42 protein-coding genes are annotated in these 57,671 nt (G+C 42.5%); 21 read left to right on the forward strand and 21 right to left on the reverse strand.

The window, feature by feature from the left end:
* Positions 1-160 precede the first annotated feature (160 nt).
* The 12 genes from AC2SLM_RS07955 to prmB all read right to left on the reverse strand — a co-directional run bounded on the left by AC2SLM_RS07955 (position 161) and on the right by prmB (position 12,781).
* Positions 161-721, reverse strand: a complete 561-nt coding sequence (locus tag AC2SLM_RS07955; RefSeq protein ID WP_486553081.1) for a RidA family protein — start codon at positions 719-721, stop codon at positions 161-163.
* 203 nt (positions 722-924) lie between these two features.
* Positions 925-2,469 (reverse strand): amidophosphoribosyltransferase, encoded by a 1,545-nt coding sequence (purF, locus tag AC2SLM_RS07960; protein WP_486540705.1) that lies wholly within the window; start codon positions 2,467-2,469, stop codon positions 925-927.
* 89 nt (positions 2,470-2,558) lie between these two features.
* On the reverse strand, positions 2,559-3,101 hold the full coding sequence (locus tag AC2SLM_RS07965; RefSeq protein ID WP_486553082.1) for a CvpA family protein: 543 nt from the start codon (positions 3,099-3,101) through the stop codon (positions 2,559-2,561).
* Positions 3,102-3,156: 55 nt separating this feature from the next.
* Positions 3,157-4,203: a quinone-dependent dihydroorotate dehydrogenase gene (locus AC2SLM_RS07970; RefSeq protein WP_486553083.1), complete on the reverse strand. Its 1,047-nt coding sequence runs from the start codon at positions 4,201-4,203 to the stop codon at positions 3,157-3,159.
* A gap of 513 nt (positions 4,204-4,716) precedes the next feature.
* Positions 4,717-5,250, reverse strand: a complete 534-nt coding sequence (locus AC2SLM_RS07975; protein ID WP_486540711.1) for a DUF4870 family protein — start codon at positions 5,248-5,250, stop codon at positions 4,717-4,719.
* Positions 5,251-5,267: 17 nt separating this feature from the next.
* Positions 5,268-5,810 carry a type II secretion system protein GspM gene (gene gspM / locus AC2SLM_RS07980; RefSeq protein ID WP_486540713.1) on the reverse strand — a complete coding sequence of 181 codons (543 nt, stop codon included), beginning with the start codon at positions 5,808-5,810 and terminating at the stop codon, positions 5,268-5,270.
* Positions 5,811-5,866: 56 nt separating this feature from the next.
* Entirely contained in the window at positions 5,867-7,180 is a 1,314-nt protein-coding gene (locus AC2SLM_RS07985; RefSeq protein WP_486553085.1) for a type II secretion system protein L, read from the reverse strand.
* A 194-nt stretch (positions 7,181-7,374) separates the two neighbouring features.
* Positions 7,375-7,830, reverse strand: coding sequence for a SixA phosphatase family protein (locus AC2SLM_RS07990; RefSeq protein ID WP_486540717.1), 456 nt, complete (start codon positions 7,828-7,830; stop codon positions 7,375-7,377).
* Between the two features lie 95 nt (positions 7,831-7,925).
* Positions 7,926-9,395 (reverse strand): NAD(P)H-dependent glycerol-3-phosphate dehydrogenase, encoded by a 1,470-nt coding sequence (locus AC2SLM_RS07995; protein WP_486553087.1) that lies wholly within the window; start codon positions 9,393-9,395, stop codon positions 7,926-7,928.
* A gap of 146 nt (positions 9,396-9,541) precedes the next feature.
* Entirely contained in the window at positions 9,542-10,147 is a 606-nt protein-coding gene (locus AC2SLM_RS08000; protein WP_486540941.1) for a nitroreductase family protein, read from the reverse strand.
* A 285-nt stretch (positions 10,148-10,432) separates the two neighbouring features.
* Entirely contained in the window at positions 10,433-11,536 is a 1,104-nt protein-coding gene (aroC, locus tag AC2SLM_RS08005; protein WP_486553088.1) for a chorismate synthase, read from the reverse strand.
* Positions 11,537-11,629: 93 nt separating this feature from the next.
* Positions 11,630-12,781: a 50S ribosomal protein L3 N(5)-glutamine methyltransferase gene (gene prmB / locus AC2SLM_RS08010; RefSeq protein ID WP_486553090.1), complete on the reverse strand. Its 1,152-nt coding sequence runs from the start codon at positions 12,779-12,781 to the stop codon at positions 11,630-11,632.
* A 451-nt stretch (positions 12,782-13,232) separates the two neighbouring features.
* Here prmB and AC2SLM_RS08015 point away from each other — a divergent pair, with 451 nt between their 5' ends.
* The 4 genes from AC2SLM_RS08015 (at position 13,233) to AC2SLM_RS08030 (ending at position 19,184) form a co-directional block, all read left to right on the forward strand.
* Positions 13,233-14,540, forward strand: coding sequence for a L,D-transpeptidase family protein (locus AC2SLM_RS08015; protein ID WP_486553092.1), 1,308 nt, complete (start codon positions 13,233-13,235; stop codon positions 14,538-14,540).
* Between the two features lie 212 nt (positions 14,541-14,752).
* Positions 14,753-15,394 carry a 2-polyprenyl-3-methyl-6-methoxy-1,4-benzoquinone monooxygenase gene (gene coq7 / locus AC2SLM_RS08020; RefSeq protein WP_486553094.1) on the forward strand — a complete coding sequence of 214 codons (642 nt, stop codon included), beginning with the start codon at positions 14,753-14,755 and terminating at the stop codon, positions 15,392-15,394.
* Positions 15,395-15,497: 103 nt separating this feature from the next.
* Complete coding sequence (locus AC2SLM_RS08025) at positions 15,498-16,439, forward strand: tetratricopeptide repeat protein (RefSeq protein WP_486553096.1); 942 nt, start codon at positions 15,498-15,500, stop codon at positions 16,437-16,439.
* 243 nt (positions 16,440-16,682) lie between these two features.
* Entirely contained in the window at positions 16,683-19,184 is a 2,502-nt protein-coding gene (locus tag AC2SLM_RS08030; protein ID WP_486553098.1) for an esterase/lipase family protein, read from the forward strand.
* Positions 19,185-19,287: 103 nt separating this feature from the next.
* Here the strand turns inward: AC2SLM_RS08030 and AC2SLM_RS08035 are convergent, their stop codons facing one another.
* Both AC2SLM_RS08035 and lpxB read right to left on the reverse strand, forming a co-directional pair.
* Positions 19,288-20,178, reverse strand: a complete 891-nt coding sequence (locus AC2SLM_RS08035) for a ribonuclease HII (RefSeq protein ID WP_486553099.1) — start codon at positions 20,176-20,178, stop codon at positions 19,288-19,290.
* Between the two features lie 86 nt (positions 20,179-20,264).
* On the reverse strand, positions 20,265-21,530 hold the full coding sequence (gene lpxB, locus AC2SLM_RS08040; RefSeq protein WP_486553101.1) for a lipid-A-disaccharide synthase: 1,266 nt from the start codon (positions 21,528-21,530) through the stop codon (positions 20,265-20,267).
* Between the two features lie 595 nt (positions 21,531-22,125).
* Here lpxB and AC2SLM_RS08045 point away from each other — a divergent pair.
* On the forward strand, positions 22,126-23,214 hold the full coding sequence (locus AC2SLM_RS08045; protein WP_486553103.1) for a 3-deoxy-7-phosphoheptulonate synthase: 1,089 nt from the start codon (positions 22,126-22,128) through the stop codon (positions 23,212-23,214).
* A gap of 216 nt (positions 23,215-23,430) precedes the next feature.
* On the opposite strand, the gene pepN is transcribed toward AC2SLM_RS08045, so the two are convergent.
* Entirely contained in the window at positions 23,431-26,082 is a 2,652-nt protein-coding gene (pepN, locus tag AC2SLM_RS08050) for an aminopeptidase N (RefSeq protein WP_486553135.1), read from the reverse strand.
* A 228-nt stretch (positions 26,083-26,310) separates the two neighbouring features.
* Between pepN and AC2SLM_RS08055 the strand changes: the two genes are divergently transcribed.
* The 3 genes from AC2SLM_RS08055 (at position 26,311) to AC2SLM_RS08065 (ending at position 28,760) form a co-directional block, all read left to right on the forward strand.
* Complete coding sequence (locus tag AC2SLM_RS08055) at positions 26,311-26,955, forward strand: DUF6231 family protein (protein ID WP_486553104.1); 645 nt, start codon at positions 26,311-26,313, stop codon at positions 26,953-26,955.
* Positions 26,956-27,208: 253 nt separating this feature from the next.
* Complete coding sequence (gene pal, locus AC2SLM_RS08060; protein WP_486553105.1) at positions 27,209-27,727, forward strand: peptidoglycan-associated lipoprotein Pal; 519 nt, start codon at positions 27,209-27,211, stop codon at positions 27,725-27,727.
* Positions 27,728-27,872: 145 nt separating this feature from the next.
* Positions 27,873-28,760 carry a 4'-phosphopantetheinyl transferase family protein gene (locus AC2SLM_RS08065; protein ID WP_486553106.1) on the forward strand — a complete coding sequence of 296 codons (888 nt, stop codon included), beginning with the start codon at positions 27,873-27,875 and terminating at the stop codon, positions 28,758-28,760.
* Positions 28,761-28,858: 98 nt separating this feature from the next.
* On the opposite strand, the gene AC2SLM_RS08070 is transcribed toward AC2SLM_RS08065, so the two are convergent.
* On the reverse strand, positions 28,859-29,698 hold the full coding sequence (locus AC2SLM_RS08070) for a hypothetical protein (protein ID WP_486553107.1): 840 nt from the start codon (positions 29,696-29,698) through the stop codon (positions 28,859-28,861).
* 661 nt (positions 29,699-30,359) lie between these two features.
* On the opposite strand from AC2SLM_RS08070, the gene ahcY reads away from it, so the two are divergent.
* From ahcY to AC2SLM_RS08105, 7 genes are all read left to right on the forward strand, one after another.
* Positions 30,360-31,781, forward strand: a complete 1,422-nt coding sequence (gene ahcY / locus AC2SLM_RS08075) for an adenosylhomocysteinase (RefSeq protein ID WP_486553108.1) — start codon at positions 30,360-30,362, stop codon at positions 31,779-31,781.
* A gap of 171 nt (positions 31,782-31,952) precedes the next feature.
* Positions 31,953-32,816, forward strand: a complete 864-nt coding sequence (gene metF / locus AC2SLM_RS08080) for a methylenetetrahydrofolate reductase [NAD(P)H] (RefSeq protein WP_486540749.1) — start codon at positions 31,953-31,955, stop codon at positions 32,814-32,816.
* Between the two features lie 4 nt (positions 32,817-32,820).
* The gene (locus AC2SLM_RS08085) at positions 32,821-33,720 is read left to right on the forward strand and encodes a 16S rRNA (uracil(1498)-N(3))-methyltransferase (RefSeq protein WP_486553109.1); all 900 of its coding nucleotides are present in this window, start codon (positions 32,821-32,823) and stop codon (positions 33,718-33,720) included.
* 745 nt (positions 33,721-34,465) lie between these two features.
* Positions 34,466-36,259 carry an acyl-CoA dehydrogenase C-terminal domain-containing protein gene (locus AC2SLM_RS08090; protein ID WP_486540753.1) on the forward strand — a complete coding sequence of 598 codons (1,794 nt, stop codon included), beginning with the start codon at positions 34,466-34,468 and terminating at the stop codon, positions 36,257-36,259.
* A gap of 152 nt (positions 36,260-36,411) precedes the next feature.
* Positions 36,412-38,196 (forward strand): acyl-CoA dehydrogenase C-terminal domain-containing protein, encoded by a 1,785-nt coding sequence (locus tag AC2SLM_RS08095; protein ID WP_486553111.1) that lies wholly within the window; start codon positions 36,412-36,414, stop codon positions 38,194-38,196.
* A 230-nt stretch (positions 38,197-38,426) separates the two neighbouring features.
* Entirely contained in the window at positions 38,427-40,844 is a 2,418-nt protein-coding gene (locus AC2SLM_RS08100; protein WP_486553112.1) for a site-specific recombinase, read from the forward strand.
* Positions 40,845-41,156: 312 nt separating this feature from the next.
* Positions 41,157-41,891 (forward strand): glucose 1-dehydrogenase, encoded by a 735-nt coding sequence (locus AC2SLM_RS08105; RefSeq protein WP_486553113.1) that lies wholly within the window; start codon positions 41,157-41,159, stop codon positions 41,889-41,891.
* A gap of 123 nt (positions 41,892-42,014) precedes the next feature.
* Here AC2SLM_RS08105 and AC2SLM_RS08110 read toward each other — a convergent pair whose 3' ends face one another.
* From AC2SLM_RS08110 to pdxA, 3 genes are all read right to left on the reverse strand, one after another.
* Positions 42,015-42,851: a symmetrical bis(5'-nucleosyl)-tetraphosphatase gene (locus AC2SLM_RS08110; RefSeq protein ID WP_486553114.1), complete on the reverse strand. Its 837-nt coding sequence runs from the start codon at positions 42,849-42,851 to the stop codon at positions 42,015-42,017.
* A 144-nt stretch (positions 42,852-42,995) separates the two neighbouring features.
* Positions 42,996-43,871, reverse strand: a complete 876-nt coding sequence (gene rsmA, locus AC2SLM_RS08115; RefSeq protein WP_486540763.1) for a 16S rRNA (adenine(1518)-N(6)/adenine(1519)-N(6))-dimethyltransferase RsmA — start codon at positions 43,869-43,871, stop codon at positions 42,996-42,998.
* Between the two features lie 71 nt (positions 43,872-43,942).
* Positions 43,943-45,136, reverse strand: a complete 1,194-nt coding sequence (pdxA, locus tag AC2SLM_RS08120) for a 4-hydroxythreonine-4-phosphate dehydrogenase PdxA (protein ID WP_486553137.1) — start codon at positions 45,134-45,136, stop codon at positions 43,943-43,945.
* 584 nt (positions 45,137-45,720) lie between these two features.
* On the opposite strand from pdxA, the gene dnaB reads away from it, so the two are divergent.
* The 3 genes from dnaB (at position 45,721) to AC2SLM_RS08135 (ending at position 49,498) form a co-directional block, all read left to right on the forward strand.
* On the forward strand, positions 45,721-47,163 hold the full coding sequence (dnaB, locus tag AC2SLM_RS08125; RefSeq protein ID WP_486553115.1) for a replicative DNA helicase: 1,443 nt from the start codon (positions 45,721-45,723) through the stop codon (positions 47,161-47,163).
* A 277-nt stretch (positions 47,164-47,440) separates the two neighbouring features.
* Positions 47,441-48,475: a threonine aldolase family protein gene (locus tag AC2SLM_RS08130; protein ID WP_486553117.1), complete on the forward strand. Its 1,035-nt coding sequence runs from the start codon at positions 47,441-47,443 to the stop codon at positions 48,473-48,475.
* A gap of 222 nt (positions 48,476-48,697) precedes the next feature.
* Entirely contained in the window at positions 48,698-49,498 is an 801-nt protein-coding gene (locus tag AC2SLM_RS08135; RefSeq protein ID WP_486553119.1) for an enoyl-CoA hydratase/isomerase family protein, read from the forward strand.
* Between the two features lie 160 nt (positions 49,499-49,658).
* Here AC2SLM_RS08135 and AC2SLM_RS08140 read toward each other — a convergent pair whose 3' ends face one another.
* The gene (locus AC2SLM_RS08140; RefSeq protein ID WP_486553121.1) at positions 49,659-50,855 is read right to left on the reverse strand and encodes an aminotransferase-like domain-containing protein; all 1,197 of its coding nucleotides are present in this window, start codon (positions 50,853-50,855) and stop codon (positions 49,659-49,661) included.
* 238 nt (positions 50,856-51,093) lie between these two features.
* On the reverse strand, positions 51,094-53,697 hold the full coding sequence (acnB, locus tag AC2SLM_RS08145) for a bifunctional aconitate hydratase 2/2-methylisocitrate dehydratase (protein ID WP_486553123.1): 2,604 nt from the start codon (positions 53,695-53,697) through the stop codon (positions 51,094-51,096).
* Positions 53,698-54,235: 538 nt separating this feature from the next.
* Here acnB and lipA point away from each other — a divergent pair.
* From lipA to dapD, 3 genes are all read left to right on the forward strand, one after another.
* Positions 54,236-55,288: a lipoyl synthase gene (lipA, locus tag AC2SLM_RS08150; RefSeq protein WP_486540777.1), complete on the forward strand. Its 1,053-nt coding sequence runs from the start codon at positions 54,236-54,238 to the stop codon at positions 55,286-55,288.
* A gap of 277 nt (positions 55,289-55,565) precedes the next feature.
* Positions 55,566-56,489 carry an alpha/beta fold hydrolase gene (locus AC2SLM_RS08155; protein ID WP_486553124.1) on the forward strand — a complete coding sequence of 308 codons (924 nt, stop codon included), beginning with the start codon at positions 55,566-55,568 and terminating at the stop codon, positions 56,487-56,489.
* 181 nt (positions 56,490-56,670) lie between these two features.
* Positions 56,671-57,492, forward strand: coding sequence for a 2,3,4,5-tetrahydropyridine-2,6-dicarboxylate N-succinyltransferase (gene dapD, locus AC2SLM_RS08160; protein WP_486553126.1), 822 nt, complete (start codon positions 56,671-56,673; stop codon positions 57,490-57,492).
* The last annotated feature ends 179 nt before the right edge of the window (positions 57,493-57,671 follow it).

Genomic DNA, 57,671 nt, shown 5'->3' on the forward strand with positions numbered 1-57,671 from the left:
CATTTGAGTTTGAATATGAGAACGCCTTTCGAGTTTCATCAAAGTTATGGGTGTTCTGCATAGAAAAAACCAGATACACGGGGTATCTGGCTTGTTTTAAATCATCAACCTATTTTAGGACGAGACATTCAAATGATTAAATCAGTTTATCAATAACAGTCTATTTAACAGCCATACACTCTATTTCTACATTAGCACCCAATGCTAATTCTTTAACAGCGAATGCAGAACGTACAGGATAAGGCTTACTTAGCTTGGCTTTATATACCTCGTTAAAATCGCCAAAATCCTTCATATCTGTCATCATTACCATGCATTTGACCAAGTCAGAGCTTTGATAGCCATAGCTTAATAAGGTCTGGTTAATATTATCTAACGCCTGTGCTGTTTCCGCTTTCACGCCGCCCTCGACCACTTTACCATCCTTCATACCAAGCTCACCTGACATATACAAGGTATTACCGGCACGCACTGCTTTAGAGAATGGATATTCGCCATCCGTGCCATAAAATATAGGCGTTGTTTTTGAATTAACTCTTGGTGTTGGCACAGGCGTTCTTGTACTTTGATTGACACCTTGATTGTCGTCTTCATTGATTTGGCTAATACCTCTATCACCCTGATTAACAGAAGGTGCAGCATTGGCACTCATTCCAGCCGCATATAAAGTAGCGGCCAATAATGAGCCGGTTAAACATTTATTTACCAGAGATTTTGACATAATTATCCTTAGGGTCTGTTGAACATTCGGTCAATGTACTGTTTATAAATCTGAAAGTAGTAGGCACAAAAAAAGCGCCATATAACTCATGTAGCGCTTTTAATAGTAACAAACTGTTTGGTAACTTTGACAAAAAAATGTAAATGTATAGGAAAGTTAACCTGTCTTGTTTAGCTAACCAACCTACATAATACGGCCGTCAATTACAAGCCGTCATTCTCTTGAACGCCAGTCATATCTACTGGCGTATCAGAGATAACTTGAACACCGCCCGTTTTGGTTTTGGCCATGTCGTTACGCTGCTGTTGCAAGTAGTCTAGATACTCTTCAGTAATGGTGCCTGTGATGTATTTGCCATCAAATACCGCACAATCAAACCCTTCGACTTTACTGTGCTTGGTATCTTGAACCGCTTCAATCAAGTCATCTAAGTCTTGGAAAATAAGACGATCGGCACCAATAATTTCACGAACTTCTTCAACCGTGTGGCCTGAAGCAATCAATTCATGACGTACTGGCATATCAATACCATATACATTTGGATATTTAACCGGTGGCGCAGCGCTCGCGAAGAAGACTTTGTTTGCACCGGCATCGCGTGCCATTTGAATAATCTCATGGCAAGTGGTACCACGCACGATAGAGTCATCCACTAGTAATACATTTTTGTTTTTGAATTCAAGCGGTACCGCATTTAGCTTCTGACGGACTGACTTTTTGCGCTGCTGTTGACCTGGCATAATGAAAGTACGACCGATATAACGGTTCTTCATAAAGCCTTCGCGGTACTTAACATTTAGATTAAGCGCAAGCTCCATCGCTGAGGTACGTGAGGTATCCGGAATCGGGATAACCACATCGATATCATGCTCCTCACCCCACTCATCAAGAATCTTCTGTGCCAGTTTTTCACCCATACGTAAACGGGCTTTATAGACGGAAATATTATCCATAATAGAGTCAGGACGGGCAAAATATACGTACTCAAAGATACAAGGTGTATATTCTTTTGGCTCAATACACTGACGAGTATGTAGCTCGTTGTTTAGATCAATAAAGATGGCCTCGCCTGGTTTCACATCACGCACCATTTTAAAGCCTGAGCCGGTTAACGCCACAGACTCAGAAGCCACCATATACTCCGTGCCGCCGTCTGCCGCTAAACGCTCACCGTAGACCAATGGGCGGATACCGTTCGGGTCTCTAAAGGCAATTAGGCCTTGGCCTGTAATTAGCGCAACAACGGCATAAGCGCCTTCAATACGCTTATACATAGAGCTAATCGCATCAAAAATATCATCAGGGGTTGGCTGAGTTTTACCAAGGGCTTGGATTTCATGAGCCAATACGTTTAATAAAACTTCCGAGTCTGAATTGGTATTTAAGTGACGCAAATCATCACGATACAACTCTTTGGCCAACGATTCGGCATTGGTTAAGTTACCATTATGCGCCAACGTAATACCGTATGGAGAATTCACATAAAATGGCTGTGCCTCGGCACTACTTGAGGTACCAGCAGTTGGGTATCTAACATGGCCCACGCCAAAATCGCCTACCAACCGCATCATATGGCGCGTCATAAATACATCACGCACCATGCCGTTGTCTTTACGTAGGAAAAAGCGGCCATCTTTCATAGTCACGATACCAGCGGCATCCTGACCACGGTGTTGTAGCACAGTTAATGCGTCATACAACATCTGGTTGACTGGTTCATGCGCTGCAACACCTACAACTCCACACATACTCTATCCTTTTAAAATAGTTTCTATCGGTTAAAAGATTCATTTGGTTGTGTTTGAATAACTCACTGACAAACCTCATCAGTGGTCGGTTATTGACCATCAACTTCTTGGCCATTGGCTGCGTCACTGTCTTGATCTGGCATGTCAATTTGTTGCCATGCCTCACCCAAAACATCCGCAGCAAACTTTTTAGCAAAAGGCGCATAAGGTAATAGTTCTGGTGCCAGTGCAGAATTTTGCCACATTTGCGTTTGCACCAATACTGGCGCTGACATACTCATCAAGACCAGTACAATTAATAAGCTTTTGGCCGCACCAAGTACGCCACCGGCAAATTGGTCAATAAAGCCCAAACGCAAGCTTTTGACAATACCTGATACTAATAGTGTAAACACCTGCATCACCAATAAAACAAGCAACACTACAATCAAAAATCCTGCGCCCACTTGCAGTACTGGCGAGCCAATATAGTTTTCTAAATAGGGCGCGACATCATCAGCCAATCGCGTGGCCGCCAACAAGGCAATAAACCACCCGACTAGCGCAATAGAGCTACGGATAAATCCGGCCTTAAATCCGCGCCACAATCCTGCCAAAATAATAATGGCAATGATAATATCTAATATACCCAATTGAGCTCACTTATATTCTGTTAAAAGAAACGAGATACTTGGTGGATGTTTAAAGCTAATCACCCGACTCTAGCATCAACGAATCACGGTCACTAGTAATAGACTCAATACACTGCTGTACCAGCTTAGGTCCTTTGTAAATCATGCCAGAATATAATTGCACCATACTGGCACCGGCATGTAATTTACGTACTGCTTTCTCACCGCTATCAATACCGCCCACACCGATAATTGGCACTTTGCCCTCTAGACGTTCTTGAAATTGCTCAATAATCTGAGTGCTCAAGTGACCCACAGGTCGACCCGATAAACCACCAGCCTCATCACCAAAAGGTAAATCCTCCACCCCTGTTCGGCTAAGCGTGGTATTGGTCGCAATCAAGCCATCAATATCAAATTCAATTAACTGCTTGGCAATATAATCTACTTGGTCTGTCGTCAAATCTGGCGCCACTTTTAATACCATGGGCACATAAAAACCATACTCTGTTGCCAACTGGCTGTGGCGATTTTTAATTGTATCTAGTAGCTCAGTTAGCGCATCACCACTTTGCAAATCTCGCAAGTTTTTGGTATTTGGTGACGAGATATTTACTGTAATATAAGAGGCATGTGGATAAACACGCTCTAGACAATATATGTAGTCATCTGCTGCGTTTTCAACCGGTGTCACCGCATTTTTACCAATGTTAATACCAATATTACCTTTATATTTACAACGCTGTACATTGTTAATCAAGTGATCGACACCCAAATTATTAAAGCCCATACGGTTAATAATCGCCCCTGCTTCCTTAATTCTAAATAAGCGTGGCTTATCATTACCTTGTTGAGGTCTAGGCGTCACTGTGCCTACTTCAATAAAGCCAAATCCAAGCTCGGCTAGCGCATCTATATACTGGCCATTTTTATCTAAACCTGCTGCCAATCCCACTGGGTTTTCAAACTGTATCCCCATACATTCAGTAGGCAAAGACTGCTGTGAGTAAATAAAACCCAAAGCATGTGCTTTGTGCGCTTTTTCAAGCATCTGCAAGGTTAATTCATGAGCATGTTCAGGATCTAGATTGAAGAGAAAAGGACGTAATAAGGCATAGGACATAACGTTGGGTAACCTGTTATGAGATGGGTAAATTAATAGCCCTGAGCGCCGTGGTTAACATAGCGAATGAACACAGATGATGAAAAATACACTCAGGTTTATTGCATTTAAGAGGTGACGATTATAACAGTATAATGCTTGTAAATCATCGATTTGTCATAACTAAAATATCATCACTCTTTGATGTTTCTCTTGTTATTTAGCCAAATTACGCCTAACATTAAATATTAACCCAAACTTCAATATAAAAACTTTAGATTAATATAATATAAATAATGAGAAGCTAAATAAACTGAATTTTGCTAAAGTTTTCTCACCTTTTATATAGTTACCGTCAGATAAATGAGGTGCAAGACAACTAAGTGCAAGCACTACTGTCGTAGGCTTAGCGAGGTTAACGCAATAACGATTTTATATGAGTGTGACTAGGAGGTGTGAATAATAAGGTAGACGCTAATATCATAATCGTTTGTCAGTGCAATCTACTGACTACTTATTAGGACGAATTGCCTATCAAGGAACAGGACGTTTGTCTGATAATGCAATCCAGCCTCTAATGATGCGGTAAATATGCCAAATAATAGATAAGGCAAATATAAGACCACCGATAATTGTCATACCGCTGCCGCCGATAGCGACATGTGAGCTCTCAGCAAATACGCCAATGCCCAAGCTGCCAAGACCAATAAACATCATTATCAGTCCCATCACACCAAAGACGATACTGTACCAGAAGGTCTTTATCTGCCAATCAAAGTGGGTTGCAAGCCAGCTATCTTTAGCATCCCCGCGTCGTGCATAATTCATAATAATCGGCACAATCCACAATATACCTGCGGTAAAAAAGCTGAGCGTATACAGCAGATAAGTCAAATGATTATATCGAATTAAACTCTCTTCTTGTTGCGGGTCCAGACCCTGACGACTGTTAGGATTAGCCGTTCGGGTCAAATCATGAGTGGTATCGGCCATTGGAATATTAAGGCCAGACGATTGTTCTATACTGTCTTTATAAGGCTTTGGCTCATTATTATGATGAGTGGCCATGATGATACTCCCTCAAATTATTGGCTAACAGTGGCTTGAACTCTGATTACTTTATCCTCTGGATTTTGCTGCATGGTCAGCTGCTCAATACTCAAGCCTGCATTGACCATAGCGCCAAGTGCATTGCTTGCAGCGCTCTGATTGTCATGACTAAAGCTAATCTGTAGCGCCTCACCACTATTAAGCACTTGCGGATTACTTACACCAAGTTGAGTCAATATCTGCATTACTTTTTGATCAGGTGCAATGTCTTCGTTACCATTTTGTGCAGGCGCGATATTAGCAGCTTGGTCACGCAGCCAGAAGTACTCACTGACAGCGGTTGTATAGGTTTGTTTTTGCTCGTTTGCTGCCTTATGCATCATATAGCCGCCATAACCACCGAGAACCAGCACCAAAAACAGAGCCAAAATAATCAGCGCCATCTGATCACGACCAGACAGCTCATTCCATTTATTATTTAGCCCTTGCATTGACTGAGCGAAGCCTCCTGCTGATTTTTCAGCAGATATAGGACTAGACTGAGTCACATGATTGTCAGGCGTTTTAGAACGCTTCATTTTTAAGTTAATGGTACTGTCCTCTTTACTGGCTATAAAACAATCGATTAACTGACTTATTGCTGCACAGCATCGGTATTATTGGCATCATTGGTCGTGTTTAACGCTATTGTTATCTCTCCAGTTACCTCGCCTTGCGCGGCAGGATTGACCGCGCCTAAATTGGCATTTAAGCCTTGTTCAGTCATTCCTTGATACAACCGGTCAATCCCCTCACGATTGGCACCTTTGACAGTCATAATAATATTAGAGGGATTCCAGCGCAGTGATTCGGCAGTCAATTGCGACTGGCGAATCAGTGGCGCAACACGGTTCATGATATCTAGTTGTGACTGTTGCTGCGCATCTGCTGCCAATCTTGGCTTAACCTGAGCTATCACATCTACTTTAGGGTTCAACGTCTCACCAGAGAACCAAGCATTAAACTGATTATTCGTCGCCGCCTTCACTTCGGTAGCTGCCTGCTCGTATTGATACCACTGTAGCGCGTCTGCCGCTATCTGGATAACACCTGCCAGCAGCAATAAACTAGCGACCAAGCTCAAATAAGGCGATGCCAATTGGGTGCGTTTGGCTTCAACAAAATTTAGCGCATGTTTATTGGCAGCAGTGACTGGCGTTAAAACCTGAGTAGAAGGCGTTATCACGATACCGTAATCATCAGCTATCTTTTGTAGCGCATCAGGAATATCTGCATGGCCATTTGGATTCGAGGCTTCCAATACCCCATCACGATTGATATTACAGCCACTGACAAAGATAATCTCTTCAATGTTTGACAGCAATCTTGGCAATAACGAAACATGACCAACTGCCGTCCCCTGTGCCTGAGAAAATCTTGTCAATAAGGTAACAATAGTCTCGGATGCCTGTGATTGTAAATCAGATTGCACATTATTTGATACGTTTTGTGATTTTGTTTCTGCATACAGCACCACTTCGCTATCAAGCACCTTATCGGGGCTTGGTAACAGCACAAAATCTGGTAATAAGGCTGTTAATTTATAACTGGCCAAATCCAAGCTTTGTTGCCATTGCTCCACCTCAGCTTGACCCAGAGCATAAAAGTAACGCTTTGCACCTTCTGCCAGATGACGGACTTGTAGCTGCTCAACCGGACTTAATGCCAAGTCTTCAAATAAATACTGCTGTCCGCTTTTGCCCAGCTGCTTTAATTGAGCGGCAGTGACCTCATTAGATAGAGTAAGAACACTTTGGGTAGGCAAATATAGGCACACCTCTTTATCGTTACTTTTGATAAAAGGCGCAGCGTTAAGCTCTGACAAGCCAGCAAGAACTTCCCACTGTGAGTTCGTTTCATCCCAGACTTTAAAGGTGCTTTGCGGCTTATCTAACCAGACATGTATCACTATATTTTCTCAATTAAGCAGGGTTACTGTATTTATGTGCGATTTATATGGGGCGTAGTTTATATGACGCTTGTTAATGTACTTTGTCAGCTCAAATATAAGAATATTGGCCAGTGATATCCGTTTTGATGACTAATAATCAGCAATCAATAATTGGCCAACCAAAACGAATTAAACTAACAACTAGCCATTATCTATGGCTGCTTAGGTACGTAACGCTCAACCTCATCGCCCATATCCGGTGCAATCAGTTCAGCCTCAAACACACGCGCCTCTGCCAGTGCATAAGACTCAGAATCCTGCGCACAAAGCAATCCAGCCATCTTGGCCACAATCGGCATGTGACAAACAACCAATACACATTCGCCCTCAATATCAATTAAAGATTTCAGGCCTGTCATAGCATTGTCTTCTGGCGTGATAGTATCGCGCACAATAACCGGAACATCTGGCTTCTGCTTAGTAAAGGCCGCTAAGGTCTGCTGAGCCCTATCGTACGGGCTGACCACGAACACATCTGGAGAGTACTTTTTTAATAAATACTCAGCCGTTTCAGCGGCCTGCTGCTCACCAAACTCTGTCAATTGACGCTCAGAGTCATGCTCACTTTCGTAAGAGGCTTGACCATGTCTCATTAGTATCACTTTCATCGCACCTTCTCCTTATTGTTTTATTTATTGTTGAATGGTACTGATTATGCCTATTTATTGTTAAACACTTTATTGTTAAACACTGTCTCTATTGGTTAATTTTTAGCAGCGGCGGCGATTTGTGCACTCATGTCTTCATTGCTATATTCATGCGGCATCACAAACTCAACATCACTTCTAAAGCCAGACTCCATTAGGTTTAGAGCAACTCCTAACGCCGCTTGGTCTTCAAAGATAACCGCATATAAAGCATGCGTGATTGGCATATAGATACCCATCTTCGTGGCTTTTTCATGCACTTGCTGAATGGTATTTACCCCTTCTGCGGTTTGACCCAACTTTTTAATCGCTGCCTCAAGGCTCACACCCTTACCAAGCATGTTACCGATACGATAGTTACGGCTTAGCTCTGAGCTACACGTTGCATATAAATCGCCCACACCGGATAATCCTAAGAAGGTTAGCGGATTGGCGCCAGATGCAGCGCCAAAGCGGCTCATCTCAGCCAATGCACGGGTTAATAGCATGGCCTTGGTGTTCTCGCCGACACTGTAAGAGGCGGCCATACCCATGGCAATCGCATAAATATTCTTAAGCGCACCGCCAAGCTCAACACCGCGCACATCATCAGAGGCAAATACTCTAAAGAAGGCACTGTGCAGCGCTGACTGAACTGCATGACGTAGTAGCTCTGACTCACTGGCGATAACCGATGCAGACGGCATATTCTGCATAATCTCTACTGCAAGGTTAGGCCCTGACATTACGCCATAATTCACCTCAGGCAGCTCTTCTCGGATAATATCACTCATCAAACTAAAGGTATCTTTTTCCATACCTTTGGTTAGTGACACTATTGATTGACCGGTTAAATAAGGACGAATTTTCTTTAACGTCTCTCTAAAAGCAGAACTCGGTACGGCCACGAATATAATGTCCTTGTCCGTCACGGCAGCTTTTAAATCATGCTCGTATTTTAAGCGTTCATCTAAGGTAAAATCTGGCAGATATTTTTTGTTCACACGTGTCTTGTGCAGTGCTTTAACCGTACGTTTATTCCGCACCCATAGGGTCGAATCACAGCCGTTACGCGCGGCCAAATTCGACATCGCTGTACCAAAGCTACCACCACCCAAAAACGCCAGACGCAGTTGATGCGGTGCTTTTTTGACAGACGATGCATTCTGGCTACTAGCAGCTGCTTGCTGCGCATTAATAGGTGTGGCAGATTGACCACCTAACCTCTCTTTACTGGCTTTAGTCGCTTTTTCAAATAAGCTTGCCAGCATACTGGCTTTAGAAGCAGATTTGTTATCTGCCACTGTATTGCTAGTATCTGCATTAACAGCTTCTGCTTGTTTATTGTCTACTGTTGCCTCTTCTGCTAAGGCCAGTTCATCGGTATCGGTATTGTTATTTTCTTGTTCTGAGCTGTTTACCTCGTCTGCTTTATTAGCCTCAGCTGCTTCTAACACAGTATCTTGACTACTGCTTGTTGACTTTTGTTCTTGATTACCAAGTCTTTCAGATATTTTTTTGGCAAAATTGTTTTTTGGTAGTTTCATAATTTATCCCTTAAATTCCCTATAATATGTGGCTATTTTATACCACTATCGCATCGTATTCGCTACGGTTTGTCCCTATCTTATTCCTATTTATTACACTATAAATCATTGTTAATAAGTGAGCGACTGTCCTGTTAACAAACGCTTTATGATTCAAATCGGACAAAATCGCTGATATCGATATCATCCCGCATTGGCATATCGCAATGACTGGTACCTACATAAATAAAGCCGGCAATATAATCATCTGCGCCCACATTAAAATACGATTTGACCGCAGGCTCGTTCGCCATTAATCCAGTACGCCAGACCGTGCTAAATCCTTGCGCTTTTAATGCCAGAATTAAATTTTGTGTGGCAGCGCCAGCGCTGAGTAATTGCTCAAATGCAGGTACTTTCTCATGATACTGCATCTTTGTTACCACTGTAATAATCATAGGAGCGCGTAATGGCATTTTCAGTGTTTTGTCTATTGTCTTCTCAGGCAGCTCCGTACCCTCTCGCTCTGCTTTTGCTTGGGTCGCTGCTAATAACGCTCGTCCCAATTCATGCCTAGCCTGCTTCTCGGTCACAATAAAGCGCCAAGGCTGTAGCTTCTTATGATCGGGTGCTGTCATCGCACATTCAATTGCCGCTTTAATTTGCTTATTGGTCGGCGCAGGAATGGTCAGATTACCAATACTGCGACGCGATTTAATCCAGTTAATCACTTGCTCATCGGTGACTTGCGCCGATTGTTGACCAACATTCATATCTTTGGTTGTTTTATTATTGTCTGAGTCTAATGGCTGTAAGTCATCTGTTGTCTGAGTCATATCACCCTCTTTATTGTATTTGGTTATATTTATAGGTAGTGTTTTAAATATTAATCGTATTTATTAAACTATCATTTATATATAGTAAGCGTAACAAATCCATCAATCACAAACCGCACGCCCCTGTTATAGACGTGTTAAATCACTGACAAGAGACTTGTCAATGATTGGTATAATCTTAATTTAAGCAGCTTAACCAACCTAATTTGAGGTAAGCAATCCTTAAGCAATAGGCTCAACCGGTGGTTTAACATCTGCATTTTGACCACGATGACGCAAATAGTGATCAAGCAGCACGATGGCAAGCATGGCCTCTGCAATCGGTGTCGCGCGCACACCAACGCAAGGATCATGACGCCCTTTAGTCAACATGTCGATCTGATTACCATTGGTATCAATACTCTTACCCGGCGTGGTGATACTAGAAGTTGGCTTTAGAGCAATACTGACCTTGATATCTTGACCCGATGAGATACCGCCCAAAATGCCACCCGAATGATTGGCAGTAAAGCCTTCTGGAGTCAGCTCATCACGGGCACTATGACCAAATTGACCGGCCACTGCCATTCCATCGCCAATCTCCACCCCTTTAACCGCATTGATACTCATCATCGCATGGGCAATATCGGCATCTAGACGATCAAACACCGGCTCGCCCAAGCCTACCGGTACTTTGAAGGCAATAATATCTAGCTTTGCACCGCAGCTGGTACCTTCTTTGCGTAACCGATTAATCAAGGTTTCAAAGCGTGGAATGGCGTCAGGGTCTGCACAGAAAAAAGGATTACTGTTCACAAAATCCCAATCAATGCTGTTTGGGTCTTGCGGCGTGATGGTTTCATCACCGATTTGCACCACATGCCCGTGAATCTCAATCCCCAAACGCTCTTTTAGATATTTCTTTGCAATAGCGCCTGCAGCAACCCGCATCGCCGTCTCACGTGCTGAAGAACGTCCGCCACCGCGATAATCACGGAAGCCGTATTTCATGCTATAGGTATAATCGGCATGACCAGGGCGAAAGGTATCTTTAATCTCGCTATAGTCTTTGGACTTTTGATTGGTATTACGGATCAATAGCCCGATAGAGGTACCCGTGGTTTTACCCTCAAACACCCCAGAGATAATCTCTACCTCATCTGGCTCGCGGCGCTGCGTAGCAAATTTAGAGGTGCCCGGTTTACGGCGGTCTAAATCTAGCTGTAAGTCTTCGCTGCTTAAGTCCATGCCCGGCGGCACGCCGTCCACAATTGCAAGCAGTCCTGCGCCATGCGACTCGCCTGCGGTCATTACTTTAAATACTTGCCCGATGCTATTTCCTGCCATAATATTTGCTCAATCTTATTTTCTTTATGTTGATGTTAATCGATGACTTATATGAATAGAGGCTCAGTTCATTAAGGTCAGTCCTGTACCAGACTAGGCTTCTAGCTGCGCTACTTGTTGGGCAAATAGATGACGGTATTCCATTAATTTCTCACGATCGATAGCAAAGATGCCATGGCCACCGCGAGCAAATGTTAGCCAGTCAAACTGAATCTCAGGATACGCCTGACGCAACGCCCAATCGCTATCACCCACTTCACATACCAACAAGCCCTCTGGCGTTAAATAGTCAGGCGCTTCATGTAATATCTTATGCACTAGGTCTAAACCATCTTGACCGGCCGCTAGCGCATGCTCAGGCTCATGGATAAACTCTGGCGGTAATTCTGCCATCGCTGCGGCATCGACATAAGGCGGGTTAGTCACGATTAAATCGTATTGGTTCTCTGGTGGAATTTTATCGAATAAATCAGACTCAATCAGATTTAACTGATGCTCCATACCATGATGCTCAACATTTACCGCAGCCACTTCTAACGCAGAAGTATCAATATCTGCGGCATCCACAAGTGCATCTTTAAACCAATTGGCGGTCGCAATAGCAATACACCCAGAACCGGTACACAAATCCAAAATACGCTCTGGTTGCTGTAGCTGCTTAGACTCTAGACCATGTAAATAAAAGGTGGGTAGCTCTGCACCGGCATCTGATAACAGGGGCTGTGCGTATTCGTTGGTTTCGAAATATGGATAGAACTGCTGACGAATCAGCTCTGCAATTGGCGAGCGAGGAATAAGTACGCGCTCGTCCACATAAAATGGCATACCACAGAAATAAGCCAAATTAATCAAATAGCTAAGCGGCTGACGGTAGATAATTCGAGCCTGCAATAATGACAATACCTCACCCTTCTCTGAAGGCGTTAAACGGCAATCTAAAATCTGCTCATCGGCTGACCATTCAAGAGATAAAGTGTGTAATACAATTGCAGCAGCTTCGGCGAATACATCAGTGGTACCTTGAGCCACGACCACCTCATATGTACGCAGCTGTGTCACACAAAAGCGAATAAAGTCGCGAATGGTATAGAGCGTAGTCGCCGCTTCATCACAATCTGTGATTAATGAATCAAATTGACCATCGAACTGCAAATCGCCATGTCCTGCGCTTTGAATTTGCTCAAGTAAAGCCGCAGCATCTAATGGTTGAGCCTGAGTGTTTATATTGACGTTATCAATTGCCATAGGTATTTTCTTATCCAAATAAGTGAGTGAACAATAAAAAAGGGATTGGCTTATAGTAAGGCCATTTTATCTAAAATGCTTCAAAAATTTAGAGCAGCTTGTAATGAGAGCATCTGATAGATAACTATGATGGCACAATCATCAAATATCAAACCGCTACCCTAGCCTGCCTCAACAAAGAAGATTTTAAGGCGAGGTTATGAAGCATTGGAATTATTAAGCATTATAAAGCCTAAAGAAAATGATAGCTACGCCAACACTCGTACCGACAACAGCCATTAGAGCATGATAAAACCAGTGTGTTAGAAGGCGTCTATCAATAGATATCTAGACACAACCTCTCTGTTAACTCGCTCAATTGTTACTAATACATTAGGTTTTGTGGTAAACATTTGCCAGTAGATGATTTTCGTCGCATAATAGCAGCACTATTTTGCTTATGAATATTTGTATGACTATGACCACAAAAAACTCTCCGTTTTTACCAAAACTTCTTGCGAGCACTATTGCCGCTACCCTATTTGCGTTTAGTAGCTCTGCACTAGCCGCCAAGCCTGTTGATAGATTACAACAGCTTATCGATGAATCAACCGTGACTGAACAAACACGCACGATTGCCACTATAGATGCAGACAATAATCAAAATGATATTGACGAAGATGTGAGCCTAGACGACGCATCTATAGAAGATAACGCACAGCGTTCTGAGACAGCTACCGTTAACGCTAAGGTCAGTGAAGAGATTAAAGAGCAGGACGACAGCGATTTGGCCGCTGGTCAGGCGGTTGCCTCTATAACACCAAACAGTAATGATGAAGACTCTATTAAGAGTATTGAGAATAAAGACGGAAAAATCTATAAGACCACTAACCTGTCTAACTATGCACGTGCGGTAAACAGTGCTACTTGGTCGCCTAATATGCGCAAAAACACGGCAATGACCGTAAAAATGCAAGCGCTGTTAGACTGGAACCATGCGTCACCTGGCCCAATTGATGGTGGTTGGGGCATGAACAGTCAAAAAGCATTAGCCAACTTCCAAACCATGAAAGGATTGCCAAGCACCGGTAAAATGGACTCGGCAACGTGGCGTGCATTAACTAAGAATATTGATTTAAGCCAGCCAGTATTGGTTGAGTACACGCTGACTCAAGCAGATTTAGATACTAATTTTGCTCCGACCCCATCAGGTTCAGAAGCCAAATCTAAGATGAAAGGTCTTTATTATCAAGATATCAAAGAAATGTTAGGTGAGCGTTTTCATATGGATGTACGCTATCTTGAGAAGCTTAATAAAGGTAAAAAGTATACTGTTGGCGAAACCATTACCGTTGTTAATACGGGCGACCCATTAAAGGCGACTATTAATCGTGTTGTTGCTAACAAAGCTGATAAGACACTGTATGCTTATAACAATGATAAATTAGTCGCCACTTATCCAACGACTGTGGGTAGCAGCAGCACCCCATCGCCTAGTGGTACTTTTAAAATTGTAAATAAGGTTAAAATGCCTTGGTATCGTGCCACAGTAAACAAAAATACTGATAATAAACAAGTATTTATGTTACCACCAGGTCCAAATAACCCAGTTGGTGTGGTGTGGATGGGTCTATCAAAACCATCTTATGGTATTCATGGCTCACCAGTTCCTGAAGGTATTAGCCGTCAAGCATCGGCCGGTTGTGTTCGCCTGACTAACTGGGACGTGCTAGAAGTTTATGCAAATATTGAGAAAGGCGCGACGGTAGAGCTTAAATAGTCAGATTATCTATTATAGATTTATCTACTAACGATTAAAACCCCTTACCAAAAGCTTGCCCACTTGATTAGCAAAAACGCTAGGAGACTCCTGGCGTTTTTGTTAGTGCTAACACAGTAGCAACACGCTACATATAAATAAAAATAGACATCCTATAGGCGTACTGCTTATACTTTAGTTAGTTTTGTTTGACATCACTTTTTGGGGATTGTATGGCTAAGAATCTAAGTATAATCGACCGTGCCATTATCGGCTTTGATAGTAGCCTGCGCGCTATTATTCCACATTCTAATCAAACCGCACGCCCATTACCCGTGAGCTCTGACACCATCCCTGAACTGTCTATCAATGAGTCACGTCATGTGGCTGGCTTGATGCGTATCAATCACACTGGAGAGGTTTGCGCACAGGGCTTATACCATGGTCAAGCTTTTGCTGCAAAAGACAGCGCGGTGAAACAAGCCATGCAGCACTCCGCTGATGAAGAGATTGATCACTTAGTTTGGTGCGAGACCCGTCTTGACGAATTAGGCAGTCACCCTAGCGTCTTTACACCGGTTTGGTATGGCTTGTCATTTGGTCTAGGCGCCATTGCCGGCATTATCTCTGATGAATTTAGCTTAGGCTTTGTTGCCGAAACAGAAGCGCAAGTCAGTGAGCATCTAGAAGACCATATCAAACAGTTGCCTGAACAAGATACCCGCAGTAAAGAGATTTTGGCTCAAATGAATATTGAAGAGTTAGAGCATCGACAAGCGGCGCTTAACCACGGCGGTAAAGCATTATCAGCCCCTGTTCGCGTCTCTATGCGCTGGATGGCAAATCGCATGAAAAACTTGGCTTATCATATCTAAATGAATCATAACAGCCACTGATAAGCCACTGGTTTTGACCCGTTAACAGCAGCTGATACTCGCAGCTGACCCTTTTAATTTAACCCATAATAAGGATTTTATAATGACCAAACAGATAACCAAGAATGCGTTAACAAGCGCCCTACTACTTGCCGGCATTGCTTCTGCTGGCCATGCTATCGCAGCAAACACCATGAATAATACTGGTACGGCTAATACCGGTTATAGCAATACCAATTATGCTAACGCCAATATTGAGTCTGCACCGCGTATTAATCCAAAATCAACCAATCAACAGCAAGAAACCACGGGTAATGTCTACAAGGTCAAATATGACTCACAAGAGTTATTAAATGACCCATTACGTAATGCAACGGACTTGACCTCTACTCGCTTAGCAGGTATTCCAACGCCTAACGTTAGCGTGTCAGACGTCAGCTACGTGACAACGGTTATTATCCCCAAAACAACCAATAATGGTACTGATTTATTAGATGTAAGCTTATTGGATGATTTTATTGATGAAATCAGTCCAAATGCACGTCACTACCCCCCTAACTTTAGCTCAAAGAGTGAGCGTTATTACGCTAAAGAGAAGCTTAAAGAGTTAGAGCAATGGTTACGTCCTTTCGCTGAAGCACCAAATGCATCATATGAAGTACTACTACGTGCGGCAAAATTAAACGGCATGGCACGTAACCTAGATTTAGGCTCAGACTATGCTGTACGTGGCAGTACCTTTATCGCTAAAGCTATCGATAGACAGCCAGACAGTGCAGAAGCCAACTTTATCTATGGCATGATGTTATCAGAGGGCGGCGGCTTTAAAGAAGGTAAAAAATACCTAATGAAGGCGGCGTCTCAAAGCTATAAAGAAGCAGAGCAAAGCTTGGCTCAAACAGATTTATTAAATGACAACCGTTCAGGTGCGTTAAGCCGTTTAAGAAGCTTACAACAGAAGCATCCAAATGATACTCAGTTAACCAAACAAATCGAAATGGTTGAGTCTGGTCAATACTATATCTGGGATCTGCCTTCTCGATAAGCGTCTAGATAGAGCGTTTAGTCCTTGTCATGCCTACTTAAGAAAGTATGATACTTACGCTTATTTTACGCTAAAATAATATTACAATTTATTTATGATATCCTAAATAAAGCCACTGATTAGTGGCTTTGTTTTTATAAGCTAGCTGACTTTCGTTAACTAATAAGTTTATTAACTATCTCTATAAAAATTATAAAAATATTCTACTAACATTTTAATAAGTTATTGCTTAGGTTGACTCTCATGCACAAACATATATCTCCTACTCGACTAATGGCTAGCATAAGCTTAGCTTTTGGCATCTTGTTGTCTACTTCTTGTAGTGTGGTCTCTGTCGAAAAAAAGAGTGCCAGTCAAACTATTGAGAGGCAACGTGGCAATATTGTCACTACCAATCGATTAAGTAATAAAACCTCCTCGGTTTTGGTATCCATGGGCGTGCCTGCCGGTGAATGTCTTGATAACTTTGATGTCTGTATCAATAAAATTGAGAAAGGAATATTAAATAAAAACAGCCGCCAATCTTTAGCACTGTATGCAGAAGTGTATTTGGCAAAAGCTAAGTCCATCGCCGAATCTAACAGCTGCGTTGAAAAAATATTACGCCCGCCTATTGATCCTTATTATGCCAATGCGCCTAGAACGCCAGAGCAGAAAGATGAATTAATAGACTATTTAACTCGCTGTAATACCGAATACCGCGACAGTCTATTAAATGCGATTAAGTATAGTTATGGCTATCTGTTTTATGCGCAGTTGCATCCCAATTCTGATGATGCTAGAGAAATGCGACGCCTGCCCAATAACTTACCGACTGACTTAGATATTCAAACCAAGGATGTTTATGAGGCAGCGACTGATGCCTTGATTAAACAACTTTACTCTAATAAAGACCATACTCAGCAATCAGCAAAAGTTAATTCATATATTAGCTCAGAGCTAGTCAAAGATGCCAAACGCTCGATGCAAGATGGCCTTAATGAAGCCAATGGTATGCCTTATGGCGAGCAAATTAAGGTTTTAAACTTCATCTTTCCGCCGTTATCAGAAGACAACTATTTTAATAACATTCAAGGCACCGAAAAGACAGAAAGCCAAGAGGATACCGCAGGCGGTTCTAGCATACGCACCGAAACGATTTCCATTGATTTATATTTACCCAATGAGCCTGAATACTTGCAGAACACTCAGCGCCATAACAAAAGCATCGATAAACTGTACGCCAGTCACGACTTAAGCTTCTCTGGCCTTAACACCATCAGTGAAAGAGAAGGCTTCGGGGTTAGCTATGTCTCTTTGCTTGATGAGCGACTCGAGACCTCCGTCACCGGTATGCTTAAAGCGGATAATGCAACCTTAAACTCTGAAAATCCGATAGATCGTATTTACCTCACTGGCAACTTACTGATGACTGGTGTCGTGCTGCCTAAGGGAGACACGCTTGAGGATATTTTAGACAGCCACGATTTTGATATCCATCTATATAACCCCTATCACACCGAAAGTATTGATATTTTGGGTCAATCGTATTATCTAGGCGCTAACTTCTCTGCAAGTTATGGTATGTGGCTTGCTGAAAATAGACTGGATAATGTCGGTTACTTTAACTTATTGGCCAAGCAGCAGACACTGACATTGCCACAACTGTTCATGTTAGAGCCTTATGATCCGAACAAGCGCATTATTATTATGCTGCACGGTTTGGCCTCTAGCCCAGCTACTTGGGTCAGTGTGACTAACGATATCTCAAATGACCCGAAACTGCGTGATAACTATCAAGTGTGGCAGATATTTTATCCCACCAATATTCCGATTTTAGAAAACCGTTATCGCATCCAAGAGCTGATTGAAACTGCTTATCAGATGAATGATCCAGCTGGGAAACATCCGGCCAGTCAGCACAGTGTGCTTATCGGCCATAGCATGGGTGCGGTCATTGGGCGTATGATGGTGTCTAATCAAAACCTAGAATCTCGCTTTAACACACTGACTGCAGAGGAATCTGATCGCCGTTTAAGCAAATTGCTATCTTCAGAGATTGATAAGCTTAATGTCAGTAACAGATTGCACTTACATAAGCTTGATAGCGTCGATACTGCGGTGTTTATTTCTGCACCGTTTAGAGGAACAGACTTTGCAGATCGTTGGTTTACTCAGTTATTACGCCGCATTGTGCAGCTACCTATTGGCTTTGCACAAACCATCAAGGGCAACCTAACCAGTATCGCCTCTGAGGGTGAGCTCGTTGCTAACCCATTAGGCGCGTTGTATTTTGAGAATGGTGCCAGTCAGCTTAGTGATAAATCATCGTTTATGAAGCTAACTGCTGATCTTAAGATTGCAGATGATGTGACCTATCACTCTATTATCGCTAATAGAGATTCCGATATTTTCCAAGGTTTATTAAGGCTGAATATAGCGACTACACCAAAGACCTCTCTATCAGATGCGTCTCCTGAAACGGCAAATGTTGGTAAGCAAAGTATGCCAGATCTTGGCGTTGAAGGTAAAGAGATTGAACAGCCAATGACCATTGGCGATTTAAAAGATGATTTAACTCAGACTGTTACTCCAAGTATGTCAGATGGTATCGTTCCTTATAGCAGCGCGCATTTGGAGGGTGCAAAAAGTGAAACCATTATTTCTGGAGGTCACGGTATTCATGAGACACCTGAAGCGGTATTAACCTTACGTAAAATACTGCATCAGCATCTTAATGAGTACCCTATTCAAAACAAAAAATAACGTTAACGCTCTAAACAAAATGAGACCTCATAAGGTCTCTTGTTTACGCTACCTATTAAGAGTCTATACTAAAGCCGGTTATCAAGTTTTCTAAACGACTCATTTATGATTGGGGTGATAAAGCATCCTGCACTGGTCTAAAACTGCGGCGATGCTGCGGCAGTACGCCCAGTTTCTGAATCGCTTCTATATGCGCTTTGGTGGGATAACCTTTGTGTTTCTCAAGCCCATAACCTGGATTGGCAAGCCCATCTTCTATCACTTGCTTATCTCGCGTTACCTTAGCCAGCACACTCGCAGCGGCAATAGCCGTATGACGCCCATCACCCTTTATCCAAGCTTCGGATTCTACGTTAAAGCCATCATTACCACCTATTTGCTGACTCTCTAACTGCTGCCAGTCTAAATCAGGTATCTTATTACCATCAATAAGTAGTTTAAATTCAATCGATGAGAGCGGCTCGGAAACAGCCAGCTGTTGCTGACTGGACAAAATACTTTGACTAACCTGAATCATCAATTGCTCACAGGCAAGGCGCATACCTAGCATGGTCGCTTGCAGGATATTAATGTCATCAATGGCAGCAGCCGGTACCTCAACAATAAGGTAGGCCAACGCCTGCTCTTTAATTGGTAAGTATAGACGCTCCCGCTTTGGTTCAGTGAGTTTCTTAGAATCGGTCAATATTGCCAGCGCCGTGTCTGTTAATAATGCACTTTCTATTTCGCCAGACCATGTGCTCGGCAAGATAGCAGCCGCAATTACCACACTACCATATAGTGGACCACGACCAACCTCATCAACCCCTATCTCAATGCAATACGACTGATCGTTGTTATCATTTTCTAAAAAGTACTTCGTAATGTCTTGAATGAACGCAGTCTCATGTACTTCGCCTTGCAACTTGATTGGTTGGCTTAATTCAAAAGACAGGCTCGGCTGTGCAGACGGTAAACGGGGTAGTTCATTGATATCTTGATCAATCACGGTCATAAAAGAGTATTGCCTGTCTCATAGAAGCGATGAGTTATTTAAAATCAATCAATGACAGTAAATAGTGAACTACTGATTAAAATAGGCTACTGTCGGGCCTGATAATCATGCCAAGTATTGATAACAGCGGCCACTGCGCTTTGATTGCTCTGCTCTCTTAACCACTCGGACGTTTGTTGCAGGTTATGCAGCTGCTCATCATAGTCTCGGGTCTGTCTTAATCGCGTCACCGCTCGGCAGATATTATCACCTGTGGCCTCCTCTTGAATCAGCTCAGGTACAATTTGCTCGTCTGCCAGAATATTTGGCAAGGCAACATAAGGTACTTTTACTAAGCGACTGGCAATAGCATATGTCAGCTTATTCATCTGATACACCACCACCATGGGGCGATGTAATAACATGGCCTCTAAGGTCGCTGTTCCGGATGCCAAAACAATCAAATCACACATCGCCATAATCGATTGACTAAAATCTGCTTTGCTTTGACTTTCGTCATACGCGACCGCGACCGCTGAACGCAGCGATTCATTTTGTCTATCAATTAAGTCTTGCACAATATATTGATGGTTTTTATCGATGGTTGGAATCACAAAGCACAGATGCTCATCGACCAATAATAAGCGAGCGACCGCATCGAGCATCAAAGGCAAAATGGCATTAATCTCAGAGCGTCTTGAACCTGGCATTAAACAAATTATCTGACTGATATCTTCTTTACGATTAGCAAAGAATTCATGTAATTCAGGATTATTCCACACCAGTTCACGGCGCTGCTCAAGCGTGGATATCTCCACAAACTCACGTGGCAAATTATGCAGCAGCGGATGCCCAACACAGATAGCAGGATGATTATGACGCTCATACACCTCTAACTCAAATGGAAACAGACACAGCACCAAATGCGTCGCCTTTTTAATCGACTCAATACGCGACTCTCGCCATGCCCAAATGGAGGGGCTAACGTACTGCACACAAAAGATACCTTTTGGCTTCAGTTTTTTGGCAACGCGTAAATTAAAATCAGGGGCATCAATACCTATAAACCAGTCTATATTGGCAGCAGTAAAGGCCTCAACCAACTCTCTACGTGCTTTGAGCAAATCGGGCAATTGCGATAATACTTCGACCAGTCCCATAACCGCTAGACGCTCTAATGGGAATAAGGACTGTAAACCCTGCGCTTTCATTTTGGGGCCGCCAACACCGACCCAAACCACTTGCTCATACAAATTATTCATTTGCGCCATAAAATCAGCACCAAGGCTATCACCTGATGCTTCTCCTGCCACAATACCAATAATGAGCGGCTTAGTTTGAGACTGTAATGATTGTGCAGCGCTTGCCAGCATAGCGAACTCTACTTTAATATTAGAAGATTATAAACATCTCCAGTATAACAAAAATTTGGCCCACCTATTCTTATATAAAGAAATAACCCCGCCTTTACTCTTGTCAATCCACACATTACACCCCATAATAAAGTTAATAGTACGAATAAGATGCGTTCTATCAATTGTCCTAAAAAGACATGACATAGATTGATAATAAAGGCATTGCTGAACCCTCAGTGATAAATAGATAGCATAATTAACGCCCTTTTATTCGGCACATAAAATTCACAGACTAAAATTAGGGCGTGTGGAACATTCGCAAATTAGCATTGCTGATAGCTAAAATTGTTTCAGACTAGGCGTAAACCGTAGTTAATGTCTAGACCTTGACTAGGTTTGCAACAACGTCTGGGGCGATTTTAGCATCAGCCCTGCGGGGCGGGACTCTTTTTTACCAATATATTGCGAAATTGTCTAACTTAGAATGACTAAGCGTCAAAAATTTCACTGCATATTGACTAAAAAATAGTCGCCGCCAGTGCCATGGTCGAATGTTCCACACGCCCTAACTTCCAAACTTTTTTTATAATTATTTAAACCAGGCAGATCGCTTATGACAACAACATCGACTACCCATACCACGGACATTGACGACGTGAATATCGAAGAATTCATCCCACTTATCACACCGGCCAGCCTTAAATCTGAATACCCTTTATCAGAAAAGGCGTGTCAAACGGTACTTAAAGGTCGTACGACCATTCAAGACATTCTTGATGGTAAAGACAAGCGCTTATTGGTTGTGGTTGGCCCTTGCTCTATCCATGACGTTAAAGCGGCACATGAATATGCAGATAAGCTGGTTAAATTGGCCGAAGAATTAAAAGACAGCATCTATATTGTAATGCGTGTCTACTTCGAAAAACCACGTACTACCGTTGGCTGGAAAGGTCTGATTAATGACCCAGATATGAACGATAGCTTCGATATTGAAAAAGGTCTACGTATGGCGCGTAAACTATTACTAGACCTAAATGAGAAAGGACTACCTTGCGCCACAGAAGCACTTGATCCAAATACACCGCAATATATACAAGACTTAATCAGTTGGTCAGCCATTGGTGCACGTACCACAGAGAGTCAGACGCACCGTGAAATGAGCTCTGGCCTATCATGCCCTGTTGGTTTCAAAAATGGTACAGATGGTGGTATGACCGTTGCTGTTAATGCGATGAATGCTGTGAAATCTGGTCATAACTTCCTAGGACTATCAAGCGATGGTCAGGTTTGCATTATCAAGTCAAAAGGCAACCCTTACGCGCATGTGGTATTACGTGGTGGTAATGGCAAGCCAAACTATGACCAGTCATCGGTTGAACAGGCTGAGAATGAGCTTGAAAAAGGCAATGCTATGGTCAAAATCATGATTGACTCAAGCCATGCAAACTCGGGTAAAGACCCTTACTTACAGCCTATGGTCATCCAAAACGTTGCTGAACAAATCAGCAATGGTAACCAGTCTATTATGGGCTTGATGATTGAAAGTCATCTAAAAGGTGGCAATCAGAAGTTAACTGACGACCCAAGTCAGCTTGAATACGGCAAATCAATCACCGATGGCTGCCTAGATTGGGACAGCACGGTTGCCTCACTACGTAACTTACGTAATACGATTAAAGACGTGTTGCCTAACCGCGCATAGCACCAGTTATAATGTAGGTTATAGAACTTAAAATAAAAAAACGCCTAACTTATGTTAGGCGTTTTTTAGATAGAGCATGATTTATAGACCATGATTTATAGGCTATAGTCATAGGCAACTAAATGAGATACAAGGCAACCGAGTGCAAGTACTACTCTAGTAGGCTTAGTGAGGTTAACGCTGTAGCTCTTTAGTTTGGCTAAGACTATAAGTTAACTAGCCGGCCTGCAACATAGTCTGCAAGCTTTCGGTGACGTTTTTCGACTTCACTTTATTTCTTAGTTGCTGCAATTGCTGCTTCGCTTCAGCACGCATTGGCTCTGCAAGTGTGTACCAACGTGACAACGCTTGTAGTAGACGTGACGCTAACACAGGGTTGGTCTCATCGAGTTTTTGTACCACACTAATATAAACCTCTAATCCTTCTTTGGTCCATAGCTTGGTAGGCTGCGAGGCAAAGCTGCTCACCACAGCACGGATACGGTTCGGCGTACCCCAATCGAAGTCATCACGCTCAATTAACGCTTTGATGTCAGCAGCAGTCGCGTTATCATCCCCTGCTTGCACACTGAACCACAAGTCAATAACCAGCGCCTCTTTTTGGAAACGCTGATAGAAGTCGGCTAATACTTTAGACTTATCAGGATGCTGATGATTTACCATGGCACTTAATGCACCCAAGCGTTCGGTCATGCAGCTGGCATTTTCATATTGCGACTTGGCCCAATCATGTGCCTCGTTGATACCGGCCGTTAATGCCATATCAAGCACCACATTACGTAGCGCTCGCTGACCACGAGCTTCTGGCGTATCTTGATAATCCATAATTGGCAACTGTTTATAAATCTCAACCCAATCATCCGCCATTATCTCAGCAAGCTTCTGCTTTAATGCTTGCCACTTTTGTTTCATCTCATCAGGTTTATAATCCGAATTGACGGCAGTGGCCAGTTCTCGTTCAGCAGGAATATCAAGCAGACGAGCAGCTAACATCGTATCGCTCTCGGTCAAATTCAAAAATGCTTTTTTGACCGCTTCTAAATAAGTATTTGCATCCTTGTTCTGCACCAATACTTGATTTACAAGGGCTTGCGCACTTTGCCACTGGTTAAAGCCGCTGGTCTCATGGGCTAATAAGAAGGCCAAATCAGCATCACTGTGATTATATTTTAATTGTACTGGCGCACTAAAGTTACGTAGTAAAGACACCACAGGTTCAACGCCATCGGCGGTCTTAATCTCATCAAATACAAAGTCTCGACTTGATTCATCTAACATTAATAAACGCTCGGTTAACAACTCACCCGTCGTTCTATCAAACACAGCTGTGGCAATGGGAATTGGCAGCGGTTTCGGCGCATCAAACCCGTCAACATGGCGCGTTTTTTGTGATAAATGAACCGTCAGCTTGCCTGTTTCGCTATCAAAATCTTGCGAGCCTGAGACCTCTGGCGTGCCTGGCTGCGTATACCAGTCAATAAAGTGCTCCACAGATTTACCTTGTGCACTTAACGCTGATAGCCAGTCCTCTACCGTAACCGCTTGTCCATCATAACGCTCAAAATAAGTATCTGTACCCTGACGATATTCATCGCCCAAGGTGTTGGCAAGCATACGCACTACTTCTGCCCCTTTTTCATAAACGGTCGCGGTATAGAAGTTGTTAATCTCAACAAAGCTGTTAGGGCGCGGCGGATGCGCTAATGGACCGGCATCTTCACTAAATTGATAAGCTCGTAGCATAGACACATCATCAATACGCTGCACAGCTGGCGACTGATGATCGGCTGAGAATGACTGATCACGGAATACAGTCAGACCTTCTTTCAGACATAGCTGAAACCAGTCACGGCAGGTGACGCGGTTACCTGTCCAGTTATGGAAATATTCATGCGCAATGATTGATTTAACACTAAAGCTGCGTGCATCGGTTGTGGTCTCTGGGCTTGATAACACGCATGAGGTATTAAAAATATTAAGCCCTTTATTCTCCATCGCACCCATATTGAACTGACTCACCGCCACAATCATATAACGGTCTAAATCATAAGCACGGCCATAGTTCACTTCATCCCATTGCATCGCATCTTTAAGCGCCTGCATCGCCACATGACATTTATCGATATCATAGGCCTTGGCATAAATCTCAAGCTTAACGTTTCGACCTTCAATCGTGGTATAGCTGTCTTCTAATACTGATAAATTAGCGAACACACAAGCGAACAGGTAGCTTGGCTTTTTACTTGAATCATGCCAAATGGCGTAGTGACGGCTCTTATCCTCAGCCACATCACCCGACTCAATTAAGTCACCATTGGCCAGTAATGTTGGGAGGTTTTTATTCGCCTCCAAACGCGTAGTAAATACTGACAATATATCTGGGCGATCAGGATAATACGTAATTTTGCGGAAACCTTCAGGCTCACACTGAGTGACGAACATCACCTCATCACCCTCACCTGCAATATATAAGCCTTCAAGCTCAGTGTTCTTTTGCGGCTGATGACTAACACTGATATCTAATACCACCTCATCAGGGGCATCCTTGATAATAAGCTGCTCTTTATTAAGCTGATATTCCGACTCATCAAGCACCTTGTCATTCATACGAATACTAGTCAATGTCATATTTTGACCGAGTAATACCAAATCACCCGGATGCTGACGCGTCATATTTAATACGCTATCGACAGTAGCATGGTCATCAAATAGTTTAATATCTAGATCCACACTCTCGACACTAAAGTTTGGCGGCGTATAGTCTTTTAAATAAATCTTCTCAACTGTAGTGCCTTTCTCCTCTGATAATGACCCAAGCTCATTAGGATTGTGCAGAGGGGCATCAGGGGTGACACCATCAATAATCATGGCATTATCATTGGCATCGGTTTGATTTAAATCTGTCATAATAGCTCTCTTTTATTTAGGATTTTATTTACGATAGAATCACTTATAATTTGATCATTTACGATATGATAAAAGCTTAATACCTATATTGTGGCATTGCTGCTGTTTTAAACCCATGTTTTCAAAGTTGGCTAGCAAGCGCCTCTATTTTCCATTGCCTTAATCGGCCTGACGACACAAGCACTGATTATGCCTATAAAAAGAACCACAAACTCCCCCGCTCTCTCCGCTATTTTGCAACACTTAGCTGAGGTGATTGACTTTCTGCAGCAAACTGATTCAAAGACAAATGAAACAAAATCCCAGCCCTTTAGCTTACTACTGATTGGCGAGTCGACAACGACAGATACCTTATCAGAGCATCTTCAACACGCTTATACTGATATGCAGATTACAACTCTGAAATCTGATGAGTTTATCACCGCTGCTTTTGATACACGCTATACGCTAGGCTGCTACATTGAGCCACAGCTACTTGATAATCAGACCTCTGGTAATCAGACCTCTGGTAATCAGAAAGACACGCTAGAACAGGAAGACACGTTAGACGCAAATGTCTCTCAATCGCTAAAAAGCATTGCCATACGTTTAAGAGATTTGTTCGCTGAGCAAAGCGTGATGTTCTTATCTCCACTGAATTCCAGACAGACGTTAAGTGGTTTAGGTTATATATTGGCTTCTGCGCCTGTTAAAGAGTCTGCCGATGCCAGCTCTGATAATGAGACACAAATCTTATGTTGGCAGTTTAACCTTTATGATTATAAGCAGCGTCCTGATTGGCTAAATGCAAAATACTGGGCAAATCCTGAAAATTTTGATAAATACCGCTGGTAGGTGTCATGCCCTGCTTTGGGCTTGAATATCAAGTCAAAAAAATAGCTAGACTGACGATATAAAGTACTTGTCTTATTGTGGAAACCTTGCCATTATTCTAAAATAAATTTACAGTAAGACTACTTACATAAAGTAACATCTGCATATAAATATGCTATATTTACCACACACCGTATTTATCAAACACACTGTTGATTAAGAGGGTTAAATAATAAAAACCTCTCAATATCTCTATAAACTCTGAGGAAATAACATGCACTCTATTCTTAAGGCTTCGGCTCTTACTCTTGTTTCAGCTGCGCTAATAGCTACTACTGGCTGTGCTAGCAAACGTGCCAACACATCTGAAGTCGTGGTCGCACCAATGGGTGTACCAGGTAATGCCGCTTACGGTAATGGCGGCTCTTTAGTTAATAACAGCGCACAAGTACAAGCTGCTGCTCAAAACATTCAGGGTATCGTGTACTTTGATTTCGACAGCAGTGAAATCACTGACCAAGCCGCAGCCGTATTGGAAGATCAGATTGAATTCTTAGCGCAGAACCCAGATGCACGCGTATTGATTGCCGGTCATACTGATGAACGTGGTAGCCGTGAATATAACCATGCTCTAGGCGAGCGCCGTGCTCAAGCTGTTCGTAGCTATCTTGCTGCAAAGGGTGTTAATAACGCACAAATCGAAACCATCAGCTATGGCGAAGAGCGTCCTGCTGTTGCCGGTAGCGATGAAGCTGCTTATTCACAAAACCGCCGTGCAGAATTATCTTACTAAGCCATTCAGTATTGAATACATGTAGTAAATAATTACCCAGTTCTATCGCATCAAATAAACAAGCCCAGCTAATTTAGCTGGGCTTGTTTTTGGAACAAACATACACAATCCTTGTTATCAATATTGCAATACTTTTGGGATACTCATGTGCTCGGAACCTAACTCAGCCTCACTTAATCAACCTGATTTTATGTTTAGTCATTGTCACCTTGCCAGATTTGACAGTGAACTAAATAGCGAGTTACATGTACAAAGTCATAAAAATAAAGATGGTTTTGAACCTTCAGTCTGGGTCGCTTACATTCAATTTAGTCAGAACGGGGTATTAGCTAATCAGACAGCACAGCTTGTGCAACAGCAAAAACAAGCCGTGCGTAACCTGCTAGATCTTTTAATTGAGCGCTATGCTAATGACTTTAATAATAATCTTCAGCTAAACCACAGCATTCAGGAAAATAACAACAGTCATGTAAACCCAGTAATTGATATCAGCAACTCAGAACCGATCGCACTAAATACAACAAAACTTTGGCTTGATGAATCGAGCTTCCCTTACCGCTTAAAGCCGTCAAATTACTACGTTAGCTTTTCTCATTCTAATAATGCAGTTACTTGCGCCATTAGCAAAGCTCCTGTGGGTATTGATATAGAACTGTCTCATGTATCCATGAAAGTTGCCAAACGCTTTTACCATGCTGATGAAATAGACTGGTTGCAAACACTACCTGAGTCAGATCAACAACAAGCTTTAGACTTACTATGGATGCTAAAAGAATCGACTATTAAGCGATTAAACGTCTCGAATGAGAAGGCAAATTTAATGAGTGGCTTGAAGCAGAATCTTATTGCACCCGTTAAATTACTATTACAGCAAGCTAGTCATCACAAATCACTGTCTATTTTTGATAATAATGTCGCTCATCGAGCATCAATTAAAGCGTCAATTGCTTCATATCTAAACGGCGACGTGCAGACTGACTATCCAATAAATTACCTATTTCTGCCCTCTTTGAAATTAATAGTCGCGGTTTAGTTATTTTATATTTAAAGTGATTAGTTAGTTACTATTTTTAGCATAAAAAAATGACCCCCGAAGGAGTCATTTTTTAGTTTACTAGATGATATCAATCATTAGAAGCGGTAAGTTGCACCAGCTTTAACGATTGGATACCAGAAATCGTCTTCTTCGATTTCATTTTTAGCTGCTTCAGCAAAATTCTTATCTGATACAGCGCCGTTAGCGTCAACACCGATAACACCTGCATCTGGACCGCTAACTTTAGCTTCTAATTTACCCATATAAGCCGCACCAACTTCGAAGAAACCACCCCAATGTTGATTGATATTTGGACGATAGCCGATAGTAACATATGGAGCTAGCTTACTTTTGTTCTCAGCTTTGATAGTAGCGTTATCAACTTGATATTCATAACCGTCGATAGAAACTGTTGCGTCACCTACAGATGAAGGATCAGCTGTAATTTTTGCTTTTAACTTGTTGTCAGGAACCATTACACCACCAGCAACTGTAAAGTTGTTAGCAAATGGGCGCATCTGAACACCAATGTATGGGTTGCTAAAATCAAAATCGTAGTCCAGCTCGCCTTGGTAGCTACCGTAGCCATCACCTAAAACTTTGTCATAGTTGATCCAAGAGTCATTACCATCTAAGTCATGATCGCCGTCAAAGTTCATACCTGACCAACCCGCTTGAAGCTCAGTCGTTTCGTTTAAGCCCCAAGCGATGTTAGCACCGTAACCTAAAGTACCGATCTCAGCACTGATAGCACCAGGATGAGTAGCAGTGTTGAATAAAGTTTTAGCAGTACCAGTAACCGCACCTGCAGTGTTAGCGATAACACCTGCATTTTGGTTGTATTGATAAGCTTGCTGCTGAGTAGGGGTAGCAGCCATTGCTACAGATGAGCAAAGTACTGCAGCAGTGATTGCTGATAATTTAAAAAGTTTCATAACATCTCCAAGAGTATATAGCTTCATTTAGCTGAGACCGGATTGTCGTCTGTCGTCAAAAAAACAATCCAAGTAGTTGACTACCTGAACTGCCAATTGATCAGTCATCCAATACCAATTACAGTTACCCGTATTAATATGTGCCTATTAAACACTTTTTTACAAAATATGTCACGCTTTAAAAGTTGCTTTTTGATGGCAATTCTGTAACTTTTACTTACAAATTTGTAAGTTGCGTTGCTTATATACCCAAACCTAAGTTTTTTTTAATGCAAATAAATAGACAAACAATCCCCTTACTCTATTTTAAACTTAAAGCAAGCGGATGACATTACCCCTGACATCTATTACAATAGTGCGCAGCCGAGAGGTGTTGCGTCAGCATATAAAATAGGGAGCGGATTATAGCACGGCTATTGTTCATTCAACTTATTATTATGTTGTCAGGCTCGGCTCGCCAGTCCTAATTTAACGCTTAGTACCTTATTGCTTAGTACCTTATTATAGATGGTTAATCTTACTGGGTTTTATTATTTTGTAAGTGGCTATACTAGACTAGAGAGCATGAAATTGAGAGTTAGATTTGATATCTAATGTCTGGCAAACAACGACACCTGCGTTTCTTTCCCCCTTATCTTTTATCAATACCAAGGAGCTCGAGATGGACGCAGTGTCTAATATCGATTCAAAAACCAATTTAGAGAACTTTAGCGATTATAAAGTAGCTGACATCAGCCTAGCAGATTATGGCCGTCGTGAGATATCATTAGCTGAAGCGGAAATGCCAGCATTAATGGGTCTACGTAAGCGTTATAGCGAAGCACAGCCTTTAGCCGGTGCAAAAATCCTTGGTTGTATTCATATGACCATTCAAACCGCCGTACTTATTGAGACCCTAGTCGCACTAGGCGCTGAAGTACGCTGGACCTCATGTAACATCTTCTCTACTCAAGATCATGCTGCTGCGGCAATGGCTGCGAGCGGTATTCCCGTTTTTGCTTGGAAAGGTGAAACTGAAGAAGAGTATGAGTGGTGCTTACGTCAGCAGCTATTTGTTGGCGGTGAAGAAAATGGCGAGCTTTGGGACGCTAACCTAATTTTGGATGATGGCGGCGACTTAACTGCTCTTATCCATAATGACTATCCTCAAATGCTTGAGACTATCAACGGTATCTCAGAGGAAACCACTACTGGTGTGCACCGTCTAATTGAGATGCTTAATAAAGGCACATTAAAAGTACCTGCTATTAATGTAAACGACGCAGTAACTAAATCTAAAAACGACAACAAATATGGCTGCCGTCATAGCTTAAACGATGCTATCAAACGTGGTACTGATATGCTACTTGCTGGCCGCCGAGCATTGGTTATCGGTTATGGTGACGTGGGTAAAGGCTCAGCGCAAAGCTTACGTCAAGAAGGCATGATTGTCCGTGTATCAGAAGTTGACCCAATTTGTGCCATGCAGGCATGTATGGACGGCTATGAGCTGGTTTCTCCATACATTGATGGTAACAATACCAATTCAGCAGATAGTGTTAACACCCGCCTATTACAAGATACCGATTTAATTGTAACCACGACAGGTAACTATCACGTGTGTGATAAGCATATGCTTACCGCTTTAAAATCTGGTGCTGTGGTTTGTAATATTGGTCACTTTGATACCGAGATTGACACTCAGTTTATGCGTGACAACTGGAACTGGGTTGAGATTAAACCACAAGTTCACCAAGTGTATCGCTCAGAAGAAGATGGTGATTATCTAATCTTGTTAGCTGAAGGCCGCTTAGTAAACCTAGGTAACGCAACAGGTCACCCATCACGTGTTATGGATGGTTCATTTGCTAACCAAGTATTGGCACAAATGTACTTACATGAGCAAAAATTCTCTGAATTACCTGCTGATGCACGTGCAAACGGCCTATACGTTAAAGTATTACCGAAGAAACTTGATGAAGAAGTAGCGGCTGCTATGGTTGCCGGTTTTAATGGTGTAATGACCAAGCTAACACCAGAGCAAGCAGACTATATTGGCGTACCTGTGGAAGGTCCATTCAAGCCTGATGATTATAAGTACTAAAATAACGATAAGTACTAACCTTAAACCGTTTTAGTATTTAGCGTTAGACCATAAACTCATTATAGTAAGTATCAAGCATTCAGGGCTGAGAAATTGATTCAATTTCTCAGCCTCTTATTAGGTACCTATTTTCATGAAGGGTTTTATCAAGGACTTCATCAAGGACAGACTATGAGTAAGCCACAATTTTCTTTCGAGTTTTTCCCAACCAAAACAGACGATGGCATCACGAAGCTGTATCAGACCTTCGATACGTTAAATGAGCTTGCTCCCAGTTACTTCTCCGTGACTTATGGTGCTGGTGGTACAACTCGTGAACGCACTTTGGGCATTGTCGCTGCTCTTAAAGAGCGTGCTGATACCCCTATCGCCCCTCACATCTCCTGTATCGGTGATGATAAAAGCGAAATTGCAGAGCTTTTAGATTTCTATAAATCAATCGGTATCGACCGTATGGTTGCACTGCGTGGCGACCTGCCCTCTGGTCAAGTTGGTATGGGCGAATTGCCATTTGCCTTAGATTTAGTACGCTTTATTCGTGAACATTCAGGCGATCATTTTCAAATAGAAGTGGCTGCCTATCCTGAAATGCACCCTCAGGCCAAAAGCTTTGATTCAGATATTCAGAACCTGATTAATAAATTTGACGCTGGTGCAAACTCGGCCATTACCCAGTTCTTTTATAACCCAGAAAGCTATTTGTATCTACGTGACTCATTAGAGAAACGCGGTGTTGATACAGACAAGCACAGACTGGTCGCCGGTATTATGCCGATAACCAATTCTAGCAGCTTAATTCGCTTTGCTGACAGCTGTGGTGCTGATATACCTCGCTTTATTCGTCGCCAATTAGCCGATTACGGCGATGACCGTAAAGCCATCCGCGACTTTGGATTTGAAGTGGTACACCGCTTATGCGAAGTGCTTATTGCTGAAGGTGTGCCTGCACTGCACTTCTATTCTATGAACCGTGTTGAACCTAACAAACGCTTGGTTGAATCCCTAGGCCTAACGACTGCAAGCACTGGAGCCTAAGTCTATGCGCCGTTTTTTTTATAATCCAAGCTTAAATGGTTTAAGCGCAGAGACAGCATCAAATACTGAAACTATCTTAGCGTTAAGCCAATTGCCGACAGATAGCACTTTAACACTACCCGATGATGTCTATCATCATTGGTGCCGAGTGCTTCGGGCCAAAGTTGGGGATCAGAGCGTGGTTTTTGATGGCTTGGGCGGACAGACCCTTATAGAGCTTGAGAGTATTGATAAAAAAACGGCCACTGCCCGACTTTTATCACATGACACGGCCGATAACACGCCGGCCTATCACAGTACCATAGCTATCGTGATGAGCCGCGGCGATAGAATGGATTACGCCATTCAAAAATCAACCGAACTTGGTGCAACGGCCATTCAGCTATTAACCAGTCAACATGGTGAGGTTCGGTTAAAAGCCAATCAAGTCGACAAAAAGCTCAATCATTGGCAGCAAGTTACTTTGTCTGCCTGTGAGCAGTGCGGCCTTAATCGTCCACCGCTTGTTTTGTCGCCCGTGTCGATTGAAGAGTGGCTAAAAGGTAATATGGGCGACGTTCATGACAGCGTACGCTATTTATTAGAAGATACGTTTTACCAGTCTTATTTTAAACAAAGCCCGTTATCGCTCGTGTTAGCCGTACCGAGCCAGCAAGAAAAAGAGACGATTGATGTCAATCAGTCTATCAATGATCAATTTGCTACTGCATCCCAAAACAATGCCTCTGCCCTTCCCCGCTTTGATATTTTGATCGGTGCTGAAGGGGGTTTGTCTGATACGGAATATCAGCTAGCACGGGGGACTAATTATCTGCCGTGGCAATTAGGCAATCGTGTATTACGTACTGAAACGGCACCAGTAGTTGCTCTATCGACGTTAATGTATATCAGTACTTTAGACTAATCTGATTTGCTAAAAGTACTTATTGTCTATCATTTACTGAGCGAATCACCCTGCTAATCTTCTTAGAACCTGTATTCATAAGCTACAGTTATGGTATTTTTAGAATAAAATGAGACAATACGAGGCAAAATTGGGTTGAATAGTCATTCTATTCGAGCCGAATTTTAACAAAGTAGTGGCTTGTTTTAGGCAAAAAGAGCCAATTATAGCTTGTGAACACAGGTTCCTACTCTATGAGTAAATAAAAGCTCAATTCCTATCAAGGGGCTGAGCTTTTTATTTTTAGTGAATCCATACTTTTATAGATAATATATTTTCTTTAATCCTTCTATACTTTTCATACATCACCGCCTCTTATCCTCCTACCATTTCAGTCTTTAAAAATAGACTTTTTCTTCTTCCATGACTAAATCAATCATTTTTTTGTGACCCATAAGTCTATGCAACTGCTTGTAAAACAACGGCCTAACATCTATCTTTTCACCTGAAAAACATTTTATCAGTGACAGCCAAATTTGTGATAACCAGCTACTCTTTTAGTATTCTGCCGCTTCTATGGCGACTCACTGTTTACCAAAACAAATCACTGCTTTGCACCTCACCACTCTTTTACTTAAGTCGTCTGCCAGTATGCAGCTGTTTCTATTAAAGTATAGAGATGTGACGTACTTTTTTGAGATTAAGCGGATTTGTTTTACCTAAATAGACCCAGTCCATCAAAAAACATTCATTTAAGGATAGTCTCATGCAATATAAAGCCCCCCTTCGTGACATGCAGTTTGTTTTACATGAGCTTTTAGACAGCACTGGTCACTACAAAAGTTTAGACGCCTACCAAGAAGTTGAACGTGACATTGTTGATAGCTATATTGAAGCAGCTGCCAGCTTTGCTGAAAATGAAATTGCTCCTTTAAACCGCAGCGGCGACGAAGAAGGCTGTACTTTTAATAACGGTGAAGTGACTACACCAAAAGGTTTTAAAGACGCATATAAACAATATTGTGAGCTTGGTTTTGCCGCCCTTGCTGCTGAAGAAGAGTTCGGTGGTCAAGGCATGCCTTTCTCCTTAGGTACTGTGGTTAACGAAATCATGGGCTCTGCTAACTGGTCATTTTCAATGTACCCAGGCTTATCCCACGGTGCTATCGCAACACTTGAGCACCATGGTACTGATGAGCAAAAAGCAACCTACTTAGAAAAAATGGTAACTGGCGAATGGTCAGGTACCATGTGTCTAACCGAAGCGCATGCAGGCTCCGACTTAGGCCTAATCCGTACCAAAGCAGAACCAAAAGAAGACGGTACTTACGCCATTACTGGTCAAAAAATCTTTATCTCAGCCGGTGAGCACGATATGACGGATAACATTATCCATATCGTTCTAGCTCGTCTACCAGGGGCACCAGCAGGTACCAAAGGCATCTCGCTATTTATCGTACCAAAAGTAAATGTAAACGCTGACGGTAGCTTAGGTGAGCGAAACAGTGTGACTTGTGGCTCAATCGAACACAAAATGGGCATCAAAGCCTCAGCTACTTGTGTCATGAACTTTGACGGCGCAACGGGTTACCTAATTGGCCCAGAAAACCGTGGTCTAAACTGCATGTTCACCTTTATGAACGTGGCACGTATAGGTACTGCAGTTCAGGGCTTAACAGCTTCTGAAGTGGCTTTCCAAGGCTCGCTAGAATACGCTAAAGAACGTCTTGCTATGCGTTCACTATCTGGTGCTAAAGCGCCGGACCAAGCAGCTGACCCAATCATTGTTCACCCTGCCGTTCGCAACATGCTATTAACTGAAAAAGCATTTGCTGAAGGTGGCCGCGCACTGGTTTATTATCTAGCCATGTTTGCTGATACTGTGGCTAAAGGCGCAGGTGATGAACAAAAATACGCAGATCAAATGTTGTCATTATTAACCCCAATCGCTAAGGCCTTCTTAACAGAAACTGGCTATGAAGCGGCGAACCACGGCGTACAGGTATATGGTGGTCACGGCTTTATCTCTGAGTGGGGTATGGAGCAAAACGTACGTGACACCCGTATCTCTTGCCTATATGAAGGTACAACTGAAATTCAATCATTAGACCTATTAGGCCGTAAAGTACTGGGCTCACAAGGCAAGATGCTTGCTAACTTTACTAAAGTCATCCATAAATTCTGCAAAGAGCATGAAGATGATGACTCTATGGGCGAATTTGTCCGTCCATTAGCGAAGCTAAATACTGAGTGGGCTGATTTGACGGCTCGCATCGGCATGCAAGCGACTCAAAACCCAGACTCAGTTGGCGCAGCAGCCGTAGACTATATGTACTTCAGCGGTTATGTGACTCTAGCTTATCTATGGGCACGTATGGTTGCGGTATCTAAGCAAGCACTTGCTAGTGGTACGACTGAAACGGCATTCTATGATGCGAAAATTAAAACTGCTCAGTTCTACTTCAGCAAATTATTGCCACGTACACGCACTTACATCGCTCGTATCGACTCAGGTGCTGAGCCATACATGAGCATGGATGTGGATCAGTTCGCATTCTAAGACTGACCTACTCTACTGTCTTAGTCTATTGAAATGACACGATAGGTGCTACTATTAGTAGTACTTATCTGCATACTGATTATTTACATGTTTATACGCAGCTTATAACTCATTACTGACTTATTCTAAAAATCTAAAAGGACGAAACACACATGGCTATTTATAATCCACCGCTAGATGAAATGCGCTTTATGCTAAACGACGTTTTTGACGTTGAAAAATTCTGGCAAGCCAACGAAAACCTAGCACATGTTGACATGGACACCGTTAACATGATTTTAGAAGAGATGGCGAAGCTGTCTAAAAACGTATTACTGCCTCTAAACCGTACTGGTGATGAAGAAGGCGCGACTTACCACGGTGACGGCGTTGTAACCACACCAGCCGGCTTTAAAGATGCGTTCAAACAGTACGCAGAAGCGGGTTGGATTGGCCTTGGCGGTGACCCTGAATACGGCGGTCAAGGTTTCCCTAAAATGGTTACCATGCTGACTGAAGAAATGGTGTTCACGACTAACCAAGCTTTCGCGCTCTATCCTAACCTAACGGTTGGTGCGACGCTTTGTTTATTAGCCTCAGCCTCTGAAGAACAAAAGCAGACCTACCTTGAGAAAATGTACTCAGGCGAATGGGCAGGTACCATGTGTTTAACTGAGCCACATGCGGGTACTGACTTGGGTATCATCAAAACCAAAGCCGTTCCAAATGATGACGGTAGCTACAACATCTCTGGTACTAAAATCTTTATTACTGGCGGTGAGCATGACCTAGCGGACAACATCGTTCACTTAGTATTGGCTAAAACACCAAATGCACCAGAAGGCTCAAAAGGTATTTCATTATTCTTAGTGCCTAAATTCATGGTTAATGAAGACGGTAGCCTAGGCGAGCGTAACACGCTAGCGGCTGGTTCTATCGAACACAAAATGGGTATCAAAGGTTCAGCGACTTGTGTTATGAACTTTGATGGCGCTAAAGGCTGGATGGTTGGTGAAGAGAATACCGGTCTTGCCTCTATGTTCGTTATGATGAACTATGAGCGTGTAACCATGGGTCTTCAAGGCCTAGGTGGTACTGAGCTTGCCTATCAAAACGCAGCTGCATATGCCCTTGACCGTGGTCAAGGCCGTAGCGATACTCAAATCCAAAGCCCTGAAAAACCTGCCGATGCGATTATCCACCATGCAGACGTACGCCGTATGCTATTAAATGCACGTGCTAACGCTGAAGCGTCTCGCTGTTTTGCCATGTATGTTGCTAAGCAATTAGATGAGTCTAAATTCAGTGTAGATGCAGAAAACGCTAAAGCGGCGGCTGCCCGCGTTGCTTTATTAACGCCTATTGCTAAAGCATTCTTAACTGATAAAGCGTTTGAAGCAGCCGTAGACAGCCAGCAAGTATTCGGCGGTCATGGCTATATCCGTGAATGGGGTATGGAACAAATCGTTCGTGACACCCGTATCTCGCAAATCTATGAAGGCGCAAACGGTATTCAGGCACTAGACTTATTAGGCCGTAAAATTGCCCGTAACAACGGCAAATACCTTGAAAACTTCCTAGCTGAAATCCGTGACTTCGTGGCAAACATGAAAGCGGATCACGAAATTAAGCAAGCAACTTTAGATGCCGCAAATACCATTGAAGAGCTAACCAAGACCGTTCTGACCAACATCAGCACGCGTAAGAGCGAAATCAACGGCTGTGCGGTAGACTATCTACACGCAATGGGCTACTTATGTTACGCGTTCATGTTCTCAATGATGGTAGAGGCCGCTCACGACAAAGAAGGCGAGTTCTATGCTAATAAGCTAAAACTAGCAACCTACTTCGTTGGCCGTATCCTACCTCGCATCCATGCACATGCTGAGATGGTTAAAACCGGTAGTGACCCAATCATGGACTTTGATTTGGCTTACTTTCAACAAAACGTTAGCTAATTTTTGCTCATTGATTAGGCCTAAAAACCGGCTTAGTAAAGAGACAGTCCTTAGGGGGCTGTCTTTTTTTTCTGTTTTTATAAGGCAGCTAAAACAAACTAATTAAGGTAACAAAAAGAATGCATTGTCATGACTTCTTGCAATTTCGCCGCTGCTAACACACTAAAAGGATTGTATTTATCTATGGATTAAGATAACTTTCCCATATCTGAATGAATAAGGGCTATTAAGTGACAGACCTAAACAACATATTAAGTAAGATCAATGCTTTGCGTGATACGCCAGAGCCATACGTACTTAAAAAGCTGATTGATCACTTACGTGTCTCTGAAGCTGAGAACAAAAAAGATCCTGATCTCGCCAATCAGCAGATTTGCGAATTAAATAAGATACTCAAGAAGAATCCTGAGTACGCTAGCGGTTTGGCGGTATTTATCTTAACCCTGCTCAATCAGTATCACCGTATGTCCTTATTCACTGATACGGGTATTTTGTCTGATCACAGCTTCTCAAGTAGCTTAATGCGTCTGATTGGGCATAGGTTTATTCCCCTTTTGCCAGAAGATGACTCTATTGTTGAGTTGGTTAATTACCTATTTGACGGCAAACATGACGAGCGCTGGCTCGGTAGCGTGGATGAATCATTGTGGGATGAGCTTGTTGACCTGATTATGGTTGATGATGCGCATATTAGGCTTGTCGCCACTGCCAAAAATAATATTCTCAATGCGATGGTGATTCTCTCTTATCGTATTAACGGCATCGGCCTACATCCTGATTTGATGAAAGCTTATCCGCAAATGCTCGACTATTCCGCTTCATTTGTGGCGCAAAACCAAGAAGCGGTTTTATTTGTGAATGAATACCGTGCCGCACATCAGCTTGATGATCACAAAGATGTGATGCCACCAAAAGACGTTAATCCTGCACCGCTACTGGTAATGATTGAGCAGTGTGATGACATTGTCACTACCATCCGTAAGCGTATTTATAAAACCGGCATCTCCATCCGTCTGACCAATATGTTGCTGCGTTTGGAGCAAAGTCTAAAGCGAATGCGTATCTTAAGTGAGCTGCTTGCGGATAATCATAAAAATCGTGATAAGGCCCTTATCGAGCTGACTCAAGCCATTATTATTAGCGTAAAGCGCCGTTATAGTATTGGCTATTTAATTGATAACAATACCAAGCTGTTATCACGTAAAGTCACTGAAAACTCAGGGCGTGTGGGTGAGCATTATATTAGTACTGACAAATCAGGCTATTATAAAATGTTCAAAAAGGCCGTCATTGGTGGTCTCATTATTGCCTTTATGGCAACTATCAAGATTTTGTCATACGATTTAGACCTTGCGCCTATGAGCCGTGCCTTTGTCAATAGTATGATTTATGGCTTAGGCTTTGTGTTTATTCATATTATTCACGGTACGGTTGCTACCAAGCAGCCTGCCATGACGGCTGCAGCCATTGCCTCAACTATATCCGATGGCTCTGGTAAAAAATCTCGTCAATTGGCCAAACTCTCTGAATTGATGGTGGATATTATGCGCACCCAGTTTGTGGCAATTATGGGTAACGTGCTCATTGCCATGCCATTAGCACTAATTATCTCTATAGTTTGGATGCTAGTCACTGGTAATCCTATGATTAATATGGATAAGGCCGAGCATTTATTACACGACCTCGATCCGTTCCATTCGCTTGCCCTATTCCATGCTGCCATCGCCGGTGTGTATTTATTTATGGCTGGTTTGATTGCCGGCTATTATGATAACTTGGCTATTTTTAACAATATTGGTGAGCGTATTGCTCGTCATAAGTTGTTATTAAAAACCATGCCCAAACGTTGGCCTGAACGCCTTGGCAAATTTGTCGAGGGTAATTTAGGCGCGATTATGGGCAACTTCCTCTTCGGTGTCTTCCTAGGCAGTACCGCCACCGTGGGTTATATTTTTGGTCTACCGCTCGATATTCGCCATATCGCCTTTGCCTCTGCAAACTTCGCTCATGGCTTGTTTAACATCCCCGAGGAGAGCTTTAGCTTTGCACTGGTGGCGATATCGTTACTGGGCGTGCTACTCATTGGCTTGATTAACTTATTGGTCAGCTTTGCACTTGCCATGCTTGTGGCGCTACGTGCTAAAGGTGTACAAGCCTTTGAATGGCGACATATTCTCAAGCTGTTGTATACCCACTTAATCACTCAGCCGCGCGACTTTTTCTTACCACGCCCTGAGCCGATGAAGTATTCGCGAATTGACAGTCACGGTTATATGATTCATGAAGATATCAGCAAGCCTAAGAAGAGTGGCCCTTCTCCAACGAGCTTTGCCGTACGTCGTCTGTCTGATATCAATGTGATGCCAGAGGGTACCGCCATTGATAGCAAGCGTATTGATGAGCTCGCCCAAAAGAATGACTTTAATAATAAGCTGACCGACCCAAATGGTTCTGAACAGGTCACTGAGAAGAAGGTCGTGGTCTTAAGTGATGATTTAAGCGATGTGTCCTTTGAGCCCAATATTCAAGAATCTGAGACTCATAGTGAAACAATCTCTGATTCAGAAGTCTCTAAAAAAGACGATAAAACCAAGAATGCTAAGACGCCTTTACCTAAGCCGAAAAAACCACCTAAGCTACCTGAATAAATAGCGAATAGCATTAGTGGTTAAATGGACTGGTAAGTAAATAGAATGAGCAGGCTTATAAGTAAGTCTGCTGTTATTTTTTAAAATAGTCCGCTTAACTAAAGTTCAAATCAGGTAGCAGTTCACCTTTGTTTATCCAAACCCAACAAACAATAACACAAGAATTAGGGATTTGAACTAACATCAATACACTATGTTTTTATATATTATCTGGGTCTTTTATGGCGCTTTAGCGCACCGACGTTCTAATAAAAACTATGCTAAAACATATGTGGTTAATAATATAAAAATGAATAATAAAAGGAGAGCAATATGGCTCGTTTACAAGACAAAGTAGTCATCATTACTGGTGCGGCTCAAGGTATGGGCGAGACCCATGCCCGCCTTTGCGTAACTGAGGGTGCAAAAGTTGTATTAACTGATATTAATACTGATAAAGGTGACAAACTAGCAAAAGAGTTAGGTGATAATGCGTTATTTATCAAACATGATGTGACCAATGAAGATGACTGGGATTCGGTCGTTAAGCAAACAAAAGAGACCTTTGGTGGTATTGATGTACTGGTCAATAATGCGGGTATCACTATGGCAAAATCTTTACTTGATACCTCATTAGAGGACTATCGACGTATTCTTGAGATTAACCAAGTGTCGGTGTTTTTAGGAATAAAAGCGGTTGCCTCTACTATGAAAGAGGCAAAGAAAGGCTCAATTATCAATATCTCTTCTATTAATGGCTTAGTCGGCGGTGCTATTGGGTATACTGATTCAAAATTTGCTGTACGTGGTATGAGTAAAGCCGCTGCTTTAGAGCTAGCGCCACATGGCATTCGTGTAAACTCAGTGCATCCAGGTGTGATTGCGACGCCAATGATCATGCAGGGCGATACCAAAGACTCCGTTGAGAAGTTCGCTAAAAGTATTCCTCTACAACGCGTGGCAGATCCAAAAGAAGTCAGCGGTATGGTACTGTTTTTAGCCTCTGATGACTCAAGTTACTCAACGGGTTCTGAGTTTGTTGTTGACGGTGGTTTGACGGCCCAATAAACACATTCAATGACTGTCTATAAGTGACTAGCGACTGATAGATAATTTATATAAAAAGGCACAGAGTTTATTTTGTGCCTTTTTATATATTAGCCCTATCGATAAGCTAAGATAATTCTAGGTTTAATCCCCAGTGCATCCCTCAGAGGTGCTGATAATCTTGCCATCGCTTAAGCGATACGCCACCATACAATTTCCCCAAACACAGCCACCATCTAATGCTCTGGCATGTGGCAAATCGATCTCAGCTTTTAAAGCCGCCCAATGCCCGAACAATATCTTACGCTCGCGCGGCACTTGCCATTCAAACCAAGGTCTAAAGCTATCTGGCATCTCATCGGTTAGGCTTGATTTAAAGCTAAATTCTAACGACCCATCTTGCTTACACAAGCGCATACGGGTGAAATAGTTGGTAATCGCTCGAATACGCGTAAAGCCATGTAGACTATCTGACCAAGCATCGGCCTCACCGCTATAAAGGTTCGGCAAGACTCTATCTAGCTGATGCAAACTACTTGATAACTGCACCTCAACTTCACGCGCATATTGATGCGCCTGTTTGATGGTCCAATGCGGCGGTATGCCGGCATGAACCAGCACCGTATCCTTATCCGGAAACGCCATAATAGGCTGATGACGTAACCAGTTTAACAGCTCTACACAATCTGGTGCCTCTAAGATAGCTTCCGTTTTGTCTTTCTTTTTTAGCGGAGCAAAGCCGCGCCAAACTGCGATAAGGTTAATATCATGATTGCCAAGTACTGTGCTTGCCGCACCTTGTTCGCACAACATTTTCACATGCCTCAGTGTGGACAAAGAATCTTCTCCGCGTGCGACAATATCACCAACAAACCACAACTTATCTTGCTTCGGATCAAACGCGAGCTTATCTAACAAATCGAGATAAGAGGCATAACATCCTTGTAAATCTCCGATCACATACTCGGCTCTATAAGTCATATAACCCCTCAAATTAAGTTTAAAATTAGTTTTTATCTTAAATGCCCATTCCCTTAACTATTTACCCTGTTTTGTCACTGCGCCATCTTTGACACTGCCCTTGCCCTGACCTAGTTTTCAGATGACTTGGCCAACTCAAACGACTTACTGCGTTTTTTCGATAACCAAATTGGTCAACTCAACAAACTGCTTCACGTCTAAGGTCTCTGGACGTGCATTGCCATCAATGCCTATGGTCGCTAAATCTTCATCAGTGAGCGTCGGCATGAGTGATGACTGTTTAAAAATAGCCCGTAAGGTTTTACGGCGGTGATTAAAGGTCTCTCGAACCACTAAGGCAAATAGCTTTTCATCAGCTGCTTGTACTGGTTTTTGTTGATGCGGACGCAATCTAAATACCGCACTGGTGACTTTTGGTGGCGGATTAAATGCCCCTCTTGGCACCGTTAGCAAATACTGAGTTTCACAAAAGTATTGCATAATTACCGATAGACGGCCATAAATTTTACTGCCAACATCAGCGGTAATACGTTCTACCACTTCTTTTTGCAGCATAAAATGCATGTCTTCAATAATATCTGCATAATCAAGCAGTTTAAACAGTAGCGGCGTCGAAATATTATAAGGAAGATTGCCCACCACACGCAGTTTTTTAGGATTCTCGCTGTCCGCATCATATAAGCTGGCGTAATCGAAATTCATGGCATTGGCAGTAATAATATCGAAATGCTCATGGCTGTTAGCACCAATACGGATACGCAAACTACTGGCTAAGTCGCGGTCTAGCTCAATGACGGTCATAGCATCGACTTGCTCAAGCAGTGGCTCAGTGAGAGCGCCCATACCAGGACCAATCTCAACCAAATTATCATCTCTATTTAAATTAATCGAGTCAACAATTTGACTAATGATGCTTGAGTCATGCAAGAAGTTTTGACCAAAACGCTTTCTGGGTTGATGCTTTGCACTGCGTTTTAGGGTGGCATCTAGTGGATGCTTTGAAGAATCAGATTGGGTCATAAATTAATAACTATCAGTAGGGAAAAACCTTAGTTTAGCACAATTTAGCGGGCTACTTCTCAACAAGGCTACTACAAAATCCTTGCTTGGGCACTGGCCATCTCATCCGCCATTTTAAGCGCTTGCCACAAGCTACTACTACTTGCCTGCCCCTCACCTGCCGTCTTGCCTGCCAAGTCTAATGCTGTACCATGATCGACTGAGGTGCGAATATACGGCAGCCCCAATGTCAGATTGACGGTATCGCCAAATCCGTGTGACTTAAGCACTGGCAGCCCTTGGTCATGATACATGGCAATCACTGCATCGCAGTCTTTTAAATGACGGCTGGTGAACAAGGTATCGGCCGGCATGGTGGAGGAGATATCATGGCCCTCCTCTTGGAACTCACGTAGCACAGGATTGATGATTTCAATCTCCTCCCTACCTAAGTATCCGTCTTCACCAGCATGAGGATTGAGTCCGCAGACCAAGACACGCGGATGTATCAGCCCAAACTTGCTGTTTAAATCATCGAGTACAATCTGTACTGTTTGCCTGACGTTTTCTGGCGTTACCGCATCCGCAACTTCTCTTAGCGGCAAATGAATGGTCACTAGCGCTACCTTCATTACGGTATTTGCTAGCATCATCACCACTTTATCACAGCCACTTTTTTGCATAAAAAACTCAGTATGACCGGTAAACATACTGCCGTCATCTAGTGTTAGCCCCGCCTCTATCAAGATAGATTTTTGAAGCGGCCCGGTTACGATAGCTGCTGCGCCACCACGATAAGCCAAAGCATGCGCTAAACTAAGTTGCTCAATCACCATATCGGCATTATTAACATCAAGCTTGCCTGCCACAACCGGATTACTGCAAGGTACATCAATCAAATAAAAGCTTGGCTTTTGTAGGTATACAGTTTTTGAATCATCATCTAATTTGTCTGATTCATTTAAATGGGCATGGGCTGCTAACGCTTGATGTAAATAATCGGCAGGATTGTCCGCAGCTGATATCTCGTTAATAGTTGCAATACGTTGCCAACCATTCGTAAGCTTTGAGATATTTTCTGCGCCATATATTTGAATAGCACGTTCTTTTAACGCTTTTTCATCCGCCAGTACAATGATGTCACGCTGCAAGCTATCGAGAGCTTTTTGCTCTGCAAGCTGTAATAAGATATCCATACCAATGCCCGCAGGCTCACCGGTCGTTAGGACAATCGGTAAAGCAGATTTTGATGTGGCTGTATGTGGCTGCGGTGCACTATGTGGCATAGAATTTGTGTCATTAATGCTATGACTGGCCTGCGTTTTAATTGCTGTCATTGTGACCCCAGTGTCTTCAATTATTATGTGTTATTTGTCATTCGTTTCGATGCAATGTGATAAACTTTATATAAAGAAGCACTCAAGAATTTGATAGCGCCTAGTAATAATAGCATTAGAGATTTGCATCCTATAAATCTCACTTCTCATCTAAATACTTGGCATTCATGGGTATGCTATAAATAGACGTTTATCTCAATAAACCTTAACCTGTAATGCGTTTTCATTCAAACCTTAATTGCAGGTTGTTGCCTTGAATAAGTTACTTTCTATTTCGATGACCTATTTAACTCCTTATATTTATGACTCACTTTCTCATATTAATATTTCAAACCGCCTTTTTAAAGAAATTTAGATAACGCTTTAGCATAAGACAGATAGTTTTAATACGCACGCTTTAAAATGAATGTACGGCAGATTAGCTGCCAAAGCCCCTAACACCAAACCTTTATTATTAAACCAACTCGAACAGATTAATAAGGACGCAGTTATCCTTGCACACATATCTAACCATTGATTAAGACTTGATAACTATGGCAGAGAGTAAGAAAAAAACAGATAGCAAGCAAGAGAACAACGATGTGGGGTTAACCGACCTGCTTAGCCAGCAGCCGCCACACAATATCGATATCGAAAAAGCATTGATTGCCTCTTTGATGAGTATTGAAGAGTCTTTTGATAGAGTCTCTGATATCGTTTCAAAAGATGACTTCTATGCCGGTCGCCATCAGCATATTTATACCGCGATTTCGCATTTAGCATTAGCCGGTGAACCCTATGATACAGTGATGGTCCATGACTGGTTAAGCTCTCAAAAGTTGCTAAAATCGGCTGGCGGCGAAAGCTACCTTGCTGATATCTTGACCCAAAGCCCAGGCACGCTGTTTAACCTAACCGCTTATGCACAGCGTGTGCGTGAGTTATCTACCCTGCGCCAACTCATTACTGCAGGTAACGAGATGCTGGCCCTTGCCTACGATCCAAGAGAGCGCGGCGTGAGTGACATCTTGGACACAGTTGAGTCTAAGATTTTCGCCATTAATGAGCAGCATAATAAGCGTGCCGAGCAGCGCGGCCCAATGGAGGTTAGCTCCGTACTGGTCAACGTTGTCGAGCAAATGGATGAATTAAAGCGCAATCCTGATGGCATGATTGGTTTAAAAACGCCCTTTACTGAGCTTAATAACAAAACTCAGGGTTTGCAGGCAGGCGATTTAATTATTGTTGCTGCCCGCCCGTCTATGGGTAAAACCACTTTTGCGATGAACTTAGCAGAGGGCGTATTATTCCATGAGAATTTACCAGTTGTGGTGTTCTCAATGGAGATGCCCGCAGAGTCTATCGTGATGCGTCTGCTCTCTTCGTGGGGTCAGATTAACCAGACCAACCTGCGCTCTGCACAAATGAATGAAGATGAGTGGGCACGTATGATGAATGCCATCACTCATTTACAAGATAAGCATTTGTATATTGATGACAGTACCGCTCTACCGCCCTCAGAGCTGCGTTCACGCTGTCGCCGCATCGCCAAAAATCACGATGGCAAAATGGGCATGGTCGTGGTCGATTACTTGCAGCTAATGAAAGTACCGAGCTTAAGTGGTAACCGAGTGGAAGAGATTTCGGAGATTTCACGAAGCTTAAAGGCATTGGCGCGTGAATTAAACTGTCCGGTAATCGCACTATCTCAGCTTAACCGAAGTCTAGAGAACCGTCCTAACAAGCGCCCTATCATGTCGGATTTGCGTGAATCAGGGGCTATTGAGCAGGATGCCGATTTGATTACCTTTATTTACCGTGATGAGGTATATAACGAGAACTCTGACCTAAAGGGCGTGGCTGAAATTATTATTGGTAAACAGCGTAACGGTCCTATCGGTACAGTACGTCTTGCTTTTGAGGGTCAGTACACCCGATTTATTAACCTAACGCCAGAACATTATATGGCCGATGCTGCTTTTGAGAATGATGAGTAATGTCATCACTGTTTAGGAGTAAACTCGCCGTTAAACGTCAGGTTTTCTGTGATTCATACGTCAAAACGTATTTATTATGTAAGTCCTAAAGCCAATGGCCAGTTAGAATCGTCATCTGTTAAAAAGTTGCTTTATAATAATTACTTATTTATGGATAACCATTTTGACTATTTTGCGTAAAGGAGCTGCTTAACCCTGTGTTAGCAGCTCCTTTTAACTTTATCATTACTAGGGCTTGTTCACACACCCTATCAATAAGAGAGTTTAAAACTAAGTTATGTTTCACTTTTTAAACGACTATAGCGAAAGCGCCCATCCTAATATTATAAATGCACTACAAGATACTCATTTGCAGCAGCATAAAGGGTACGGATTTGATGACTATTCTGCGGATGTACGAAACACCATTCGTCAGCAGTTAAATAATGATGATATTGCCATTCATTTTGGTATCACAGGGACACAAGCTAACTTAGTCTGTATCGCTGCCATGCTAACGCCTATTGACGGTATTATTGCATGTAACACAGGTCATATTGCGGTTAATGAAGCTGGTGCAATTGAAGCGACCGGCCACAAGGTTATTTTGGCAGAGTCAAAAGACGGTAAGCTAACCGTAGAAGCGGTCGACACTATCCGTAAGCGTCATAGCTTCGCGCCTCATGTGGTGCGTGCCAAAGCGGTTTATATCTCTAACACCACTGAGCTTGGTACTGTTTATAGTTATGAAGAATTAAAAGCCTTATCAGACTATTGCCGTGCTAATAATATGTATCTATTCATGGATGGCGCACGGTTAGGTGCAGCGATTGCACACAGCCATACCAATCCAGATGCCCGCACTCTAGGTTTCGCAGAGTTTGCAGAATTGATTGATGTGTTCTGGTTTGGTGGTACGAAAATGGGCGCTATGTTTGGTGAGATTTTAATTATTCCTAACAAAAAAATCGCCACTGATTTTAATATTTATCTAAAACAACATGGCGGTTTACTGGCAAAAGGTTACTTATTAGCGCTGCAGTTCCAAGTGCTGTTAAAAGACAACTTGTATTTGAAACTATGCAAACATGCCAATGCGATGGCCGCCAAACTTGCTGAAGGTCTACAGCAAAAAGGACACAAGCTTTACGTGCCCGCTCAAAGCAATCAAGTCTTTGCCATTTTGCCGCATGCGCTTATTAGTACTTTAAAGCAAGAGTTTGATTTCTACGAGTGGGAAGAGCTTGATGATGGTCATAGTATCGTACGCTTAGTGACGTCGTGGGCAACTCCTGAAGAGCAGGTCGATCGCTTTATTCAGATGCTAAGTTAGTTAACATTTAGTTAATCCTTTGCTTTGATAACCAAAAATTTCTTTAGTAAACTGTTTTATCGTGAACTCATAACTTAGGGGCTATGTTAATCAGGGGCTATGTTAAATGGCCCCTAAGTTATGCTTCTTTATACTGGCATAATCATCACGTAGTAGCGATTTATCTTAGTACTATGCCAGTGCTCCCTGCCCTCTTCTCTCTCATTAGTTAGGATGCCACTTATGACCGAATCTCAAGATTTAGTGCTCTATAGCGTAGACAATCATATTGCCACGATTACTTTAAATGACCCTAAAAGCTTTAACGCCTTTAGCACGCCTTTGAAGAATAATATCCTAAAAGCTTTAGATGATGCCGGCGCTGATGATGATGTTCGAGTCATCATACTACAAGGTGCCGGCGGTAACTTCTCAAGCGGCAGCGATATCAAAGAGATGCTAGCAGGCGGCTTAGATAAAGAGGTTCTGTCAGAGAAAATCAAAGAGATGGTCGCTGGTGCCGGAGACGTTAGCCTAAAACTACGTAAAATTCATAAGCCTATTATTGCCAAGCTTGAAGGGGCCGTTATAGGCGAAGGCATGAACTTAGCCTTAACCTGTGATTTTCGTATTACCACGGATACCGCTAAATTTGTACAGGCGTTTGTTCATATTGGCCTAGTACCAGATGCAGGCGGAGTATATTTATTAAATCAATTGGTCGGTGTCGCTAAAACCACCGAGCTGATTATGCTGGGTGATAAAATTACAGCACAAGACATGGCAGATTTAAATCTAGTCAATGAAATGGTGAGCGCTGAAGAGATTGATGACGCTGTATTGAAACTGGCCAATCGTTTAAGTGCCATTCCAGCCAAATCGTTATCGACCATGAAGCATATGCTTAATACACACGCTTATTCAGGGCTGAATGAGGCGCTTGATATGGAAGTATTACAGCAAGTACGTATGGCACAAACTGATGACTTTTTGGAAGGTGTGACAGCTTTTATTGAGAAGAGAAAGCCGGTTTATAATAAATAAATCGCTTGTTGTCACTGATGCTTTAATTCGTTTAGTGGGCGTGTTTTAAAAGTACACCACTGAACAAATAAAGCTGAAAACGTAAAAAGAGCAGACTGATAATTTCAGCCTGCTCCTTTTTTTGTATACAATCTCTGTAACTTAACTCAAATGTCTCATTTTAAAAGTCAGCCTTTTGACGATAAGCATCAAGCGCACCTTTCAATCGCTTAACGCCTTCAATAATTTGATTATTATTAAGACTGGTAAAGTTTAAACGTACAAATTCTTGATAGCCGTCAGATAAGGCAAAAGCCTCCCCTGGTACAAAGGCCACATTCTCTTTAATTGCATCATTTAAAAATTCGATAGATGAGATACCCGGTATACGTACCCAAATAAACATACCGCCATAGCTAGGATAAATCTCAATCTCTTCACCCAAATACGTCTGAATTGCTTCAACCATGCACTTTTTTTTCTGAGCGTACGTAGTTTTAATCAAATCTATATGCGCATGCAAATCATAGTTTTCAATATACTCAAACAGAATGGCTTGTACAAATGAGTTAGTGTGTAAATCAGCTGCCTGTTTAGCAATCACCATCTTTTTGATAATCTCAGCCGGTGCAATCACCCACCCAAGCCTAAAGCCTGGTACGAATATTTTTGAGAATGAGCCCATATAGATGACATTCTCTGGCGCTAGCGCATAAATAGGTCTGGTTAATGTGCTGTCGCCCTCGAAGCGTAAAAATCCGTAAGGGTCATCCTCTAGCATTAACTTACCTGAACTCTTGAGCTGCTCAGCCACAGCTGCTTTTTTGGCTGCCGAGTAAGTCACGCCGGTGGGGTTTTGAAAGTTTGGAATACCGTAAAAGAACTTGGTCTCTGACTTGTTTAATACCTCACCAAGTTTCTCAACATCCACGCCATCTTGAGCCAATGGCACTTCAGCAAAAGCAGGACTGTACATTCTAAAAGCTTGAATCGCGCCAAGATAGCTTGGGCTTTCCATAGCGACCGTGTCTTGTGGATTAATAAATACCTTGCCCACCAAGTCTAAAGCCTGCTGCGATCCTGAAACAATCATCACTTGCTCTAAATCGACCTCTACGCCGTGATTTCTTGCAAATTCATCAGCAATCCATTGACGCAGACCGCTGTGCCCTTCTGTTGTCGAGTATTGAAATAACGACTCTTTATGTTTACCAAACATCAGATTTATAGCATCTTGGATATCTTGCTGCGGAAATAGCTCAGGGTCAGGCAAGCCACCAGCGAAAGAGATAATGTTTTTGTTGACGGTGAGCTTTAGTATTTCACGCACAAAAGATGGCTTAAGTTCGGTGATGACATCTGAAAATTGGTATGACATGGAGGTGACTCTCATCTATATAGTATGAAGGACAGGTATAATAATATGTTGAGTCACAGTATATAGACCACACACTTATCAAGTCCATAAAAACTGCTGTTTTGAGTGTTTATGTCTTGTGATTATTGCATTTATTAGCCCTTTGTCATTCATCGCTCATAGAAAAACAATAAAAAAGACCCCGAATCCTAATATACGAGGTCTTTTTTAGCTAAAAATTAACGCTTAGTTGGTCAACTTATGACAGTTGTGCCACATTAATTTTGTCTGCTTCTTCAGTATACTCTTCCATACGGTCGAAGTTCATGTAACGATATACTTCGTCACCCATGCTGTTTAGCATGCCAGCGTATTGCTGATATTCTTCGTTAGTAGGTAGTTTACCAAGTACCGCAGCAACCGCAGCAAGCTCAGCTGATGCCAGATATACGTTAGCACCTTGACCTAGACGGTTCGGGAAGTTACGAGTAGAAGTAGATACCGCTGTAGAGCCTGGAGCAATACGTGCTTGGTTACCCATACATAGTGAACACCCTGGCATCTCAGTACGTGCGCCCGCTTGAGCGTAAGTATTGTAATAACCTTCTTCCATCAATAGGCGTGCATCCATCTTAGTTGGTGGTGCAATCCATAAACGAGTTTTCAAGCTACCAGCAGGTACTTCTTGAAGTAGTTTACCAGCGGCACGGAAGTGACCGATGTTAGTCATACAAGAACCGATGAATACTTCGTCAATCTTGTCACCAGCAACGTCAGACAGTGTCTTAGCATCATCTGGATCGTTCGGGCAGCATAGAACTGGCTCATTGATTTGTGACATATCGATGGTCATATCGATTGCGTATTCTGCATCTTCGTCAGCACGCATTAAGCTTGGGTTAGCTAACCACTCTTCCATCGCTTCGATACGGCGGCTTAGCGTACGTGCATCGCCATAACCTTCAGAGATCATCCACTTAAGTAGCGTGATGTTAGACTTCAAGTACTCAGTCACTGACTCTTCAGATAGCGTAATAGTACAACCTGCAGCACTACGCTCAGCTGATGCGTCTGACAATTCGAACGCCTGTTCAACGGTTAAGTCTTCTAGACCTTCAATTTCTAAGATACGGCCGTTAAACTCGTTGATTTTGCCTTTCTTATCAACGGTTAAGTAACCTTCTTTGATCGCTTGTAATGGAATTGCGTGTACTAGGTCACGTAGAGTAATTCCAGGCTGACGTTCACCAACGAAGCGAACACGGACAGATTCAGGCATATCTAGTGGCATAACACCAGCCGCGGCTGCGAATGCAACCAGACCAGAACCTGCTGGGAATGAAATACCCATTGGGAAACGAGTATGCGAGTCACCACCAGTACCAACAGTATCTGGAAGAAGCATACGGTTTAGCCATGAGTGAATGATACCATCACCTGGACGTAAGCTTACGCCGCCACGGTTCATAATGAAATCAGGTAGTGTGTGCTGAGTTTCGACGTCAACTGGTTTTGGATAGGCGGCTGTATGACAAAAAGACTGCATTACTAGGTCTGATTGGAAACCTAAACAGGCTAAATCTTTAAGCTCATCACGTGTCATAGGACCAGTAGTATCTTGAGAACCAACTGTCGTCATCTTTGGCTCACAGTACATGCCTGGACGTACGCCTTCCATACCACATGCTTTACCAACCATCTTCTGAGCTAGGGTGAAACCTTTGTCAGAATCAGTAGGTTGTTCAGGCTTAGCGAATACGTCTGAATGCTCAAGACCCATGTACTCACGAGCACGATTAGTTAATGCACGACCAACGATTAATGGAATACGGCCACCGGCACGTACTTCATCAAGAAGGGTGTTTGAGTTAAGCTTGAACGTTGATAATACTTCATCAGAGTTATGCTTAGTGATTTTACCGTCGTGTGGATAGATATCAAATACATCACCCATATCGATGTTATCAACAGCAACGTTTTCGATAGGTAGTGCGCCTGAATCTTCCATAGTGTTATAGAAGATAGGAGCGATTTTACCACCTAATACTAGGCCACCAGCACGTTTGTTTGGTACGTTAGGGATATCATCACCCATTAACCAAAGTACTGAGTTAGTTGCTGATTTACGGCTTGAACCAGTTCCAACAACGTCACCAACGTATGCTAATGGATGGCCTTTGCCTTTAAGCTCTTCAATAAGCTTCATTGGACCACGTACGCCCTCTTCATCAGCTTGGATGCCGTCGCGAGAGTTTTTGTGCATTGCCAATGAATGAAGTGGAATATCTGGGCGGCTCCATGCGTCCTGTGCTGGTGACAGGTCATCAGTGTTGGTTTCGCCAGTAACTTTGAACGCTGTGTAAGTCAATTTTTGTGGTACTTCTGCACGGTTCAAGAACCATTCAGCATCTGCCCACGATTGAATGACTTCTTTCGCTTTCTCGTTACCCGCTTCTGCTTTTTCAGTCACGTCATTAAATGCATCAAAGACTAGCAGTGTTCTTTTAAGTGCTGTTGCTGCATTATCGGCAAGCTCAGCGTCGTCTAATGCCTCAACCAAAGGCATCACGTTGTAACCACCTTGCATGGTACCTAGGATATCAACAGCTTTTTTCTTATCGATAAGTGGAGACGTCGCCTCACCTTTTACGATAGCCGCTAAGAAGGCCGCTTTTACATAGGCTGCTTGGTCAACACCCGCTGGTACACGGTTAACCAACAAATCCATTAAGAACTCTTCTTCGCCCGCTGGTGGGTTCTTTAATAATTCAACTAAATCAGCAGTTTGATGCTCAGATAATGGAAGGGGTACTGTCCCTAGTTGGGCACGTTCTTCAACATGTTTACGATATGCGTCTAACACAATAAGCGTCCTCTTTGATAATTTTATGCAGGTTGGGTAGCATCCACAGGGACATCCACTGTGTCAATCAATCGATTGCAGTGAAATAGTGGGGCTGCCGGTACCTTGCAGGTGGGTTGAACTCTTTGTGCTAATATAGCGCAAAACGCTCAAAAAGTTAATCACGAAACTGTAAAGCGGTTGATAAGAAAGGCGATATCCGTTATTTATTTTAAAAATGGTAGTAATAGATTCAGGGCTGACAGCGTTTATATTCCACTGATCTTGTTTTTATATTGATTCACCTTATTTTAGAGAGTTTGGGAAATTAATATTAAACGATAACGATTAACCTATTCATTAGGGCAATTCGTTATTCAACATCTTTAATCAGAAATTTACTGATTTTAATTCATCTAAAAAGTAACGCCACTGCTACACACAGAAGAGTTGAATTGTCGGTGCCGAACTCAATATCTGCTATAATAGCCGCTATAAAACAGACACTTTTACAAACCAATAAACCCTAATACTAGTATGGGTTAGGACAGAATCGATTATGACAAACGCTGTAGAAACATTCGTTCCGGAAGCCAAACCGAAACCTAAAAAGGCAGTCAAGGGAGAGAAACTACGCGGATATGATAAAGTTGCGCGTATCCCAATTAAAGTTATCCCGACAGTAGAAGCGCCTAAGAAGCCAGATTGGATTCGCGTGAAGATGTCATCGCCGGCTGAAGTCGATCGCATTAAAAAGACGCTACGCAAACAAAAGTTATATACCGTTTGTGAAGAAGCAGCCTGCCCTAACCTGCCGCAGTGCTTCGGTGACGGTACCGCGACCTTCATGATTATGGGTGATATCTGTACTCGCCGCTGCCCATTCTGTGATGTGGCACATGGTCGTCCTAATGACTTAGATAAAGATGAGCCACGCCATACTGCCGAAACCATTCAAGGTTTGGGTCTGAAATATGCGGTAATTACTTCTGTTGACCGTGATGACCTAAAAGATGGCGGCGCGCAGCATTTTGTGGATGTGATTAATGAATCAAAAGCATTAAGCCCAAACTGCTTAATCGAAATCTTAGTGCCTGATTTCCGTGGCCGTATGGAGGTGGCTTTAGATTTATTAACTGAGACACCGCCAGATGTGTTTAACCACAACATCGAAACCGTGCCTCGCTTATATAAAGCGTTCCGTCCAGGCTCAGACTATCAGCATTCGTTAGATTTGCTTCAACAGTACAAAGCACGTCGTCCAGATATCGCAACCAAATGCGGCTTTATGGTTGGCCTTGGTGAAACCGAGGAAGAGGTTTACGCTCTGCTTGATGACTTAAAAGCGCACGATGTAGACATGATTACTATTGGTCAGTATTTGCAGCCAAGTAAGAACCATGCCCCAGTTGCGCGTTATGTGCATCCAGATGAGTTCCAACGTTATATGGACTATGGTAAGAAAATTGGCTTCTTTAGCATTTGGGCAGGCCCGATGGTTCGCTCAAGCTACTTCGCTGATCGTCAGTACTATGGTGAGGATTGCCCTGCACCAGTTCGTAGCAAAAAAGCACTGGCTGCAGAAGCGGAAGGTGTTAAATTTGGTTGTTAATAAAAACAGATTTGATTTATTTACTATGCGTTAATTTAGTTATTTATAACACTATAATATAATAATTAAATCTGATACAGCATAGCGTATGATTATAGATGCAGCCTGAGTGAAAATCGCTACCGCGTTGCTTCCACTTAGGTTGCATATTTTTTATTTCAGCCTCTTCACTCACGAGCTATTCTGATAAAAATAATTTTGATAAAAACTATTCTAATAACTATCCACTGAATTACTTAAACCGCTTTACTTAAAAAGCTACCTAAAAGGACTTCCCATGGCTAAGACCCTACTATCATCTGATCAAATTCATACGCTCAACCATACCTTTTATGAGCCAAAAAATAAGGTCAAAGCGACGCTGCTGATTGCCCACGGTATGGCAGAGCATAGTGGCCGGTACGAGCTATTCGCTCAGTATTTAGCAGACAATGGCATCGCTGTTTTGACCTATGATCATCTTGGTCATGGCCGCAGTATCGCCAATAGTGATGACCTGGGGTTCTTTGAGAAAAAGCATCCGGTACAGACCTTATTAAAAGATGTCATTATCATGGCCAATGCCTTAAAGAACCAATATACTGACGTACCGCACTTTATTATGGGTCATTCGATGGGCTCATTTATTATACGTAACACGCTACAAGTACACAGCCATGACTTTGCCGGCGCGATATTGATGGGCACCAGTGATAGCAATCCACTGGTTAAAGGGTTACTGCCTATTACTAAGGCCTTAAATAAACTGCAGCCAAGAATGACCAACTCTGTCTTCGCAAGAACCATGAATAAGGTGTTAAATAGTAAAATCAAAGATAAGTCATCAAATTCAGAGTATGCATGGATTACTCGTAATCCTGAAGCCACTGCCGAGTATGAAAGCGACCCACTGTGTGGTTTCGATTTTACCAACAATGGATTTTATACCTTATTTAGTCTTATGGATCAGGGGTTGAACAAACAATGGGCAGCCACTATCGACCATGATTTTCCAATGCTGTTTGTGAGCGGTGAAGAAGATCCGATTGGTAATATGGGCAAAGGTATTCGCAAACTTACCAAACGTATGAAAAAGCAAGGATTTACCCATATATCACAGCGACTTTACCCGTTAATGCGTCATGAGCCTTTACATGAGGCAGATAACGAGATGGTTTATCAAGACATTTTAGAATGGATAAATAATACTGCTAAAGCATAGGTTATTGACCCAAATTAAGTGATATCAAATACCAGTTTGCATCGCTATTATACGGGCATAGATAAGACCGGTTAGTACGGCTCTAAATTTGCTAAACCGTTAGAAATTAGCGACAATACGACAGGCACGATTATCGCCCTTAGTTGGATTAATTTTCACACTCATTTATTTGGATAAAAACATGTCACTAGAACAAATTATCGAACAAGCTTTTGAAAAACGCACTGACTACAGCCCAAGCACTATGCCACAAGACGTAAAAGATGCGGTAAATAACGTTCTTGAACAATTAGACAATGGCAGCTTACGTGTTGCTGAGAAAAAAGATGGCGAATGGGTTGTTAATCAGTGGGCAAAAAAAGCAGTGCTATTATCGTTTAGACTAAATGACAACTACCCAATGCAAACAGGTGAGCATCTACAGTTTTATGACAAAGTGCCGACTAAATTCGCTGATTGGACTGAGCAGCAATTTATCGATGCTGGCGTTCGTGTTGTCCCGCCTGCTGTTGCCCGCCGTGGTTCATTCATCGGCAAAGGCGTGGTATTAATGCCAAGCTACACCAATATTGGTGCATACGTTGATGAAGGTGCAATGGTTGATACTTGGGCGACCGTTGGTTCATGTGCACAAATCGGTAAAAACGTTCACTTATCAGGCGGCGTTGGTATTGGCGGTGTATTAGAGCCATTACAGGCCAACCCAACCATTATTGAAGACAATTGCTTTATCGGTGCGCGCTCTGAGATTGTTGAAGGCGTTATCGTTGAAGAAGGTTCAGTGATTTCAATGGGTGTATACATCGGTCAATCAACTAAGATTTATGACCGCGAAACCGGTGAAATCCATTACGGCCGTGTCCCTGCAGGCTCTGTTGTTGTTTCAGGCAGCCTACCTTCAAAAGATGGCTCTCACAGCTTATACTGTGCCGTTATCGTAAAAAAAGTTGATGCACAAACCCGCTCAAAAACCAGTATCAACGAATTACTACGTTTAGCATAATTGTTAAATGAGTCATTGTAGATAAAATAGACACTTAGGTAGCTTCTACCATATTCTGCCGTCTATGGTTGTCTTATAAACTAATACAACCTGATAATAAACAAGGTGCTTAGATAATTCTAAGCACCTTTATTCTTTACCACAGCTTTAATTTTCAGCGACCTATTTATAAGATATTC

Source organism: Psychrobacter sp. CX16, assembly GCF_057396245.1.

Excerpts from the sequence above, each read along its gene's own strand:
- AC2SLM_RS07955 (WP_486553081.1), bottom strand. The coding sequence starts at position 721 with ATGTCAAAATCTCTGGTAAATAAATGTTTAACCGGCTCATTATTGGCC.
- purF (WP_486540705.1), bottom strand. The coding sequence starts at position 2,469 with ATGTGTGGAGTTGTAGGTGTTGCAGCGCATGAACCAGTCAACCAGATG.
- AC2SLM_RS07970 (WP_486553083.1), bottom strand. The coding sequence starts at position 4,203 with ATGTCCTATGCCTTATTACGTCCTTTTCTCTTCAATCTAGATCCTGAA.
- AC2SLM_RS07975 (WP_486540711.1), bottom strand. The coding sequence starts at position 5,250 with ATGGCCACTCATCATAATAATGAGCCAAAGCCTTATAAAGACAGTATA.
- gspM (WP_486540713.1), bottom strand. The coding sequence starts at position 5,810 with ATGAAGCGTTCTAAAACGCCTGACAATCATGTGACTCAGTCTAGTCCT.
- AC2SLM_RS07990 (WP_486540717.1), bottom strand. The coding sequence starts at position 7,830 with ATGAAAGTGATACTAATGAGACATGGTCAAGCCTCTTACGAAAGTGAG.
- AC2SLM_RS07995 (WP_486553087.1), bottom strand. The coding sequence starts at position 9,395 with ATGAAACTACCAAAAAACAATTTTGCCAAAAAAATATCTGAAAGACTT.
- AC2SLM_RS08000 (WP_486540941.1), bottom strand. The coding sequence starts at position 10,147 with ATGAATGTTGGTCAACAATCGGCGCAAGTCACCGATGAGCAAGTGATT.
- aroC (WP_486553088.1), bottom strand. The coding sequence starts at position 11,536 with ATGGCAGGAAATAGCATCGGGCAAGTATTTAAAGTAATGACCGCAGGC.
- prmB (WP_486553090.1), bottom strand. The coding sequence starts at position 12,781 with ATGGCAATTGATAACGTCAATATAAACACTCAGGCTCAACCATTAGAT.
- AC2SLM_RS08015 (WP_486553092.1), top strand. The coding sequence starts at position 13,233 with ATGACTATGACCACAAAAAACTCTCCGTTTTTACCAAAACTTCTTGCG.
- coq7 (WP_486553094.1), top strand. The coding sequence starts at position 14,753 with ATGGCTAAGAATCTAAGTATAATCGACCGTGCCATTATCGGCTTTGAT.
- AC2SLM_RS08025 (WP_486553096.1), top strand. The coding sequence starts at position 15,498 with ATGACCAAACAGATAACCAAGAATGCGTTAACAAGCGCCCTACTACTT.
- AC2SLM_RS08030 (WP_486553098.1), top strand. The coding sequence starts at position 16,683 with ATGCACAAACATATATCTCCTACTCGACTAATGGCTAGCATAAGCTTA.
- AC2SLM_RS08035 (WP_486553099.1), bottom strand. The coding sequence starts at position 20,178 with ATGACCGTGATTGATCAAGATATCAATGAACTACCCCGTTTACCGTCT.
- lpxB (WP_486553101.1), bottom strand. The coding sequence starts at position 21,530 with ATGCTGGCAAGCGCTGCACAATCATTACAGTCTCAAACTAAGCCGCTC.
- AC2SLM_RS08045 (WP_486553103.1), top strand. The coding sequence starts at position 22,126 with ATGACAACAACATCGACTACCCATACCACGGACATTGACGACGTGAAT.
- pepN (WP_486553135.1), bottom strand. The coding sequence starts at position 26,082 with ATGATTATTGATGGTGTCACCCCTGATGCCCCTCTGCACAATCCTAAT.
- AC2SLM_RS08055 (WP_486553104.1), top strand. The coding sequence starts at position 26,311 with ATGCCTATAAAAAGAACCACAAACTCCCCCGCTCTCTCCGCTATTTTG.
- pal (WP_486553105.1), top strand. The coding sequence starts at position 27,209 with ATGCACTCTATTCTTAAGGCTTCGGCTCTTACTCTTGTTTCAGCTGCG.
- AC2SLM_RS08065 (WP_486553106.1), top strand. The coding sequence starts at position 27,873 with ATGTGCTCGGAACCTAACTCAGCCTCACTTAATCAACCTGATTTTATG.
- AC2SLM_RS08070 (WP_486553107.1), bottom strand. The coding sequence starts at position 29,698 with ATGAAACTTTTTAAATTATCAGCAATCACTGCTGCAGTACTTTGCTCA.
- ahcY (WP_486553108.1), top strand. The coding sequence starts at position 30,360 with ATGGACGCAGTGTCTAATATCGATTCAAAAACCAATTTAGAGAACTTT.
- metF (WP_486540749.1), top strand. The coding sequence starts at position 31,953 with ATGAGTAAGCCACAATTTTCTTTCGAGTTTTTCCCAACCAAAACAGAC.
- AC2SLM_RS08085 (WP_486553109.1), top strand. The coding sequence starts at position 32,821 with ATGCGCCGTTTTTTTTATAATCCAAGCTTAAATGGTTTAAGCGCAGAG.
- AC2SLM_RS08090 (WP_486540753.1), top strand. The coding sequence starts at position 34,466 with ATGCAATATAAAGCCCCCCTTCGTGACATGCAGTTTGTTTTACATGAG.
- AC2SLM_RS08095 (WP_486553111.1), top strand. The coding sequence starts at position 36,412 with ATGGCTATTTATAATCCACCGCTAGATGAAATGCGCTTTATGCTAAAC.
- AC2SLM_RS08105 (WP_486553113.1), top strand. The coding sequence starts at position 41,157 with ATGGCTCGTTTACAAGACAAAGTAGTCATCATTACTGGTGCGGCTCAA.
- AC2SLM_RS08110 (WP_486553114.1), bottom strand. The coding sequence starts at position 42,851 with ATGACTTATAGAGCCGAGTATGTGATCGGAGATTTACAAGGATGTTAT.
- rsmA (WP_486540763.1), bottom strand. The coding sequence starts at position 43,871 with ATGACCCAATCTGATTCTTCAAAGCATCCACTAGATGCCACCCTAAAA.
- pdxA (WP_486553137.1), bottom strand. The coding sequence starts at position 45,136 with ATGCCACATAGTGCACCGCAGCCACATACAGCCACATCAAAATCTGCT.
- dnaB (WP_486553115.1), top strand. The coding sequence starts at position 45,721 with ATGGCAGAGAGTAAGAAAAAAACAGATAGCAAGCAAGAGAACAACGAT.
- AC2SLM_RS08130 (WP_486553117.1), top strand. The coding sequence starts at position 47,441 with ATGTTTCACTTTTTAAACGACTATAGCGAAAGCGCCCATCCTAATATT.
- AC2SLM_RS08135 (WP_486553119.1), top strand. The coding sequence starts at position 48,698 with ATGACCGAATCTCAAGATTTAGTGCTCTATAGCGTAGACAATCATATT.
- AC2SLM_RS08140 (WP_486553121.1), bottom strand. The coding sequence starts at position 50,855 with ATGTCATACCAATTTTCAGATGTCATCACCGAACTTAAGCCATCTTTT.
- lipA (WP_486540777.1), top strand. The coding sequence starts at position 54,236 with ATGACAAACGCTGTAGAAACATTCGTTCCGGAAGCCAAACCGAAACCT.
- AC2SLM_RS08155 (WP_486553124.1), top strand. The coding sequence starts at position 55,566 with ATGGCTAAGACCCTACTATCATCTGATCAAATTCATACGCTCAACCAT.
- dapD (WP_486553126.1), top strand. The coding sequence starts at position 56,671 with ATGTCACTAGAACAAATTATCGAACAAGCTTTTGAAAAACGCACTGAC.